This window comes from Nocardia sp. NPDC056064, assembly GCF_042266925.1.
In the GTDB taxonomy this organism is placed as follows: domain Bacteria; phylum Actinomycetota; class Actinomycetes; order Mycobacteriales; family Mycobacteriaceae; genus Nocardia.
Map to the genome: position 1 here is coordinate 1 of NZ_JBHJWO010000005.1, position 56824 is coordinate 56824.

Annotated in this window: 59 protein-coding genes (1 of these 59 cut by a window edge); 22 read left to right on the forward strand and 37 right to left on the reverse strand. The window is 70.1% G+C overall.

All coding sequences use genetic code 11. From position 1 onward, the window contains the following. Positions 1-546 precede the first annotated feature (546 nt). Positions 547-999 carry a MarR family winged helix-turn-helix transcriptional regulator gene (locus ACFC06_RS28735; RefSeq protein WP_375938515.1) on the forward strand — a complete coding sequence of 151 codons (453 nt, stop codon included), beginning with the start codon at positions 547-549 and terminating at the stop codon, positions 997-999. 51 nt (positions 1000-1050) lie between these two features. Here ACFC06_RS28735 and ACFC06_RS28740 read toward each other — a convergent pair whose 3' ends face one another. Together ACFC06_RS28740 and ACFC06_RS28745 are read right to left on the reverse strand one after the other, a co-directional pair. Next, positions 1051-1455, reverse strand: coding sequence for a hypothetical protein (locus tag ACFC06_RS28740; RefSeq protein WP_375938518.1), 405 nt, complete (start codon positions 1453-1455; stop codon positions 1051-1053). An 80-nt stretch (positions 1456-1535) separates the two neighbouring features. Next, a complete protein-coding gene (locus tag ACFC06_RS28745) occupies positions 1536-3032 on the reverse strand; it encodes a flavin-containing monooxygenase (RefSeq protein WP_375938521.1) in 1497 nt (498 codons plus the stop codon). A gap of 63 nt (positions 3033-3095) precedes the next feature. On the opposite strand from ACFC06_RS28745, the gene ACFC06_RS28750 reads away from it, so the two are divergent. Both ACFC06_RS28750 and ACFC06_RS28755 read left to right on the forward strand, forming a co-directional pair. Continuing rightward, positions 3096-3689, forward strand: coding sequence for a YdcF family protein (locus ACFC06_RS28750; protein WP_375938524.1), 594 nt, complete (start codon positions 3096-3098; stop codon positions 3687-3689). Between the two features lie 9 nt (positions 3690-3698). Next, complete coding sequence (locus ACFC06_RS28755) at positions 3699-4421, forward strand: VIT family protein (protein WP_375938527.1); 723 nt, start codon at positions 3699-3701, stop codon at positions 4419-4421. Positions 4422-4427: 6 nt separating this feature from the next. Here the strand turns inward: ACFC06_RS28755 and ACFC06_RS28760 are convergent, their stop codons facing one another. The 11 genes from ACFC06_RS28760 to ACFC06_RS28810 form a co-directional block, all read right to left on the reverse strand. Beyond that, complete coding sequence (locus tag ACFC06_RS28760) at positions 4428-6002, reverse strand: Na+/H+ antiporter (RefSeq protein ID WP_375938530.1); 1575 nt, start codon at positions 6000-6002, stop codon at positions 4428-4430. 216 nt (positions 6003-6218) lie between these two features. Then, positions 6219-6878, reverse strand: a complete 660-nt coding sequence (locus ACFC06_RS28765; RefSeq protein ID WP_375938533.1) for a hypothetical protein — start codon at positions 6876-6878, stop codon at positions 6219-6221. A gap of 133 nt (positions 6879-7011) precedes the next feature. Further along, positions 7012-7971: an MlaD family protein gene (locus ACFC06_RS28770; RefSeq protein WP_375938536.1), complete on the reverse strand. Its 960-nt coding sequence runs from the start codon at positions 7969-7971 to the stop codon at positions 7012-7014. Then, positions 7968-9014, reverse strand: coding sequence for an MlaD family protein (locus ACFC06_RS28775; protein WP_375938539.1), 1047 nt, complete (start codon positions 9012-9014; stop codon positions 7968-7970). Before ACFC06_RS28775 ends, ACFC06_RS28770 begins: the two co-directional genes overlap by 4 nt. After that, positions 9011-10099, reverse strand: a complete 1089-nt coding sequence (locus ACFC06_RS28780; RefSeq protein ID WP_375938542.1) for an MlaD family protein — start codon at positions 10097-10099, stop codon at positions 9011-9013. Before ACFC06_RS28780 ends, ACFC06_RS28775 begins: the two co-directional genes overlap by 4 nt. Then, a complete protein-coding gene (locus tag ACFC06_RS28785; RefSeq protein WP_375938545.1) occupies positions 10099-11100 on the reverse strand; it encodes an MlaD family protein in 1002 nt (333 codons plus the stop codon). The genes ACFC06_RS28780 and ACFC06_RS28785 overlap by 1 nt, the downstream gene beginning before the upstream one ends. Continuing rightward, the gene (locus tag ACFC06_RS28790) at positions 11088-12092 is read right to left on the reverse strand and encodes an MlaD family protein (RefSeq protein WP_375938548.1); all 1005 of its coding nucleotides are present in this window, start codon (positions 12090-12092) and stop codon (positions 11088-11090) included. Before ACFC06_RS28790 ends, ACFC06_RS28785 begins: the two co-directional genes overlap by 13 nt. Continuing rightward, entirely contained in the window at positions 12089-13123 is a 1035-nt protein-coding gene (locus ACFC06_RS28795; RefSeq protein ID WP_375938551.1) for an MlaD family protein, read from the reverse strand. Before ACFC06_RS28795 ends, ACFC06_RS28790 begins: the two co-directional genes overlap by 4 nt. A gap of 4 nt (positions 13124-13127) precedes the next feature. After that, positions 13128-13994 (reverse strand): ABC transporter permease, encoded by an 867-nt coding sequence (locus ACFC06_RS28800; RefSeq protein ID WP_278266093.1) that lies wholly within the window; start codon positions 13992-13994, stop codon positions 13128-13130. Beyond that, positions 13994-14839 (reverse strand): MlaE family ABC transporter permease, encoded by an 846-nt coding sequence (locus ACFC06_RS28805; RefSeq protein ID WP_375938555.1) that lies wholly within the window; start codon positions 14837-14839, stop codon positions 13994-13996. The genes ACFC06_RS28800 and ACFC06_RS28805 overlap by 1 nt, the downstream gene beginning before the upstream one ends. Positions 14840-15037: 198 nt before the next feature. Continuing rightward, complete coding sequence (locus tag ACFC06_RS28810) at positions 15038-16132, reverse strand: calcium:proton antiporter (protein ID WP_375938558.1); 1095 nt, start codon at positions 16130-16132, stop codon at positions 15038-15040. Between the two features lie 96 nt (positions 16133-16228). On the opposite strand from ACFC06_RS28810, the gene ACFC06_RS28815 reads away from it, so the two are divergent. From ACFC06_RS28815 to ACFC06_RS28830, 4 genes are all read left to right on the forward strand, one after another. Further along, the gene (locus ACFC06_RS28815) at positions 16229-16885 is read left to right on the forward strand and encodes a phosphate uptake regulator PhoU (RefSeq protein ID WP_375938561.1); all 657 of its coding nucleotides are present in this window, start codon (positions 16229-16231) and stop codon (positions 16883-16885) included. A gap of 159 nt (positions 16886-17044) precedes the next feature. Further along, positions 17045-17830: an HNH endonuclease family protein gene (locus ACFC06_RS28820; protein ID WP_375938564.1), complete on the forward strand. Its 786-nt coding sequence runs from the start codon at positions 17045-17047 to the stop codon at positions 17828-17830. A gap of 35 nt (positions 17831-17865) precedes the next feature. Beyond that, positions 17866-18090: a hypothetical protein gene (locus ACFC06_RS28825; RefSeq protein ID WP_375938567.1), complete on the forward strand. Its 225-nt coding sequence runs from the start codon at positions 17866-17868 to the stop codon at positions 18088-18090. A 26-nt stretch (positions 18091-18116) separates the two neighbouring features. After that, positions 18117-18836 carry a phosphatase PAP2 family protein gene (locus ACFC06_RS28830; RefSeq protein ID WP_375938570.1) on the forward strand — a complete coding sequence of 240 codons (720 nt, stop codon included), beginning with the start codon at positions 18117-18119 and terminating at the stop codon, positions 18834-18836. 41 nt (positions 18837-18877) lie between these two features. Here the strand turns inward: ACFC06_RS28830 and ACFC06_RS28835 are convergent, their stop codons facing one another. The 5 genes from ACFC06_RS28835 to ACFC06_RS28855 all read right to left on the reverse strand — a co-directional run bounded on the left by ACFC06_RS28835 (position 18878) and on the right by ACFC06_RS28855 (position 24720). Then, positions 18878-20086: an FAD-dependent oxidoreductase gene (locus ACFC06_RS28835; protein WP_375938573.1), complete on the reverse strand. Its 1209-nt coding sequence runs from the start codon at positions 20084-20086 to the stop codon at positions 18878-18880. A 167-nt stretch (positions 20087-20253) separates the two neighbouring features. Beyond that, positions 20254-20895, reverse strand: coding sequence for a PadR family transcriptional regulator (locus ACFC06_RS28840; RefSeq protein ID WP_375938576.1), 642 nt, complete (start codon positions 20893-20895; stop codon positions 20254-20256). 32 nt (positions 20896-20927) lie between these two features. Continuing rightward, a complete protein-coding gene (locus ACFC06_RS28845; RefSeq protein ID WP_375938579.1) occupies positions 20928-21968 on the reverse strand; it encodes a methyltransferase in 1041 nt (346 codons plus the stop codon). Positions 21969-21992: 24 nt separating this feature from the next. Further along, positions 21993-24023: an MDR family MFS transporter gene (locus ACFC06_RS28850; protein WP_375938582.1), complete on the reverse strand. Its 2031-nt coding sequence runs from the start codon at positions 24021-24023 to the stop codon at positions 21993-21995. Positions 24024-24090: 67 nt separating this feature from the next. Continuing rightward, positions 24091-24720 (reverse strand): TetR/AcrR family transcriptional regulator, encoded by a 630-nt coding sequence (locus ACFC06_RS28855; protein WP_375938585.1) that lies wholly within the window; start codon positions 24718-24720, stop codon positions 24091-24093. A gap of 67 nt (positions 24721-24787) precedes the next feature. Here ACFC06_RS28855 and ACFC06_RS28860 point away from each other — a divergent pair, with 67 nt between their 5' ends. The 5 genes from ACFC06_RS28860 (at position 24788) to ACFC06_RS28880 (ending at position 27795) form a co-directional block, all read left to right on the forward strand. Then, positions 24788-25021 carry a hypothetical protein gene (locus ACFC06_RS28860; RefSeq protein ID WP_375938588.1) on the forward strand — a complete coding sequence of 78 codons (234 nt, stop codon included), beginning with the start codon at positions 24788-24790 and terminating at the stop codon, positions 25019-25021. A gap of 79 nt (positions 25022-25100) precedes the next feature. Continuing rightward, complete coding sequence (locus tag ACFC06_RS28865; protein ID WP_375938591.1) at positions 25101-26021, forward strand: RNA polymerase sigma factor RpoD/SigA; 921 nt, start codon at positions 25101-25103, stop codon at positions 26019-26021. A gap of 39 nt (positions 26022-26060) precedes the next feature. Continuing rightward, positions 26061-26936 carry an oxidoreductase gene (locus ACFC06_RS28870; RefSeq protein WP_375938594.1) on the forward strand — a complete coding sequence of 292 codons (876 nt, stop codon included), beginning with the start codon at positions 26061-26063 and terminating at the stop codon, positions 26934-26936. Positions 26937-26986: 50 nt separating this feature from the next. Next, a complete protein-coding gene (locus ACFC06_RS28875) occupies positions 26987-27421 on the forward strand; it encodes a transcriptional regulator (RefSeq protein WP_375938597.1) in 435 nt (144 codons plus the stop codon). A 26-nt stretch (positions 27422-27447) separates the two neighbouring features. After that, positions 27448-27795, forward strand: a complete 348-nt coding sequence (locus tag ACFC06_RS28880) for a DUF3817 domain-containing protein (protein WP_375938685.1) — start codon at positions 27448-27450, stop codon at positions 27793-27795. Positions 27796-27866: 71 nt separating this feature from the next. Here the strand turns inward: ACFC06_RS28880 and rdgB are convergent, their stop codons facing one another. The 10 genes from rdgB to clpS form a co-directional block, all read right to left on the reverse strand. After that, complete coding sequence (gene rdgB, locus ACFC06_RS28885; RefSeq protein ID WP_375938600.1) at positions 27867-28472, reverse strand: RdgB/HAM1 family non-canonical purine NTP pyrophosphatase; 606 nt, start codon at positions 28470-28472, stop codon at positions 27867-27869. Positions 28473-28474: 2 nt separating this feature from the next. Continuing rightward, positions 28475-29242, reverse strand: a complete 768-nt coding sequence (gene rph / locus ACFC06_RS28890) for a ribonuclease PH (RefSeq protein ID WP_375938603.1) — start codon at positions 29240-29242, stop codon at positions 28475-28477. Between the two features lie 20 nt (positions 29243-29262). Next, positions 29263-30027 (reverse strand): cyclic nucleotide-degrading phosphodiesterase, encoded by a 765-nt coding sequence (locus ACFC06_RS28895; RefSeq protein WP_375938606.1) that lies wholly within the window; start codon positions 30025-30027, stop codon positions 29263-29265. Between the two features lie 69 nt (positions 30028-30096). Beyond that, positions 30097-30807 carry a rhomboid family intramembrane serine protease gene (locus ACFC06_RS28900; protein ID WP_375938688.1) on the reverse strand — a complete coding sequence of 237 codons (711 nt, stop codon included), beginning with the start codon at positions 30805-30807 and terminating at the stop codon, positions 30097-30099. Positions 30808-30860: 53 nt separating this feature from the next. Next, positions 30861-31823: a PLP-dependent cysteine synthase family protein gene (locus ACFC06_RS28905; RefSeq protein ID WP_375938609.1), complete on the reverse strand. Its 963-nt coding sequence runs from the start codon at positions 31821-31823 to the stop codon at positions 30861-30863. A gap of 4 nt (positions 31824-31827) precedes the next feature. Next, on the reverse strand, positions 31828-32103 hold the full coding sequence (locus ACFC06_RS28910; protein WP_375938612.1) for a MoaD/ThiS family protein: 276 nt from the start codon (positions 32101-32103) through the stop codon (positions 31828-31830). A 35-nt stretch (positions 32104-32138) separates the two neighbouring features. Then, on the reverse strand, positions 32139-32558 hold the full coding sequence (locus ACFC06_RS28915; protein ID WP_375938615.1) for a Mov34/MPN/PAD-1 family protein: 420 nt from the start codon (positions 32556-32558) through the stop codon (positions 32139-32141). Between the two features lie 102 nt (positions 32559-32660). Then, on the reverse strand, positions 32661-33722 hold the full coding sequence (locus ACFC06_RS28920) for a P1 family peptidase (protein ID WP_375938691.1): 1062 nt from the start codon (positions 33720-33722) through the stop codon (positions 32661-32663). After that, positions 33719-34288: a DUF2017 domain-containing protein gene (locus tag ACFC06_RS28925; RefSeq protein WP_278266117.1), complete on the reverse strand. Its 570-nt coding sequence runs from the start codon at positions 34286-34288 to the stop codon at positions 33719-33721. The genes ACFC06_RS28920 and ACFC06_RS28925 overlap by 4 nt, the downstream gene beginning before the upstream one ends. A gap of 13 nt (positions 34289-34301) precedes the next feature. Further along, the gene (gene clpS, locus ACFC06_RS28930) at positions 34302-34652 is read right to left on the reverse strand and encodes an ATP-dependent Clp protease adapter ClpS (protein ID WP_375938619.1); all 351 of its coding nucleotides are present in this window, start codon (positions 34650-34652) and stop codon (positions 34302-34304) included. A gap of 59 nt (positions 34653-34711) precedes the next feature. Here clpS and ACFC06_RS28935 point away from each other — a divergent pair, with 59 nt between their 5' ends. The 6 genes from ACFC06_RS28935 (at position 34712) to ACFC06_RS28960 (ending at position 41619) form a co-directional block, all read left to right on the forward strand. After that, the gene (locus ACFC06_RS28935) at positions 34712-36025 is read left to right on the forward strand and encodes a nicotinate phosphoribosyltransferase (RefSeq protein WP_375938622.1); all 1314 of its coding nucleotides are present in this window, start codon (positions 34712-34714) and stop codon (positions 36023-36025) included. Positions 36026-36060: 35 nt separating this feature from the next. Continuing rightward, positions 36061-36627 carry an isochorismatase family protein gene (locus tag ACFC06_RS28940; protein WP_375938625.1) on the forward strand — a complete coding sequence of 189 codons (567 nt, stop codon included), beginning with the start codon at positions 36061-36063 and terminating at the stop codon, positions 36625-36627. 89 nt (positions 36628-36716) lie between these two features. After that, on the forward strand, positions 36717-37253 hold the full coding sequence (locus ACFC06_RS28945; protein WP_375938628.1) for a hypothetical protein: 537 nt from the start codon (positions 36717-36719) through the stop codon (positions 37251-37253). A gap of 42 nt (positions 37254-37295) precedes the next feature. Continuing rightward, positions 37296-39341, forward strand: coding sequence for an ATP-dependent DNA helicase (locus ACFC06_RS28950; protein ID WP_375938631.1), 2046 nt, complete (start codon positions 37296-37298; stop codon positions 39339-39341). 167 nt (positions 39342-39508) lie between these two features. Then, positions 39509-40138 carry a hypothetical protein gene (locus tag ACFC06_RS28955; RefSeq protein ID WP_375938634.1) on the forward strand — a complete coding sequence of 210 codons (630 nt, stop codon included), beginning with the start codon at positions 39509-39511 and terminating at the stop codon, positions 40136-40138. Between the two features lie 185 nt (positions 40139-40323). Further along, the gene (locus ACFC06_RS28960; RefSeq protein ID WP_375938637.1) at positions 40324-41619 is read left to right on the forward strand and encodes a glycosyltransferase 87 family protein; all 1296 of its coding nucleotides are present in this window, start codon (positions 40324-40326) and stop codon (positions 41617-41619) included. On the opposite strand, the gene ACFC06_RS28965 is transcribed toward ACFC06_RS28960, so the two are convergent. The 5 genes from ACFC06_RS28965 to glgP all read right to left on the reverse strand — a co-directional run bounded on the left by ACFC06_RS28965 (position 41590) and on the right by glgP (position 47804). Continuing rightward, positions 41590-42402 carry a hypothetical protein gene (locus ACFC06_RS28965; protein ID WP_375938640.1) on the reverse strand — a complete coding sequence of 271 codons (813 nt, stop codon included), beginning with the start codon at positions 42400-42402 and terminating at the stop codon, positions 41590-41592. The genes ACFC06_RS28960 and ACFC06_RS28965 overlap by 30 nt on opposite strands. A gap of 182 nt (positions 42403-42584) precedes the next feature. Then, positions 42585-43139, reverse strand: a complete 555-nt coding sequence (locus tag ACFC06_RS28970; protein ID WP_375938643.1) for a DoxX family protein — start codon at positions 43137-43139, stop codon at positions 42585-42587. A 180-nt stretch (positions 43140-43319) separates the two neighbouring features. Then, complete coding sequence (locus tag ACFC06_RS28975) at positions 43320-43733, reverse strand: hypothetical protein (protein WP_375938646.1); 414 nt, start codon at positions 43731-43733, stop codon at positions 43320-43322. A gap of 36 nt (positions 43734-43769) precedes the next feature. Continuing rightward, positions 43770-45131: an NCS2 family permease gene (locus ACFC06_RS28980; RefSeq protein WP_375938649.1), complete on the reverse strand. Its 1362-nt coding sequence runs from the start codon at positions 45129-45131 to the stop codon at positions 43770-43772. 102 nt (positions 45132-45233) lie between these two features. Beyond that, positions 45234-47804: an alpha-glucan family phosphorylase gene (glgP, locus tag ACFC06_RS28985; RefSeq protein WP_375938652.1), complete on the reverse strand. Its 2571-nt coding sequence runs from the start codon at positions 47802-47804 to the stop codon at positions 45234-45236. A 241-nt stretch (positions 47805-48045) separates the two neighbouring features. On the opposite strand from glgP, the gene ACFC06_RS28990 reads away from it, so the two are divergent. Together ACFC06_RS28990 and glgB are read left to right on the forward strand one after the other, a co-directional pair. Further along, on the forward strand, positions 48046-50046 hold the full coding sequence (locus ACFC06_RS28990; RefSeq protein ID WP_375938655.1) for a maltotransferase domain-containing protein: 2001 nt from the start codon (positions 48046-48048) through the stop codon (positions 50044-50046). Beyond that, positions 50046-52202 carry a 1,4-alpha-glucan branching protein GlgB gene (gene glgB / locus ACFC06_RS28995; RefSeq protein WP_375938658.1) on the forward strand — a complete coding sequence of 719 codons (2157 nt, stop codon included), beginning with the start codon at positions 50046-50048 and terminating at the stop codon, positions 52200-52202. Before ACFC06_RS28990 ends, glgB begins: the two co-directional genes overlap by 1 nt. Before the next feature lie 3 nt (positions 52203-52205). On the opposite strand, the gene ACFC06_RS29000 is transcribed toward glgB, so the two are convergent. From ACFC06_RS29000 to ACFC06_RS29015, 4 genes are all read right to left on the reverse strand, one after another. After that, positions 52206-53291, reverse strand: coding sequence for a class I SAM-dependent methyltransferase (locus tag ACFC06_RS29000; RefSeq protein WP_375938661.1), 1086 nt, complete (start codon positions 53289-53291; stop codon positions 52206-52208). 107 nt (positions 53292-53398) lie between these two features. Then, the gene (locus ACFC06_RS29005; protein WP_375938694.1) at positions 53399-54256 is read right to left on the reverse strand and encodes a tetratricopeptide repeat protein; all 858 of its coding nucleotides are present in this window, start codon (positions 54254-54256) and stop codon (positions 53399-53401) included. Between the two features lie 61 nt (positions 54257-54317). After that, a complete protein-coding gene (locus ACFC06_RS29010; RefSeq protein WP_375938664.1) occupies positions 54318-54674 on the reverse strand; it encodes a DUF3817 domain-containing protein in 357 nt (118 codons plus the stop codon). A gap of 102 nt (positions 54675-54776) precedes the next feature. Beyond that, entirely contained in the window at positions 54777-55961 is a 1185-nt protein-coding gene (locus ACFC06_RS29015) for an acetyl-CoA C-acetyltransferase (RefSeq protein WP_375938667.1), read from the reverse strand. A gap of 133 nt (positions 55962-56094) precedes the next feature. Here ACFC06_RS29015 and mce point away from each other — a divergent pair, with 133 nt between their 5' ends. Both mce and ACFC06_RS29025 read left to right on the forward strand, forming a co-directional pair. Next, positions 56095-56556 carry a methylmalonyl-CoA epimerase gene (gene mce / locus ACFC06_RS29020; protein ID WP_375938670.1) on the forward strand — a complete coding sequence of 154 codons (462 nt, stop codon included), beginning with the start codon at positions 56095-56097 and terminating at the stop codon, positions 56554-56556. Between the two features lie 86 nt (positions 56557-56642). Beyond that, positions 56643-56824, forward strand: partial view of a hypothetical protein gene (locus tag ACFC06_RS29025; RefSeq protein ID WP_375938673.1) — the 5' end (the start) only. It continues 823 nt past the right edge of the window; 182 of the gene's 1005 nt are visible here — the first part of the coding sequence; the start codon lies at positions 56643-56645; the stop codon falls past the right edge of the window.

Consider the following 56824-nt stretch of genomic DNA (forward strand, 5'->3'; position numbering starts at 1 on the left):
ACCAATAATAATATTGGCACTGACATTCATCGACACACTATTGAGTTCTCAAAGAACACACGCACAAGCTTCCACCCGCAACATGTAGCAGGGGTTTCAGCAGGGCAAGGGTTCATACTGTAGCTCAGACCCGGCACCGGAAGCAAGCTCCCAGCATCATGACCCCGAACACATGATCAGTCAGGCGCTCATCGTCCTACCTCGTTTCCCTGCCATCTGGTGGCCGGGTCGGTGTCCGTGTCGCTCTGACTCGAATTAAGTTACGCATCGCCGAACACGAAGTCAAATCGCCTGGAAAATCCGGTATTTCCCCAGGTAGGGCGCACTCGGCCGCCGCCGGTGGCGTTCACTCCCCCAGCGTTGACCACCTGCTCGGTCGATGGCGATCCACCGGCAACTGATCATTCGTCCAACGGATCGGGTTCCCAATTCCGGGCTCTACCAGTCGACATGATCCGTCACACGTAGACACCGACCATCCCCCGATATAAGGTTTGCCGACATTCAGCAATTTTGCAGCTAACGTCAGGGTGGAAGGAGGCCGAGGTGATCGACGATCTCGATTCGACCGAGCGTCGCGCCTGGAGTGCCGTGCTCACGCTGGCGATGCGGGTGCCCAGTGCCCTCGACTCCCGGCTGCAACGGGAGTTCGGCGTGACGCACTTCGAGTATCGGGTGCTCGCGCTGTTGCGGGAGGCGCCGGCGCACCGGATGCGGCTGAGCACGCTGGCCGAGCGGGGGCACGGTTCGATGTCGCGGCTCTCGCATGTGGTGTCCAAGCTAGAGCGGGTGGGCTGGGTGCGGCGCGAGACCGCGGAATCGGGACGCGGGGTGGACGCGGTGCTCACCGGCAGCGGGCTGGCCAAGGTGGTGGCGGCGACACCGGAATACCTGGTGGCGGTGCGCACACTGGTGCTCGACGGGCTCGACGAGCCGCAGAAGATCGAGTTGGCCGCGCTCGGCGAGCGGCTGTCCCACCGGCTGGCCGGGCACACCTAGAACGCCGCCCCCGCGAGGCGGGAGCGGCGTCCGGTCGAGAGCGGGTGGAGGTCAGTACCGGTCGGGGCGCCAGGTGGCGACCGCCCAGATGACCACGATGTCGATCACGATGATCAGGATCGACCACCAGGGGTAGTAGGGCAGCCACAGGAAGTTGGCGATGATCGACAGCGCCGCGATCACCATGGCCGACACCCGGCCCCAGGTCTGCCCGGCCAGCAGGCCGATCGCGACGATCACCGCGATCGCGCCGAACACGATGTGCCACCAGCCCCAGCTCGTCAGATCGAACTGGTAGGTGTATGCGGGCCCGACGACGATCAGATCGTCGTTGGCCACCGCCGCGATTCCCTGGAGGATCTGGAGAACACCGACCACCGCGAGCAGGATGCCTGCTCCGATGGAGGTTCCGGCCGCGATTCCGTCGCGAACCGGGTGCTGATTCTGGGTTGTCATCGCTGGGCCTTTCCCGTCGGGTCAACGCCACGTGCCACAACGGCACATACCGACGGTAGGAAGCCGCGCGCGGACTCACCTCACCCGTTGTGGGTGAACTCGCGCACGCGCCGGACCGGGCGCAATGTCCTGGCGAGGTCGGTGCGCGCGATGAGCAGCACATCGAGCAGGTAGTTCTGGCGGACCCGCCACGGATGCTTGTCGCCCTGGCGGGGGAAGACGGCGATCGAGCGCAGGATGTAGCCGGCGTTCAGGTCCAGCAGCGGGCGCGGGGTGGGGGTGGTCCGCGGCTGCGGGACCACGGCGTCGTGACCGGTGCGGTCGAGGTGGGACAGGACCTTGCAGACCAGGCGGGAGGTGAGGTCGGCGCGCAGGGTCCAGGAGGCGTTGGTGTAGCCGACGCAGATCGCGAAATTGGGCAGGCCGGTGAGCATGTCGCCCTGCCAGACGAACTGTTCGTCCAGGGCGACGGGTTTGCCGTCGACCGAGGGGGCGATGCCGCCGAAGGCGAGCAGCCGCAGGCCGGTGGCGGTGACGACGATGTCGGCGGGCAGCGTGGCGCCCGAGGCCAGGCGGATGCCCTCGGGAACGAAGGTCTCGATGCGATCGGTGACCACGGTGGCCTTGCCCTGCTTCATCGCCTTGAAGAAGTCGGCGTCGGGGGCGACGCACAGGCGCTGGTCCCACGGGTCGTAGTCGGGGGTGAAGTGCTCGGCGACGAGCTCGGCGTCTTTGAGAATGCGGGTGGCCAGGCCGGTGAGCAGCTTGCGCGCGGCCGCGGGGCGACGGCGGCAGTACTGATAGAAACCGGTCATGAACAGGATGTTCTTGGTGCGGATCACCCGGTGGGCCAGGCCGGCGGGGAGCAGTTCGCGGATCTTGTCGGCCTGCTTGTCGCGGCCGGGGACCGCGCTGATCCAGGTGGGTGTGCGCTGCAGCATGGTGACGTGCTCGGCCTCGGCCGCCAGCGACGGGACCAGGGTGACGGCGGTGGCGCCGCTGCCGATGACCACGATCCGCTTGCCGCGCACGTCCAGGTCGGCGGGCCAGAACTGCGGGTGCACCACGGTGCCCGCGAAGTCCGCGCGGCCGGGGAACACGGGGTCGTGCGGCTGCTGGTAGTCGTAGTAGCCGGCGCAGGCGTAGAGGAAACCGCAGGTCAGGGTGCTCAGCTCGGGGCCGTCGGGGCCCTCGTGGGCGATGGTGAGCTGCCAGCGGGCCCGCGCGGAGGACCAGTCGGCGCCGATCACCCGCGAGCCGTAGCGGATGCGCTTGTCGATGCCGTTCTCCTGGGCCGTCTCGCGGATGTAGTCCAGGATCGAGGCGCCGTCGGCGATGGACTTGGCCGCGCGCCACGGCTTGAACGGGTAGCCGAGGGTGAACATGTCCGAGTCGGAGCGGATGCCCGGGTAGCGGAACAGGTCCCAGGTGCCGCCGAGATCGGCGCGGGCCTCGAGCACGGCGTAGCTGCGGTGCGGATGCTCGGTCTGCAGCCGATACGCGGCCCCGATGCCGGACAGTCCTGCGCCGACGATGACGACGTCGAGGTGTTCGGGGGCAACGGCGGAGTCGGTCATGGCGTCCAGTGTGCCTGGCCCGAGGCGGGGACAGAAGGGCGCCGTTTCGCCTATCGTCGGGCGGTGTCGATTCTCCGGCGCACCGGGTGGTTGCTCCTGGGCGCACTGGTCATCGTGTCGGCGGCCGGGATCGCGGGGCTGCCGGTCTATGTCGCACCGCAGCGTGATCCGGTGCGCGCCGCCGATGTCGTCGTGGTGCTCGGTGGTGGTCCCGACGAGCGTGTCGAGGTGGGGATCGCGCTGGCCGAGCACGGGGTTGCCGCGGAAGTGCTCCTCTCGCTGGGTGACGAGCCCGACGATCCGCGGATGGACCGGTACTGCGGTGGGCGGTTCCCGTTCCGGGTCTCGTGTTTCGCGCCCGATGCCGCGCGCACCGACGGTGAGGCGCGCGAGATCGTCCGGCGCGCGACGATCTACGGGTGGCGTCATCTCATCGTGGTGACCTCGACGCCCGAGCTCTCGCGCGCCCGGCACCTGGTGGGCAAGTGTTTCGACGGCGAGCTGACCATGGTCGCGGGGGCGACCGGCGCGGGCGCGAAATACTGGACGTGGATGTATGTGCGCGAATCCGCCGGGTATCTGCGGGCTTTCGTGAACCAGCGCTGCGAGGCGGTGGTGGCGGCGCGGCCCGGGGTGGCCGGGGCGGTGCCGGATTAGGCTGACCGGGTGCCGGATCCGTCATCCACCGCCCACCCGCACGAACCGCACGCCGAGAGCTTCGCCGCGCGGCTGAACTGGCTGCGGGCCGGGGTGCTCGGCGCCAACGACGGGATCGTGTCCACCGCGGGGCTGGTCGTCGGTGTCGCCGCGACCACGAACAACACGCAGACGATTCTCGCCGCGGGCATCGCCGGGCTGGTCGCGGGCGCGATCTCGATGGCCGCCGGTGAGTACGTGTCGGTGAGTACCCAGCGCGATTCGGAGAAGGCGCTGCTGGCGAAGGAGCGGCGAGAACTGGCCGACGATCCCAACTCCGAGCTGGTCGAGCTGGCGGGGATCTACGAGGCCAAGGGGCTGAGTCCGGCGACGGCGCGCACGGTCGCCGAGGAACTCACCGCGCACGACGCGTTCACCGCGCACGCCGAGGCCGAGCTGGGACTGGACCCGCGCGAGCTGACGAACCCCTGGGCGGCGGCGATCTCCTCGGCGATCGCGTTCACCTGCGGTGCGCTGCTGCCGCTGCTGGCCATCGCGATCCCGCCGGTCGGCTGGCGGGTGCCGGTGACCTTCGCGGCGGTGCTGGTGGCGCTGGCGCTGACCGGTTCGCTCAGTGCGCGGCTCGGTGGCGGTCTGCGGCGCCGCGCCGTGCCGCGGGTGGTGATCGGTGGCGCGCTGGCCATGGCGATCACCTACGCGATCGGCACGCTCACCGACACCCTCGGAGCGTGAGCGGGGTCAGTGGGCCGGGCCGAGATCGAGCCTGCGGATGACCCGGTCGACGACATCGGGTGGGATGCCGGGCTCGCGGCGGGCGGCCTGGGCCTCGCGGCGCCCAGCCTCGACGACGGCCAGCCGGACCCCGCGCATGCGGGAGGCGAGGGCGCGTTCCTTTTCCAGGGTGGCTCTGGCGTCGGCGTCGGCGGCCTCGGGGTCGGCCTTGGCCGAGAGGTGGCGTAGGGCGTCGCGCAGGTCCTCGTAGACGTCGTCGGGGAGGTCGTCGCGGGCGGCGATGCGTTTGAGTTCGGCGAGTTCGGCGTGCAGGACGCGGGTCCACAGGGCCTGTTCGACCGCACGTTCCTCGCGGGTGTCGGCGTGCACGCCGGTGATCCGCACGATCAGCGGCAGGGTCGGGCCCTGCACCAGCAGCGTGAACAGGACCACGGCGAAGGCGACGAACAGGATCTCCGAGCGGGCCGGGAAGTCGGCGCCGGAATCTATGGTGAACGGGACGGCCAGCGCCAGCGCGACCGTCGCCACCCCGCGCATGCCCGCCCACCAGGTGACGATCACCTCGCGCCAGGTGAACGGCTCGTCGGTGTAGCGCCACAGCTTCATGCTGATCAGCCAGGTGACCAGCAGCCAGACCAGCCGCAACAGCACCACCACGGCGATCACCGCGACGGTGACCCCGGCCAGTTCGGGCCAGTTGGCGCCGGTGGTGTCGATGACGACGCGCAGTTCCAGGCCGATCAGGGCGAAGGCGAAACCGGTGATGAGCATTTCGGTGATGTCCCAGAAGGAGTCGGCGACCAGGCGGTACTCGCGGTCGACGATCTCGGTCACCGCGTCGGTGAGATACAGCGCGCAGACCAGCACAGCGAGCACCGCCGAGCCCTCCCAGTGCTCGGCCAGGCCGTAGGCGACGAAGGGCAGCAGCAGGGTCAGGGCCACCTGGCCGGTCGCGTTGTCGAGATAGCGGGTGAACTTGCTGCCCACCCAGCCCAGTGCCAGGCCGACGCCGAGCCCGACCACCGCGGCCAGCACGAAATCGCCCAGGGCGTGCCAGGGCGAGAACAGGCCGGTGACCACGGCCTGGATGCCGACGGTGTAGATGACGATCGCGGTGACATCGTTGAACAGGCCCTCGCCGCCGAGGGTGACGATCAGGCGGCGGGGCAGCCCGAGCCTGCCCGCCATGGAGGTGGCCGCGACCGGGTCGGGTGGGGCGACCAGCGCGCCGAGCACCACGCCCGCGGCGACCGCGACGGCCGGGTTCCAGGCGTGGAAGACCGCGGCGACCGCGACGGCGGTGACGATCACCAGGCCGACCGCGCGCAGGGCGATGATCTGCCAGTTCTCGGCGAATTGGCGCCAGGAGGTGCGGCGGGCGGCGGCGTAGAGCAGTGGGGGCAGCACCACCGGCAGGATCAGTTCGGGCGGGATGTTCAGGCTCGGCACGGCCGGGATCACCGCGAGCAGGCAGCCGAAGACCGTCATCAGGATCGACGGGGCGACACCGATGCGGTCACCGAAGGACTCGGCGAGCACGGCCGCGAGCAGGATCACCAGAGTGAGCACCAACTGGTCCATAGCCGACCAGTGTCACGGATTCCGGCGGGCCCCGGAGGCCGACCCGCCGGTCGGGACGACACCTCCCACCCCGGCCACGGCAGCGATGCTTGGGCCCAGCCAGTCGCACCCCGCCCGGTCACGGCGACGGTGCGCAGGCCAGCCGGTAAGACCCGGTTGCGGCGGCGGTGACGGAGCAGCGAGGGGCACGCTCGTTGGCTGGGCGTGGGCGGGATGTCAGCCGAGGGTGGCGGCGGCCGGTGGGAGCAGGATCGGGGGGAGCGGGAACGGGAGTTGGATGGCGGGTGGGGGCGGTGGCGGCGCCGGGGCCGGGGCCGGGGCGGGCTCGGGGACCGGCGCGGGTTCGGGTTCCGGCGGGGGTGGCGGGTTGTAGACCGGCGGCGGCTCGTATGCCGGTGGGGGCGGTGGTTCGGGCACCGGCGGTGGCGGAGGCGCGGGGGCTTCGACCGGGGCCGGTTCCGGAGCGGGGCCGGGAGCAGGGGGTGCGGCGGGGTCGGCGGGGGGTGGTGGGGGTGCGTTGGTGACCGGGGCCGGGTTGTCGGGGGTGGTGGCCGTGCACTGCCAGGCGCCGTCGTCCTCGACTCGCCAGTGCGCGACGATCCCGCCCGCCGAGCAGTTGCCGCCGACGCGGCGCGCGGGCCAGGGTGGGGCGAAGCCGACATCGGTGGCTTCGTGATCGGAGGACTCGTCACCGACCGGCAGGCCGCTGTTGCCGCGCATCGGGTTGACCGGGTCGTTCTCGTCGCCCTGGCCGGCGCGCAGCAGCAGGCCGAGGGCGACGACGAGCGCGAGCAGCGCGGCCAGCACCGCCGCGATCGCGATCGTTCGAGTACTGCGCCCGGATTCCTGCTCGGGGGCTTCGCTGCTCTCTGCCATCGCACCGCCTTCGACCGCGGACCAGGACTCCCCCTCGTCCAGCAGGCTACCGCACGGTTGCTCGCCGATGGCCGCACCGCAACCGACTACCACTGGCCAGGGCGAATACCTATATCCAGTGGTTGCCAGATGTTTACTTGATCGCGACCCGAACCTTCACCGCGTCGGCGTCGGTGTTGTGCAGAGCCTGGGCGATCAGGGCGCCGAGGTCGAGCTGCGGGCCCGCGGCGGTCACCGATTCGGTGAGCGGACGCAGGCCGGGCAGCAGCGCCGACAGCTCGGGACCGAGCTCGTCGAGCTTGGCGGTGAGCTCCTGCAGGAAGGGCACCAGGCCGCCGTCGCGCAGGTACATCTCCGGATCGCCGCCCGCGGCACTCACCCGGCCGACCGACTCGACGAACTGATCGATGACGTGCGCCAGCCGCCGGAATTCCGGGGCGGCGGCCGAGGTGGCCGGGCCGGCCCAGCCGATGTCGCCGGAGACGTACTCGAAGTTGTTCTGCAGTTCGGCGATGGCGGGCGCGCGGCTCATGATGGCGGCGGCCAGCAGGTCACCGGCCCTGGCCAGCTCCGGGATGACGTTCTCGGTGCCGACCATGGCCGTGCCGAGGGTGTCGACCAGCGAGCCGACGACGGTGGGGTCGAGCTGCTCGACGGTCTTGGTGACCAGCCGCGCGACCTCCGGGATCGACATCGGGGTGCGCACGTTCTCCCCCGCCAGGTGCTGACCGTCGGCGACGAACGGCCCGTCGGCACCGCGCGGGACGAACTGCACGTACGGCTCACCCAGCGAGGACAGGTGCTCGATGGTGACGACGCTGCTCATCGGCACCTTGTGCTCGGCGCCGAAGCGGAAACCGACCTGCACGCGCCCGGCCGCCGAGGTGTCGACCGCGGTGACCTTGCCGATCTCGATGCCGGTGAGCAGGATCGGCGAGCCGACGCTGAGACCGCCGGAGTTGGCCAGTTCGATCGAGGCCTCGGTGTAGTCGGCGAACGGGTCGACGCGCACGACGCCGAAGGTCAGATAGCTCGCACCGAGGACGGTGATGGCGGCGATACCGCCCAGTGAGGCCAGGGCACCGATCTTCATCGCACCATTCCGATCATCCGCAGGGCGGTGACGATCTGCTCGACCCGTTCCTCCTCGGAGACCTGCACACCGGTCACATTCACCTGCGGTTTCTGCGCGAACGGCAGCACGCGCTCCTGCAACAGGGTGCTGAGCAGGGCCATGTTGCCCGGGGTGCGCGAGTCGGGTGCGCCGCCGGTGGCCAGCGGCAGGAAGGCCGCCACGGCCGCGTCACCGGAGTTGGCGACCGGTGCGAGCCAGGTCAGCGAGGAGCCTACCGGGCCCAGGGCGTCGAAGATCTTCATCGTCTTGGCGATCGAGTCGGCGGTGCCGGTGAGCGCGGTGACGGCCTCGGGGGTGAGGATGTTGGTGAGCTCGGGGCCGATGCCGACCATGACCTCGGCATTGGCGGCCAGGCCGTCGACCAGCAGGTCGACCTGGTCGAGGTTGGCGGCCAGGTCGGCGGCGTCGGCGCCCATGACCGCGGAGATGCGCGCGGTCTCCTTCGGGTCCTGCGGCATGACCGAGTTGATCCGGCCGATCATCTCCTGGAGCTGTCCGATGGCACCGCCCTGCACGAACAGGGCCATCGTCGCCATGGTGTCCTCGAGCTGGACCGGTGGTTTGGTGTGGTCGATGCCGATGGTGCCGCCGTCGCGCAGCAGTTGGCCGAAGCCGTCCTTGGGGGTGGTCAGCGACAGGTGGATGTCACCGAGGATGGTGTCCTGGCGCAGTTCGGCGATGGTGGAGGTGGGCAGCTGCACCGAGTCGCGGATGTCGGCCTCGACGACGACGTAGCCGCCGCGACCGGCGGGGGCGTCGGCGGGCTGGACCACCCGCACGCCCTCGACGATGCCGATCTCGGCGCCGTTGGCGATCACCTTCGATTTCGCGGGCAGGTTCAGCGCGCTGCTGAACTCGATGTTCACCCGGTAGGTCGGGCCGCTGAGGGTGGCACCGGGCACCGGCACCTCGGCGGGGTCGAAGCCGCAGCCGCCGACGGCGAGCCCCGCCGCGACCAGGGCCGCGATCATGCCGTGCCGCACAGTCTTTCGCGTGTTCATCGAGCACCTGCCATTCCCAGCACGACCTGCGCGAGGTTCATATCGGACAGGCCCTGCGCCGGGTCGGCGCACTGGCCGGGGACGAGCGCGTTCACCGCGGCGCAGACCTGGTCGGCCTCGCCGGCGGGCAGCGCCACCCGCGGTGGGGCGTAGGTGATCGCGGTGCCTTCGGTGACCCCGCGCAGGGCCGTGGCCAGCGCGGGGGTCTTGGCCACGATCTCGCCGAGCGATCCGGCGTTGGCGCGCAACAACTTCACCAGCGGGACGGCGCCGTCGAGCGCGCCGATCAGCGGGTCACCGAGGATGGTGGCGAAGTCGTTGAGCATCGGCAGCAGCTCGCCCAGACCGTCGAACAGGGTGGTCGCCGGGCCGAGCAGGTCGTCGGAGGACTGGCTCAGCAGCGGCGCGAGCCGGGTGAGCATGGACTGCAGGTCGCCCCAGTTGGCGGCCACCCGGTTGGAGACCGAGGCGAAGGCGTCGAAAAGACCTGCGAGATGGCCGATGTCGGCGTCGGGCTGGTTCATCGCCGAACCCAGCTTGTGCACGAGTTCGTTGACGGTGGGGCCGGTGCCCACGGTGGCGCGGTCCAGTGCGGCCAGGCCGTCGACCAGCGCGGTGGGCTGACCGGCCTCGCCGCCGGAGAGCTGCTCGGACAGGCTCGCCAGCGCGGTGAGGGTCTCGGTGATGCTCTTGGGCGTCAGGGTTTTGGTGATGCAGCCGGGGCCGAACTCGCGGGTGTCCTTGCCGCTGCTGAGCACGGCCAGGTTGCGGTCGGCGGCCACCGAGTAGGCGACCGTGGTCGCCGAGGCGTCGGCCAGGACCGGATGGTCGGCGTCGACCTCGAAATCGACACGGACAGTGGCGCCCTCGTTGCGCACCGCGGTCACCTCACCGACATCGATACCGCGCATGGTGACGTGGTTGCCGGGATACAGGCCGATCGCGTCGGGCATGATCGCGCAATAGGATTCGGTCTTCTTCAGCGGGTCGAAGGCGACGAAGTAGCCCGCCGCCACCAGCGCGACCAGCACGCCGACACCCGCGATCGACATGAACGCCTGCGAGCCGAGCAGTCGTTTCAGCATCAGCAGTCCTTCCCGGGCAGCGGCACGCACACCTGGGTGCCGGACTGGTCGACGACCACGCCCGCGCCCAGCTCGGTGAGCTTGGTCTGCAAGGAGCCGACGGTGCCGAGCAGCGGCTCGAACTGACCGCTCAGTTCCTGCAGCTTGGGCAGCGCGTCGGCCAGGGCCTGGGCCTGCGGCTTCAGGGTCGAGTCCCAGGAGGGGGCGAGCCCGGCGAGCCTGCCGACCACCGAGGTGAGCAGCCGGACCGCCTCGGCCAGTTCGGCTTTGCGGCTCAGCAGCATGTCCTCGAGCAGGTTGACGTTGTCCATCAGCCTGCCCAGATCGGACTTGGCGCCGTCGTACATGGAGATGTACTCGTCGAGGATGGCGATCGAGCGCGAGACCTGCGAACGCTGGCGGTCGAGCATGTCGACGTATTTGCCGACGGTGTCGAGGGTGCCGCGCAGCGCCTCCGGGGAGTTGGCGATGGCGTCGTTGGCGGCGGCCAGGTTCTTGCGCACGGTGTCGCCGTCGACGGTGGCCAGCGGGGTGGTGGCGTCCTGGAAGGTCTCGATCAGGCTGTAGGGCAGGCGGATCCGGTCGGCCGGGATGGCCGTCTCGCCCAGCGGCTGCGAGCCCGCGGGGTACAGCGCGACGTAGTGGCCGCCGACCACGGTGAGCATGCGGATGTCGAGGGAGGTCTGATCGCCGACGAACACGTCGTTGTCGACGGTGAATCGCATGATCACCTTGTCCGGCTTCAGCTCCAGGGAGGTGACGCTGCCGACCGAGATACCGGCCAGGCGCACGTCGTCGCCCTCGCGCACCGACTGGGCCTCGCTGAGTTCGGCGGTGTAGGTGTGCTTGCCCAGCGGCACCACGTAGACGATGCCGGCGCCGATCATGAACAGCACCACCAGGGCCAGGCCGATGATGCCCAGGCGCAGTTCCCGTGCGCGCTTGGATGCTTCGTCGAGGATCGGGCGGTCGCCGGAGAAGAACTTCGTCAGGCGTTGCATATCGTGACCTTCTGTCCGGCGATCAGCACCTGCAGGGGCGCGGGCACCTCGGCGGCGCCGTTGCTGCAGTGCGGTGTGAAGTCGGCGAACCCGCGCGAGAGCGAGGCGTCGAAACCGGCGAGCAGGCCGGGCAGCCGCCCGAAGACCTCGACCGCCTGTTGCGGGTCCGGGAAGAGGTTCGCGATCAGCGCGTCGACATCGGCGCCGCCGCCCTCGGTCAGGCCGAGCGAGGCGAGCATCCGGTCGACCGGGCCGAGCACCGAGGGCGCGGTCATCGCGAACTGCACGACGCCACCGATATTGCGCTGCATGGCCTCGAAGATGTCGGTGAGCCGGGCCAGCAGCGGCAGCAGATGACCGACCTGGCCGCCGTGGCGTTCCGAGAGCGTCGACAGGTTGCGGATCAGCGTGCTGACCACCTGCTGACGGTCCTCGGCGTAGCCGGCGAGCTGGTCGATCGCGGTGAGCGCGGGGCCAAGGCCGCTGCCGTCGCCCTCGATGACGGCCAGCATGCTGGCGGTGAACTGGTTGATCGCCTCCGGCGACAGCGTCGCCAGCACCGGCTTCAAACCGCTGAACAGGCTGGTCACGTCGAAGGACGGGACGGTCATGTTCGCGCCGATGCGGGCGTCGGCGGCGATGCGGGTGCCCGGCACCGTCGCCTGCTGGAGATCGATGTAGCGCTGGCCGGTGAGGTTCTGGTAGCGGATGGCCAGTTTGCTGTTGTCGTAGATGGGGGTGTCGGTCTTGACCGTGAGGTGGACCTTGGCCTTGTCGCCCTCGAGGCTGATCTTCTCGACCTTGCCCACCTGCACGCCGAACATGCGCACGTCGTTGCCGACCTTGAGGCCGTTGGCGTCGGTGAACAGCGCGTCGTGGGCCGCGGTGTCACCGGAGACCGGGCGCTTGATCAGGGTGAACACGAGCCCGAGCACGGCGACCATCACCAGTGCGAACGCGCCGAGTCGCAGCGCTACGCCACCGATCTTCATCGCGCACCGTCCTTTCCGAACAGCGGCACCGCCAGTGCCGGGACACCGGCGAGCTCGACGTCGAGGTTGAGCACCGGGCCCTCCGGTCCCACCGGCATGGCGCCGAGCAGGTTGGTGAGCAGGGCGCGCAGGTCGGCGCCGGTCTGTGCCGGGTTGGGCGACATCTGGGCCAGCGCGTAGAGCATGGGCGCGAGCATGTCGGTGGTCTCGGCGAAGTGGCCGCCCGCGGTGTTCACGGTGGTGGTCAGGGCGGGCAGGATGCTGCCGCCGATCACACCGACGCCGATGTCGTAGCGGTCCTTGTCGACCTGGGTCACCTTGATCTCGCTGAGGGTGTCGATCACCTGCATGGTGGCGCCGGCGAACTCGCCGCCGCCCTCGAAGGCCGGGCCGAGCCTGCCGAACAGCTCCGACGGGGAGACGTCCTGGTTGTCGGCGATGGTCTTGGCCACGGTGATCAGCGCCTGCACCAGCGGGGTGAACGCCTTGAAGTCGGCGGCCAGCTGGGAGACCACGGTCGCCATCTGCGGGCTGGTCACCGTCATGCCGACCTGGGACAGGCTGCGCAGGATGGCGCTCATGGTCGCGTCGTAGACGCGGCCGGAGTTGGCGCCGGTGAGGTCGAGGACCGCGCCCTCGCGCAGCGGCGCGCCGCCGGTGCCGCGGCGCAGTTCCAGCTCCGCGATGCCGAACAGGTTGGTCGGGGCGTAGTCGACGGCGAGGCTGTCGTCGATGCCGTGCAGGCGCTCGGCGTCGAGCAGCAGCGAGATCTGCTGGGTGCCGCGCTCGCCGGGGGCCACTTCGGCGACCTCGCCGACGGTGACACCGTCGATGCGGACCTGGCTGCCGGCGCTGATGCCGTCACCGAGGTGTTCGGTGTGCAGCGCGATGCGCAGGCCGTCCTCGGTCTTCACATTGTTGTAGACGACGGTGGCGAGCACGACCGCGGCGATGATGCCGAGGATGACCGCCCCGGTCAGCCGGGAGGTCCGTCGGTCGGCGGCCACGCCGGGCATTCCGTAATTCGGCACTACCTCACCCCGTAAAACTGATCGCCGAGTTGAAGCCCCACAGCACGATCGACAGCACCATGTCGATGGCGACGATCGCCACCGAACTGGCCCGGACCGCGCGGCCGGAGGCGATGCCGACGCCCTCGGGGCCACCGGTGGCGAAGAATCCGAAATAGCTGTGCACCAGGATCACGACGGTGCCGAACACGGCGACCTTGATCACCGCGGCGATCATGTCGAAGCCGGAGATGAACTGGAAGAAGTAGTGGTCGTAGACACCGGCCGACTGCCCGTAGACCATCGTGAGCAGCCCGCGGCAGGCGCCGTAGGACAGGATCAGCGCGATCAGGAAGGTCGGCACGATGGCGATGGCGCCGGCGATCACGCGGGTGGTGACCACGAAGGGCACCGAGCGCAGGCCGAGCGCCTCGATGGCGTCGATCTCCTCGGAGATGCGCATCGAGCCGATCTCGGCGGTGATGCGGCAGCCCGCCTGGGCGGCGAAGCCGATGGCCGCCGCGATCGGGGCCAGCTCACGGGTGGTGGCGTAGGCCGAGATGACGCCGGTGACCGGGCCCATGCCGAGCATGTCGAGCGAGGCGAAGGACTCCACGCCGACCGAGGCGCCCATGACCAGGCCGAGCACGATCATCATCGGCACGGTGCCGCCGCCGACGATGATCGAGCCGCGGCCCCAGGTCATGTCGGTGACCGCGCGCAGTGTCTCGTCGCGGTAGCGGCGCAGCGTGAGCGGCACCGAGGACAGCACCTGCCAGACGAACACGGCCACGAAGCCGAGCGATTCGCCCGCGGAGGTGATCTTGCGGCCCAGGCGCGCGGGCTTGCGCAGCCAGTGCAGCGAGGTGGGGATGTAGGAGGAGGCAGCCATCACGCCAGCTTCGTCGGCAGGAACATGGCACTGATCTGGGTGGCCAGCAGGTTCACGATCGCGATCGAGACCACCGAGAGCACCACCGCGGCGTTCACCGCGTCGGCGACACCGCGCGGGCCGCCCTTGGCCTCGAGTCCGCGCTGGCAGGAGATGACCACGACCAGGAAGCCGAAGATCAGTGCCTTGAGCAGCGAGACCCACACGTCACCGGCGGTGGCGAAGGAGCCGAAGGTCGACCAGTAGCTGCCCGGGGTGACGCCCTGGCCGCCGACGGCGACCGCGTATCCGGCGAGCACGCCGACGAAGATGATCAGCACATTGAGCATCGGCGCCACGATGAGCATCGCCATCATGCGCGGGATGACCAGCCGGTGCACCGGGCTGATGCCCATGGTGTTGAGCGCGTCGATCTCCTCGCGGATGGTGCGCGCGCCCAGGTCGGCCGCGATGGCCGCCGCGCCGGCGCCACCGAGCAGGAAGCCCGTCGCGATCGGGGCGCCCTGCTTGATGACGCCCAGACCGCCGGTGGCGCCGAGCATGGAGTCCGCGCCGAGGCTGTGGATCAGGTTGCCGACCTGGATCGAGACGATCACCCCGAACGGGATGGCCATCAGGATCGCGGGGATGGCGGTGACGGTGATCAGGCGCCAGGCCTGCACCAGCGTCTCGCGCCACTGGAACTGACGGCGCGCGACATCGGTGATCGTGCCGGTGACCGACTCCTGGGCGAGGTCGACCGCGCGACCGAAGGTCCGCAACGACGACACGACCGTGTCGGTGAAATTCTTGCGGACGATCTGGCTAGCGGAATCCGGCTTCGCGGAATGCAGATCGGTGGACATCAGGGATGCCCCCGGCCCACTCGCGAAGCGCGGCGGATGGTGGTTTTCATACCGCACTCTCTGGCTTCGGCGTCGGTGCCAACTCCAGCAAGCTAACCGGTACTCTGCGTCACAACAAAATTTCCGGGTAGTGACCCTCGTCTCTTTCGACGCGTTCCGATGACAGCTAACGGACCCTTGTGATCCGCAACACTTCAGCTACGGACTGGCGGCCAGGAACACGAACGCGGCGAACAACGCCAGGTGGACGCCACCGTGCAGCAGCGTCGCGCGGCCGGGAACGATGGTGAGCGTGCCCACCGCGACGGTGAGCGCGAGCAGCACCATCTGGGTGGCACCCAGGCCGAGCACCAGCGGGCCGCTGAGCCAGATCGTCGCGATCGCGATCACCGGGATGGTCAGGCCGATGCTGGCCATGGCCGAACCCAGGGCCAGGTTCAGGCCGATCTGCACGCGATTGCGGCGCGCGGAGTTCACCGCGGCCAGCGTCTCGGGCAGCAGCACCAGCATCGCGATCACCACGCCGACCGCCGACTGCGGCAGCCCGGCGGAGTTCACCGCCGACTCCAGCGTCGGCGAGACCACCTTGGCCAGGCCGACCACGCAGATCAGGGCCAGCACCAGCAGACCGAGGCTGCTCAGCGCGGTCTTCTTCGACGGCAGCGCACCGTGCGGGTCATCGTCGTCGTCCACCGCGCCGCCGTCCTCGACGGGCAGGAAGTCGTCGGGATGACGCACCGTCTGCACCATCACGAACAGGCCGTAGAGCAGCAGCGAGGCGACCGCGGCGAAGGCCAGCTGGGCCACCGAGAACTCCGGGCCGGGTTTGCTGGTGGTGAAGGTGGGCAGCACCAGACTCAAGGTCGCGATGGTGGCCACCGTCGCCAGGGCGGCGCCGGTGCCCTCGGAATTGAACACCGCGACCCGCCTGCGCAGGGCGCCGACCAGCAGCACCAGGCCGAAGATGCCGTTGCAGGTGATCATCACCGCGGCGAAGACGGTGTCGCGCGCCAGCGAGGCCGCCTTCTCCCCGCCCGAGACCATCATGGTGACGATCAGCGCGACCTCGATCACGGTCACCGCGACCGCCAGCACCAGCGAGCCGAACGGTTCACCGACCCGGTGGGCCACCACCTCCGCGTGGTACACCGCCGCCAGCACGGCGCCGACCAGCGCCAGACTCACCAGCGCGACGATCAATCCCGGCACGGAACGCCCCCAGCTGAGTGCGAGCACGAGGGCGGCGAGTATGGGCACGTACAGGGTCCATCTGGTCGTCAACGCGGCAATCATGCCCCCCATCCTTCCAGGTGTGTCCGAATTGCCCGGAGATCACGGATTCCCTCGATGGATTCACTCCACGCGCCCCGATGGGGAACAATTCAGCGCGTGCGGACCCAGTTCACCCTCGAGCTCGTCGAGTTGTCCAACGAGCTCACCCTCATGTCGCGCCTGGCCCACGATGCGACCGAACGGGTCACCGAGGCGCTGGCAGGCGCCGATCTCGCGGCGACCTACGAGGTCTTCGCGCTCGACGAGCGACTCCAGGAGATGTTCGCCGCCTGCGAAACCCGGACCATGGCACTGCTCGCGCTCCAGGCCCCGGTCGCGCGCGACCTGCGCCATGTGGTGACCGCGATCCAGATCGCCGGGGAGCTCTCGCGCATCGGCAGGCGCACGGAAACCGCTGGGCAGTACGTCTATCGGGCGCATCCGCGCGCGGTCGCGCCCGCGCCGGTGCTCGCCGCGCTGGTGGCCATGGGCACGCTGGCCGCGGAATGCGTTGCGCGGGTGAGTTCGTCGGTGGCGACCGGCCGGTTCGTCGCCGACGACGGCACCGACGCCGATGCCATGAGCGCCCTGTGCGCCGAGCTGCGCACCGCCCTGATCGCACCGGCGGCACAGGTCGACGCGGGCGCCGCGATCGATCTGGCCCTGCTGGGCAGTCAGTTCCAGCGCTGCGCCGATCACGCCGCGCGCATCGCCCGCCTGATCCGCTTCCTGGACACCGGAATTCCGCCCGAGGCCGGTTCGCTGGCGGATTGACGTGAAATACGTCACCATCTGTTTGCCCGGTGATTCCGGGGGTCACCTCACTCGATAGGCGAACGCTATCGAGGCGCGCGCGTCGCGCTCGACTCCACCGGGTACGGCCGATAGGTTGTGCCGGTTCATCTCTCGACGAAGCATGTGGGTGGTACGGGCATGAAATGGTCCTCGATCAGCGGCTCTCCGATCGGCAAGGCGGTGCTGGCGCTGGCCGCGGCGGCGATCTTCGCCATCGCGCTCACAGTCGCGAACACGTTGCTGGACAAGGTGAGTCCCACCGTGCCCGGCCCCGGCTCGGCGGGCGCGGCGACGGTGTCGGGCAAGGAGATCGGGGATCTGGTCGCCAAGCTGGTCGTGGCGAAAGAGGGCCCGATGACCGGCTACACCCGGGAGAAGTTCCCGCACTGGGACACCAACAAGCCCGAGCACGGCTTCGGCGGCGACCTCGCCCAGTACACCAAATGCACCAGCCGCGAAGTGATGATGCTGCGTGACGCCACCGGCAAGGTCACCCTCGACCCCAAGACCTGCGAGCTGAACATCCCCGCGGGCGCGGGCTGGCAGGACCACTACGGCTTCATCGACAAGAAGACCGGCCAGCTCGGCCCGTACAAGTTCATCACCGACCCGTCCAAGGTCGACGCCGAACACATTGTGGCGCTGGCCGAAGCGTGGCGCTCCGGCGCGGCCGACCGCGACGAGGACACCCGCCGCCGCATCGCCAACGACTCGCTCAACCTCGTCGCCGCCGACCCCTCGGCCAACCGCTCCAAGGGTGACCAGGACCCGGCGAACTACCTGCCGCCGGGCAATTTCCGGTGCGCCTATGTCGAGCACTACGTCAAGGTGAAGATAAAATACGCGTTGACCGTTGATACCGCCGAGCACACCGCGTTGCGCACCGCAGTCGACGACTGCGTCCGTCGAGGAGAGTTCAAATAAGCGAGTCCATCGAGATCACCGCCGAGAGCGCCGTCATGACCGAAGAGGAAGGGACGGTGTCGGGCGAGCTCGATGTCATGCTCGACGACACCGGTAGAGGTCTCGTCCGCTATCGGGGTACCGACACCTGGTACACGATCGGCAATATCGAGGCCGAACCCCCACGCACCTGGGACACCGTCGCCGACCTGGTGAAGGCGATCAAGAAGGTCGCGGGCACGCGCGACGTGGCGGGCAACACCGTCGTTTTCGAGGCCTGATCGCGGGAGCTGGCAATCTGGTAGTTATGCCGATCGCCTCTCGACGTCCCCCGCCCGATGAGATCGCCTGGTCCGCGCTGGGCCGCCGCCTGCCACTCACCGCCGCGTTGATCGCGGCCGCCGCGGTGGTGGTCGCGGTGCTGACCTGGCAGGTCGACAGCGGCGCCGCCGTCACCCGGCTGGACGCGCGCGTCCTCGACTGGATGATCGCGCACCGCGGCGAACCCCTCACCTCGGTGGCCCGGGTGATCACCGATCTCGGCGACACCCTGTCGATGACGGTGCTCGCCACGATCACCGTGTGCTGGCTGCTGTGGCAGCGGCACTGGGCGTGCGCGGTGCTGGTCGCGGTCACCTCGCTCGGTGCGGGCCTGCTCGTCGTGGTGATCAAGCAGCTCGTGGGCAGGAATCGTCCGCCGGAGCTGAGCAGGCTGGTCTACGAACCGAGCCTGTCGTACCCGTCCGGACACACCCTGGGCAGCACGGTGGTGGTCGGCATCGTGGCCATCACGCTGATCCCCCGGCTGCGGCGGCAGTGGGTGCGCGTCGTCGCGACCGTGCTCGCGGTGCTGTTCCCGGTCGCGGTGGGATTGTCGCGGGTCTATCTGGGCGTGCACTGGCTCAGCGATGTGCTGGCGGGGTGGACGATCGGGCTGATCTGGCTGGCGGTGTGTGTCACGGTGTTCACCGTGGTGCGGGCCGAGCGGGCGGCGGTCGAGCCGATACCCGCACCGGCTGATCGTTAGGTACCCGCTGCCCGGCGGGTCGGTGCCGGGCAGCGGACGGATCAGCTGGTAGCGGCCGGTTCGCGCTGGACCGGGGCGTCCCAGTCGATGCGGTAGCGGCGTTCGGCGCCCATGGTCTTCTCCGGGTTCATCACCGTGCGGACCATCAGCGGCATGAGCGCGTTCATGATCTTGCGGGCGAGCGGGCCCGGGGTCTTGCTGTGGTTGATCCTGGCCGCGCGGGCGGTGATGTCCTCGACGCGGGTGCGGCGCAGTCGTTCGTAGGCGGCGAAAGCCTCGGTGGGGGTGTCGAGGTCGCGCAGGCAGCGGGCCAGTTGCACGGCGCTCTCGATGGCCAGCGAGGCGCCCTGACCGGAGCTGTTGGACGGGGCGTGCACCGCGTCGCCGACCAGGACCAGCCGGTCGCGATACCAGTGCGGGACCGGCGGCATGATGTGCAGCGCGCCGGTGATCTCCAGGTTCGCGGCGGTGGTGCGGCGGGCGAATTCGCCGCCGGGGGTGTCGGGGGCGTAGGTCTCGCGCAGGACGCGCAGCCAGTGCTCGGCCGGGACGGCGCGGGCCTCGGTCAGCGAGTAGTACTGCGCGCTGGGCAGGTTCGCACCCCAGGTGACGCGGCCGTCGGCGTGCTTCCAGTACAGGTAGTACGCCTTGGCGCCGAAGGCGAAGACCATGGTGTCGTCGGGCAGGGCCGGCTCGCAGTCGATCTGGGCGCCGAAGCCGAGCATGCCGGTGTAGTCGGGCCCGGGGGCCTCGGGGTCGATGAGAGTGCGCACGGTGGAGCGGATGCCGTCGGCGCCGACGAGGAGGTCGGCGGTGGCGGTGGTGCCGTCGGCGAAGTGCGCGGTGACGCCGTCGGGGTGTTCCTCGACGTGGGTCAGGCGCTTGTCGTAGGTGAACGGCACACCGGCAGCGACGGCGTGGTCGTGCAGGGCGCGGTGCAGTTCACCGCGGTCGACGACCTGCAGTGGTGGCTGGTCGGCGAGCATCGGCAGTTCGTGTTCGCGGCCGCCGACGGCCAGGCGCATGTGCGCGCAGGGCAGGGCGATGGCGCGCACGGCCTCGCCCGCGCCGAGCAGGTCGAGGGCCGCCAGGCCGTTGGGTGCCAGGGCGAGGCCGGAGCCGATGCCGTCGGACGGGCCGGAATAGGCCTCGTAGACGTGGGCGTCGATGCCCGCGCGGTGCAGCGCGGCGGCGGTGACGGGTCCGGCGATGCCACCGCCGATGATGAGCGCGGTACGGGTTCGGGACATGGGTGATCTCCAGATCTGTGTCCGCGTCACCCGGTTATCCTGTGGTTGCCTGCCTCGAGGCCGGGTGCGCGTGGGTTCTCCGTGCGAGCACGGTGTCGGGACGGTTTCGCCGGGCCCGGTGGGGTGTTGCCGCACACCATCGGGTCCGGTGTCTGTTCGGGGCGCCGCTAGTCGCTCCCCCTTTCGCCGAGTGCGGGAATCCGGTCGGTGGGCATGCCGTCGGCGTGCCACTGCCGCCAGGCGTCGAGGCCGTCGAAGGTGCCGCTGCGCAGTTCCTCACGCAGGGAATCCGCCCAGGCGCGTTCGGCTTCCAGCATCGCCAGGCCGTATTCGGATTCGACGACGAACAGCCGGGGCAGGGTGCCGGTCAGCGCGGTGAGGTCGTTCCGCGTGGTCTCGATGGTCCGGGTCAGCGTGTCGATCCGGGTGCCGAGCAGGGCGATCACCTCGTCGGGCGGCAGGACCGCCAGGATCGACAGGCCCGCGGTGAACCGGTGGTGTTCGGGTTCCGGCCGCGCGAGCAGGTCCCGGGTCCAGTCGGCCATCTCGGCCCGTCCGGCGTCGGTGATCCGGTAGATCACCCGTTCGGGGCGCGCCCCCTCCCGCTCGCTGCCCACCACCTCGAGGAATCCGGCCTTGGCCATGTTCTGGACCACCGTGTAGAGCGAACCCCACTTGATGTCCATGTCCCGGTCCTTGCCGTGGGCCCGCAGCGTCGCCGCGATCTCGTAGCGATGCATCGGCCGCTGCACGATCACCGACAGCACCGCCAGCGCCAGCAGGTTGTTCACCTTGCGCTTGCCCGCCACAGCCACCTCCTTACTCGTCTACGAATATACGTCTACGAGTAATCGCCGGGCAAGGAGTGTCCAGCGGGGTTATCAGGAACGCCGGGCCGGAATTCCAGCAGGCAGCGCTGTTCGGTCAGGTCCGCCACCGCGTCGAGAACCAGCCCGTGCGCGGCGGCCAGCGCCTGGAATTCCTCGATCCGCCGCTCCCGTCCCCCATAGATGACGAGCATGGCCAGATCCATCTCGCTCATCGCCCGCTGACCGCCGACCGGCTCCACCACCAGCACCCGGCCCGTCGTCCCGGCGGCCTCGGCGCAGCGGGCCAGAATCCGGTCGGCGTGGTGGTCGTCCCAGTCGTGCAGGATGTCGGAGAGCAGGTAGGCGTCGGCCCCGGCGGGCAGCGGGTCGAAGAAGCTCTGCGCGCTCACGTGTGCGCGCCCGGCCAGCCCGCGGGCCGCGAACAGCTCGCGAGCCGCGGTCGCGGTGGGGGCGAGGTCGACCAGGTGGCCGCGGATGTCCGGGTGCGCGTGCAGGATCGCCGCGAGCAAGTCACCACGGCCGCCGCCGACATCCACGAGCGTGGCGAAGCGTGACCAGTCGAACCCGGTGGCGATCCGCGGGGCCTGATCGCGGAACCGCAAGCCCATCTGCTGGTCGAAAGACGTCCGCAGCTCGGTGGATTCGGCGAGATCGGCCCAGAAGTCCTGGCCGTAGCGGCGCGGATAGGCCGCCTGACCGGTGCTGATGCTGTGCGCGAGTTCGACGAAGGCCAGCTCCGCGCGCCCGGCCGCGGAGTCCAGCCGCAGCAGGATGTTCGTGAAGGCGTCACCGGTGCCGAGATGCGCGCCGAACGCGGTCGTTCGATAGCCCGCCGCGGTCTGTTCCACGATGCCCAGGGTCGCGAGGTGGGCGAGCAGGAGTTCGAGGGCGACCGGGTCGGCGTCGAGTTCGGTGGCCAGGGCGGCCGCGGCGGCCGGGTGGTCGGCGAGGCGGCCGGGGAGGCCGAGGGTCACCGCGACCCGCAGGGCCATGGGGGTCGCCAGGCTCGCCATTCGCCGGAGGGTCTGGGCGTCGTCGTCGTTGTGTGCCACGGGAATCCACTGTGGCACGGCGGGTCAGGTCTTGACGGTGAGGTCGTCGTCGGCGCCCTGGTCGAGGAGTTTGGCGGCGATGTCGGTGAGGGCCTGGTCGAGCAGGGCGCGGTCGGCGGGGTCGTCGGAGTTCCAGTCGTCGAGGCGGTCGCCGAGCCAGCGGCGCCAGCCCGCGCGGAGTTTGCCGACCTCGGCGGTGCCGGATTCGGTGAGGGTGAGGGTGCCGCCGTCATCGGCGAGCAGCCCCTCGTCGACGGCATTGCGGAAGACGGGCAGCAGGATTTCGACGGGGACGCGGTGCCGGTAGGCGATGGCGTGCGCGGCGGCGGGATGGCCCTGTTTGTCCGCGAGATAGATCTGGGCGAGGCCCCAGGCGGTGTCGGGGGCCAGCGAGCTGCCCGAGGCGGCCACGATCTGCGGCATGATAGGTCCCTTCGCCCTGGCGCGGCGCACCGTGGTGGCCACCGAGCGTTCCAGCTGGACGATCCGGTCGGGCGAATCGGGCACCGAGAACCCCTCGCCGACATCACCCGCGCCGTGGCGGGCGCTGTCGCGTAATCGCACCTGCGGCAGGAACCAGGCCACCACGAACCCGATCAGCGCCACCGGCACCACCCAGCGGAAGACGTAGTCGATCGAGTTCGCGTAGGCGTCGATGATCGGCCTGGCCTGGTCCAGCGGCAGCTCACGCAGCGCCTTCGGGTCGGCCACCGCGTTGGGCGGCACCCCGGGCGCCTCCCGCATCGCCTCGGCGAGCGCGGCCTGGCTCTGATTCGAGTAGAGCGTGCCGAACACCGCGGTGCCGAACGCGCTGCCCAGCGTGCGGAAGAAGGTGACCCCGGAGGTGGCGGTGCCCAGGTCGGCGTAGGGCACGGTGTTCTGCACGACGATGGTGAGCACCTGCATCGACAGGCCGAGCCCGCAGCCGAGGATCAGCATGTACAGCGATTCCAGCCAGGCGCTGGTGTCGCGGCCCATCGTCGACATCAGCCACAGCCCGATCGCCATCACCGCCATGCCCACGATCGGGAAGTACCGGTACTGCCCGGTGCGCCCGACCACCTGCCCGGAGAACACCGAGGTGACGAACAGGCCGACGACCAGCGGCAAGGTGCGCACGCCGGATTCGGTGGCCGAGGCCCCGTCGACGTATTGCAGGTAGGCGGGCAGGTAGGTCATCGAGCCGAGCATGGCGAAGCCGACGATGAAACTGAGCACCGAGGACACCGTGAACACCCGGCTGCGGAACAACCGCATCGGCAGCATCGGATCGGCGGCGCGCTGCTCCACCCTGATGAAGAAGTAGATGAGTACCACGGCGAGCACGAACAACCCGATGATCTGCCAGGACAGCCAGTCGAACTCGTTGCCGCCGAACTCGAGCCCCAGGATCAGCGCCGAGACACCCAGCGCGATCAGGCCGATACCGAGGTAGTCGACCACGGGCCGCTGCACGGCTTTGAGCCGCGGCAGTGTGCGCGCGGCCATCAGCACCATGACGATCGCGATCGGCACATTGACGTAGAAGCACCACCGCCAGCTCGCGTGGTCGGTGAACAGCCCGCCCAGCGTGGGCCCGACGACGGTGGTCACGCCGAACACCGCGCCGAGCGCGCCCTGGTACTTGCCGCGTTCGCGCAGCGGAATGGTGTCGGCGATGAGCGCCATCGAGGTGACCATGAGCCCGCCCGCGCCCACGCCCTGGATGCCGCGCGCGATCACCAGCACCACCATGCCGTTGGCGAGCCCGGCCAGCGCCGAGCCGGCGATGAAGATGATCGCGCTGATCTGGAAGAGCAGTTTGCGGCCGAACAGGTCACCGAGTTTGCCTGCCAGGGCGGTCGCCACCGCCTCGGCCAGCAGATACGCCGTGACCACCCACGCCATGTGCCCGGCGCTGCCGAGATCGGCCACGATGCTGGGCAGTGCCGCCGAGACGATGGTCTGGTCGAGTGCGGCCATGAGCATGCCGAGCACCACCGTCGCGAAGATGACATTGATCTTGGCCCGGCTCATCGGCTCGACGGGATCGGCTACAGCAACACCCTCCGGCATTGCCCCAGTATGGGCTTCCCCCCGTGGTCGCGGAGTCCAGTGACACGGCAGCAATCAGGTCGAGATCTCAACGCACGGCGTAGGACCCGAGGCCGGGTTCGAGCGCGTCGAAGGCGGTGTGCGCGTAGCCGCGCAGGGCCGCGGCGATGTCGTCGCCGGATTCGCCGGCCAGCAACCGGCGCAGGATCTCCTCGAACAGCACCCGCTGCACGCCCGCGAGCTGCGATGCGGCGACGCGGGGGGTGATGTCGTCGGCGGCGGCGCCGGTGTCCTCGGCGAGCGCCTGCGCCAGCGCCGCCTCGCGGACCTCGTGGAACTCGCGCAGGCGCGCCACCAGCGCGGGACTGTCGGTGATCATCGTCGCGAACGGCTTGCCGCTGAAACCGATCACCGGGTCCTGGGCCTCGACGGCGGCGAGGTAGGCGGTGCGCAGCGCGGCCAGCGCGGACTCCCCCGGCGCCCGATCGCGGACGACGGCGGCGAGCTGGCCGGTGAAGACCGGGCCCAGGTCGAGCGCGAGGTCCTCCTTGCGCGGGAAGTAGTTGGTGACGGTCATCTTGGCGACATCGGCGGCCGCGGCGATCTCGGCGATGGTCACCTTGTCGAACCCGCGCTCGAGGAACAGCTCGGTCGCCCGGTGCGAGATCTGCTCCTTGGTCTGCTGTTTCTTCCTGGCCCGGAGCCCCTGTGTGGTCATGCCGACCAGCGTAGCTGAACTCGTCCCAAAATTGTTCTTGACATATTTTTAGGTCGAGTCTAAGTTTGTGTTCGTCGCCGCCACCCGCACCATCGACGAAGGAGCAGCCGATATGGCCCGATACACGACACTGCGAGATTCGCTCGACGCCACCGTCCGCGCACCGCTCACCACGGAACGCCCCCACCCGGCCACCCCACAGTTCCCTGGCGCACGCCGCCGGAACGCGGGCCAGGTCATCCGCGGGGCACAGACCAGGTCGACGGCCGTGCGCCGCCCGCTGCGGATTCCGGGGCGCTGAGCAACCCGGCGGGCGGGGCGTCCACGGCCCCGCCCGCCCTCCGGCCCACCACGATCTCGCCGTATCGAACGGAGCTCCCTTGAACGTCACCGCCGATTCCGTCCGCGACTACCTCACCGCGATCGCCCGCACTCCCCTGCTCACCCCCGAGCAGGAGTACGCGCTGGCCGCCCGCATCGCCGCCGGGGCCGCGGCGCGCGCCGAGCTCGACGCCGACGCGGCCGCGGGCATCGAACCCACCGCCGAGCGGCGCGTCGAGCTGCACCGCGCCGAACGGGCGGGTCTGCGCGCCAAGGACCAGATGGTGCGAGCGAATCTGCGCCTGGTCGTCTCCATCGCGCGGCGCTTCCCCACCAACACCGGCATGTCGCTGCTGGATCTCATCCAGGAGGGCACGCTCGGCCTGATCCGCGCGGTGGAGAAGTTCGATCACGAGCGCGGGCTCAAGCTCTCGACCTACGCGACCTACTGGATCCGGCAGTCGATCGGGCGCGCGCTCACCGATCAGGGCCGCACCATCCGGTTGCCCTCGAACGTCGCCGATGTGCTGCACCGGGTGATCAAGGTGCGCCGCGAGCTGGCCCAGCAGCTCGGCAGGCCCGCCACCGTCGAGGAGCTGGCGGCGGCCGCGGAGATCGGCGTCGCCCAGGTGGAGACGATGCTGCGGCTCGAGGCCGAACCGGTGTCGCTGCACGCGCCGATCGGCGAGGACGCCGAGCTGGGCGCGCTGCTGCCCGACACCGCGCCCGCCCCGGCCGACGTGGTCGCCGGGCAGATGCTGCGCGGCTATGTCGAGGCCGCGATGACGGGACTCACCGAGCGCGAATCCGCCGTCATCCGGCTGCGCTTCGGGCTCGATCGCGGGGAGGCGCGCACGCTGGAGGAGGTAGGGTCCGAGCTCGGGGTGTCGCGGGAACGAGCCAGGCAGATCGAGGCCAAGGCGATGACCAAGCTGCGCAGGCCCAGCTGCGCGGGCGCGCTGGCCGGCCTGCTCGGCTGACCCCTTCCCTCCTATCTTACTCCGGAGTAAGGTCGGTGCATGGCATGGAAACCAACCGACATCGCGGACCAGAGCGGGCGCACGTTCGTGATCACCGGGGCCAACGGCGGCCTCGGTACCGAGACCACCCGGGTACTGGCGGGCAAGGGCGCCACCGTGATCATGGCCTGCCGCAACGCGGCCAAGGCCCAGCCGATCGCCGAGTCCATCCCCGGTGACGTCCGCGTGGCCGCGCTCGACCTGGCCGACCTGGCTTCCGTGCGCGCCTTCGCCGAGCAGCAGGGCGACTTCGACGTCCTGATCAACAACGCCGGCCTGATGAACGTCCCGTTCTCGCGCACCGCCGACGGCTTCGAGACCCAGTTCGGCGTCAACCACCTGGGCCACTTCGCGCTCACCGCCCTGCTGCTGGACCGCATCGGCGACCGGGTGGTGACCCTGGCCTCCATCGCCCACAAGCAGACACCCAAGCTCTGGATCGACGACCTCAACTACGAGAACCGCCGCTACCAGCGCAATCTCGCCTACGCCCAGGCCAAGCTGGCCAATCTCATGTTCGGCCGCGAACTGCAGCGCAGGCTCACCGAGGCGGGCTCGGCCAAGAAGTCCTACGCCGTGCACCCCGGCGTCTCGGCGACCGACCTGTTCGCCCGCACCGAGACCCCGCTGGACCGGGTGAGCAAGCCGTTCATCAAGCTCGTCGGCCACCCGCCGCACCGGGCCGCGCACTCCACCCTCTTCGCCGCGACCGAACCGGCCGCCGACCCCACCGTCTACTGGGGACCCAACAGGTGGATGCAGTCGCAGGGCCCGGTCGAGGCGTGCCCGTCGAGCGCCATCTCCCGCGATCGCGAACTGCAGCGCAGGCTGTGGGAGGAATCCGAGCGGATGACCGGCATCACCTACAAGTTCTGAGGCCCGACCTGGTCCTACGCACCCTGTAGTAGGCGGGTACCGTGGAGCGCGTGTCCGCTTCTTCGCCCCGCCCGGCGCACAACCGACCGGCCCTCATCGCGCTGGTCGTCGTCGTCGCGCTGGGCTGCCTCGCGCTGGCGTGGTGGCAGTGGGAGCGGTTCGAATCGTCCTCGGGTACCGGCCAGAACCTCGGCTACGCCCTGCAGTGGCCGCTGTTCGCGGCCTTCGCGGTATTCGCCTACGTGCGGTTCGTGCGGCTCGAACGCGAGGCCGAAGCGCCCGCCGACGAGCGCCCGCGCCCGCGTAAGGCGCAGGCTCCGCGCGAGATCCCCGCGGGCATCCTGCCCGAGCGGCCCACCGCCGCGTCGGCCGACGACCCGGAGACGGTCGCCTACAACCAGTACCTGGCGCACTTGCATGCCAGCGACATCGACGCGCAGGTCCGCTCGGCCGGTCTGCACGCCCCAGAGAGGAACGCCGGGTGACCGACAACAACACCACCGCCCCGTCGCTGGACAAGGACCCCGGCGCACCGGCGGGCGGCGCGAGCAGCGCCAAGATCGCCTCGGCGCTGCTGCGCTACCGGGTGCTGGCCTGGGTCACCGGCCTGTGGCTGCTGCTGCTCACCTTCGAGATGGTCGCCAAGTACGGCTTCGACGTCGACACCCCGAGCTGGATCGCGGTCGTGCACGGCTGGGTGTACTTCGCCTACCTGCTCGTCACCGCCGATCTCGCGGTCAAGGTGCGCTGGCCGATCGGCCGGACCGTCGGCACCCTCATCGCGGGCACGATCCCGTTCCTGTCCTTCTTCGTCGAGCACCGCAATGCCAACGACGTGAAGAACCAGTACAGCCTCTGATCTTCGGACGACGAACGCCGCCGCCCCTTCCGGGAGCGGCGGCGTTCTGCCGTGTAGGCGGCTCGGGAATCTCAGGCGAGAGCAGCCAGGGCGGGAATGAGCTGGGTCAGCGCCCGGCCGCGATGGGACACGGCGTCCTTCTCGGCAGGGGTCAGCTCGGCGGCCGAACCGGAACCACCCTCGGGCAGGAACAGCGGGTCGTAGCCGAAGCCACCCTCACCGCGCGGGGCGCGCGCGATGCTGCCCGGCCATTCCCCACGGACCACGGTCGTGGTGCCGTCGGGCAGTACCAGCGCGCAGGTGGACACGAACGCGGCGCCGCGCCGCTCGTCGGGGACATCACCGAGCTGGCCCAGCAGCAGGGCGTTGTTGGCCGCGTCGTCACCGTGGGTGCCCGACCAGCGCGCCGACAGCACGCCCGGCATGCCGTTGAGCGCGTCCACCTCGATACCGGAATCGTCGGCCACACAGGGCAATCCGGTCGCCACGGCACCGTCGCGGGCCTTGGCGATCGCGTTCTCCTCGAAGGTGGCGCCGGTCTCGGGCGCCTCCTCGTAGGGCGGTACGTCGGCCAGGCTCACCAGTTCGATCCCGGCCACGCCCGCCTCGTCGAGGATGCGGCGCAGTTCCTTCAGCTTCTTGGCATTTCGGCTGGCCACCAGCACACGCACGGCCACGGCTACTTCTTCGTGGCGGTGGGCTCGGGCAGCGCGCCCGGGTACGGCAGGGCCAGGGCTTCCTTCTGCACCGCGAACAGCTGCTCACAACCGGCCAGGGCCGAATCGAGCAGCTTGTCCAGGGTGGAGCGCGGGAAGGTGGCGCCCTCGCCGGTGCCCTGGATCTCGACCAGGGTGCCGGTGTCGGTGGCCACGACGTTCATGTCGACCTCGGCGCGCGAGTCCTCCTCGTAGGGCAGGTCCAGGCGCACCCGGCCGTCCACCACGCCCACGCTCACCGCGGCGATCATGCACGAGATCGGTTGCGGGTCGGCCAGTTTGCCCGCGGCGGCCAGGTAGGTCACCGCGTCGTGCAGGGCCACGTAGGCGCCGGTGATGGCGGCGGTGCGGGTGCCGCCGTCGGCCTGGAGCACGTCGCAGTCCAGGGCGATGGTGTTCTCACCCAGCGCGGCCAGGTCGATACAGGCCCGCAGCGAACGCCCGATCAGCCTGCTGATCTCCTGGGTGCGGCCACCCACCTTGCCCTTGACCGACTCGCGGCCGCTGCGGGTGTGGGTGGCGGCGGGCAGCATGGCGTACTCGGCGGTCAGCCAGCCCAGGCCGGAATCGCGGCGCCACGGCGGCACCCCCTCGGTGACGCTCGCGGTGCACATCACCCGCGTCTGCCCGAATTCCACCAGCACCGACCCCGCCGGGTGCGAGGTGAATCCCCGGGTGATCTTCACTTCGCGGAGTTCGTCATCCGCTCTGCCATCGGCTCGTCTCGACACGCGGATAGTGTAGGGGAACGCTAGAGATCGAAGCTCTCACCCGGTGACACGGCGTGCACCGGCCCGGCGAAGGCGGCCTTCGCCTCGGCGATGACGTCCTCGCGCGAGGTCCACGGCGGGATGTGGGTGAGCAGCAGTTCCTTGGCCCCGGAACGGGTGGCGATCTCGCCCGCCTCGGTGCCCGAAAGGTGAATGCCCGGAGGACGATTCGCCGGATCGTGGGTCCACGACGCCTCGGCCATCAGCACGTCGGCGCCCTGGGCCAGTTCCACCACCGCGTCGCACATGGCGGTGTCGCCGGTGTAGACGAACACGCGGCCGTCGGCGGCGGTGATGCGCAGGCCGTAGGACTCCGGCGGGTGGTACATCCGCCGGGCCTCGACGGTGTGGCCGGGGCCGAACGGGATCGGGGTGTTCTCCACCCACGCCTGGGAGTCGATCACGTCGGACCAGTCGTCGGTCTCGCCGCCGATCTCGGCCGAGGCGTTGCCGATGCGCAGTGCCGCGTCGGAGGGGCCGCGCACCAGGGCCCGCCCGGTGGGCGGGTTGGGGTGGTAGCGGCGCCAGACCAACAACGCGGGCAGGTCCAGGCAGTGGTCGGCGTGCAGGTGGGTGAGGAAGATGTCGACCTCACCCGGGTTGAGATGCTTCTGCAGCGCGCCGAAGATCCCGGGGCCGAAGTCGATGACGGTCGGCCGCATATCGGGGCCCGTCAGCAGGTAACCCGACGCTGGGGAGTCCGGGCCGGACACGCTGCCCGAGCACCCGAGGACGGTAAGGCGCATACCCTCATGCTGCCACGGCGTGCTGGTGCTCACTGCAGGATCCCCCCATTTCCCAGACCGGATCCCCGGCTACCGCGTTGGTACTGCGCGGCCGACCGATGCTCCACGGCGGCGTCGACGTTCATCTGATGAGAGTACCCAGCCCGCCAGCACTCCACCCACCGCCCCGAAAAGATGTCCCTGCCAAGAAATTCGGGGGTCGCTGGGCAGCACGCCCCACAGCATCGAGCCGTAGATCAGGAAGATCACCAGACCCACCACGATCTGCCCCACATTGCGCGCGAACCAGCCCCGGCAGATCAGGTACGTGAGCCAGCCGAACACGATCGAGGACGCCCCGAGGTGCACACTCCCCGACGACGCGGTGAGCCACGTCCCCACTCCGGCCACCACCCAGATGATGGCCGTGGCCGCGATCCCGCGCCCGATCCCCGACAGCAGCACCACGAACCCGAGCACCAGCAGCGGCAGCGTGTTGGCGAGCAGATGGTCCCACCCGCCGTGCAGCAGCGGCGCCCACAGGATCCCGTCGAGCCCGCCGATCGCGCGCGGTTCGATCCCGGCGCCGTCGAGCTGGTTGAGGGTGCCCGGCGGCTGACCGTGCGACAGGACCGTGTCGATCCCCTCGATCACATACAGCGCCCCGACGAATCCGAGGATCACCACGGCCGCCTGCACCCAGATCCGGGTTGCCCGCGGCGCAGGCGTTGTCGACCGGCCCTGCAATCCCGCGATCCGGTCCGGGTCGAACGACGCCCCGACTCCACCACTCACCGACATCGCCTCCACTCCGGCAGGGGACAAGCCCACTACGTCGAGCGTACCGAAACGGCTCAGGCCCAGAGCTGGCCTTCGAGCTTCTCCTCCGCCTCGTCCAGGGTGCCGTCGTAGGCGCCCGTGGACAGGTACTTCCAGCCGCCGTCGGCCACGACGAAGGCGATGTCGGCGCGCTTGCCCGCCTTCAGCGCCTTCTTGCCGATGCCGAGGGCCGCGTGCAGGATCGCGCCGGTGGAGATCCCGGCGAAGATGCCCTCCTCGCCGACCAGCTCCCTGGTGCGCTTGACCGCGTCGTAGGGGCCGACGGAGAAACGGGTGGTGAGCACCTTCTCGTCGTAGAGCTCGGGGATGAAGCCCTCGTCGATGTTGCGCAGCCCGTAGACGAGTTCGCCGTAGCGCGGCTCGGCCGCCACGATCTCGATGCCGGGGACCTGTTCGCGCAGGTAGCGGCCGGTGCCCATGAGGGTGCCGGTGGTGCCGAGACCGGCCACGAAGTGGGTGATCTCGGGCAGGTCGGCCAGCAGTTCGGGACCGGTGGTCTCGTAGTGCGCCAGCGCGTTGGCCGGGTTACCGTACTGGTAGAGCATCACCCAGTCGGGGTTCTCGGCGGCGATCTGCTTGGCCAGCGCGACGGCCTGGTTGGAGCCACCGGCGGCGGGCGAATCGATGATCTCGGCACCGAACATGGTGAGCAGCTGACGCCGTTCCACAGAGGTGTTCTCCGGCATCACGCACACGATCCGGTAGCCCTTGAGCTTGGCCGCCATGGCCAGCGAGATCCCGGTGTTGCCGCTGGTCGGTTCCAGAATGGTGCAGCCGGGGGTGAGCAGCCCGTCGGCCTCGGCCTGCTCGATCATCCGCAGCGCGGGCCGGTCCTTGACCGAACCGGTCGGGTTGCGGTCCTCGAGCTTGGCCCACAGCCGCACGTGGTTCTCGCCGTCCCACTGCGGCGACAGCGTCTGCAGCCCGACCAGGGGCGTGTTGCCCAGGGTCGCGATCAGCGATTCGTAGCGGGCCACGGGATCAGGCGCCGCCGGCCACGGCGGGCAGGATGGTGACCGACGCGTCGGCGGGCACCTCGGCGTCGAGGCCGCCGGCGAAGCGCACGTCCTCGTCGTCGACGTAGATGTTGACGTAGCGGTTGAGCTTGCCGTCCTTGAGCAGGCGCTCGGCCAGGCCGGGGTGGTTGGCCTCGAGGTCGTCGATCAGCGCGGACAGGGTCGCGCCCTCGCCCTGGACGCGCTTCTCGCCTCCGGTGAGACCACGCATGATGGTGGGGATGGACACGGTGACCGGCATGGTGACTCCTCGGTGATGACTTGGTTCGGTGGGGTTCAGGCGTCGTAGGTCTCGACGATGCGCACCGGTTCCTCGGTGACCTCGCCCTCGAGAATGCGGTAGCTGCGCAGCTCGTGGTGCTCCGGATCGCGGGTGGAGATCAGCACGTAGTGCGCGTCCGGCTCGGAGGCGTAGGAGATGTCGGTGCGGCTGGGGTAGGCCTCGGTGGCGGTGTGCGAGTGGTAGATGACGACCGGGGTCTCGTCGGCGTCGTCCATCGCACGCCAGACCTTCAGCTGCTCGCCGGAATCGAACCGGTAGAAGGTGGGCGAGCGTTCGGCGTTGACCATGGCCACGAAGCGTTGCGGGCGGTCGCTGCCCTCGGGTCCGGCGATGATGCCGCAGGCTTCGTCGGGGTGGTCGGCGCGGGCGTGCGCCACCATGGCGTCCACGAGGTCGGCCCTGATCACCAGCACTTGTCGGCCCTTTCCACATCCTGTTCCAGCGGTGCCGAGCACCAGTCCCGACAACCACTCACCCTATTCGGGTATTCCGGCGGGTGCGCACGCCGGTCCGGATCAGGCGCCGAACAGGTCGCGGTAGGCGGGGATGCCGGCGATCGAGGTGGCGTGCAGTACCGCGTCGACCACGGCGCGTTCGACCACCACGGCCGCGGCGGTGCACAGCTGGTCGAGCAGCAGCAGGTCCGGCGGGAAAGCCGGGGGCAGCGCGACCGCCGGGGCCCGCTTCGCGCCGGTGCTGAGGGCGAACAGGGTGTCGCCGTCGAGGGGTGAGTGCACGGGGCGGATCGCGCGGGCCAGCCCGTCGTGCGCGGTGGTGGCGAGCCTGCGGCAGCCCGCCGGGTCGAGGGCGGCGTCGGTGGCCACCACACCGATGGTGGTGTTGAGCACGGTGCCCTTCACGGGCAGGGCGTTCATCGCGGCGATCTGCTCGGGGGTGCCGGGCGCGAGCCCGAAGTACTCCGGTCCGTCGGTGCCGGTGCCCCAGGGCAGGCCGGTGCGCGGGTCGACGACCGAGCCGACCGGATTGGCGACGATCACCGCGCCCACGGTCATCCCCTCCCCCGGTCCCTCGCCGAGAACCACACTCGCCGAACCGATTCCGCCCTTGAGCGCGCCCGCCCGCGCACCCACCCCCGCGCCCGCGGTCCCGCGCGCGAACTCGGTCGAGGCCGCGTCGGCCGCGCGGAAACCGTCGTCGGCGGTCGGCCGGACGCGCCAGTCCCCGACCGGCAGGTCGAAGATCACCGCGGCGGGCACGATCGGCACCACCCGGCCCGGGTCGGCGGGGTCCATCGGGATGCCCTCGCCGTGTTCCTCGGCCCAGCGCATCACGCCGTCGGCGGCGGCCAGGCCGTATGCGCTGCCGCCGGTGAGCAGGATGGCGTGCAGCTGCCGGACGGTGTTGGCGGGGTCGAGCAGATCGGTCTCCCTGGTGCCGGGGCCGCCGCCGCGCACGTCGACCGCGGCCGTCGCGCCGCCGGGCACCCGCACCACCGTGCAGCCCGTCGCCGCCCCGGAACCCAGGGTGACCTGCGGATCGAGCCGCTGACAGTGCCCGACGAGCACCCCCACGACATCGGTGATCGCGTCGCGGGCGCCCGGCGCGCTGCGCATCAGGGGGCCAGCGCCTGCAGCAGTGAGTCCTGCATCCAGGTGAGCCAGTGGTAGACGTCCAGATGCGGCGCGCGCGGATCTTCCGGCTCGAAATGTTCGGGCGTGTCGTCGTCGATGTCGAGCAGGGTGCCCAGCGCCAGGCGGACGTCGGTGAGCGCGGCCAGCCACGCGTCGGCCTGTTCGGGGGTGAGCACGATCTTGCCGCCGGTCTCCGGGCAGCTCTCCAGCACGGTCCGGCCCGCGGCGAGCTTGGCGTCGATGATCTCCGGCTCGTGCAGGCTGCGCAGCGCGCTGTTGAGATCGGCGCGCTTGGCGTCGGGCGAGCCCGGCTCGGCGCGGTGGAAATCGGGCAGCAGGCGCAGCAGTTGCGGGTCGTCGGGTGGGGTGGAGTTGCCGGTGCGCAGCCCGGTGAGGGCGGCGAGTTCGTCTTCGGGGGCCTCGTTGGCGCGGTCGCTGAGCAGACCGGACACGGCCCCGATCAGCGAGCGCAGGACGGTGGCCTCGTGCTCGTCCATCTCGGATCGAAGCTTCAGGCCACTCAGCGAGTTCTTCCGGCTCCACTTGCGCACAGGGCCACGGTACTCAGTCGTCGCGCTGCATGGTTGCCCAGAGCCCCGCGGCGTGGAGTCTGCGCACGTCCTGTTCCATCTTGTCGCGCGAACCCGACGACACCACGGCCTTGCCCTCGTTGTGCACCTGCAGCATCAACTCGGTCGCCTTGGCTTTGCTGTAGCCGAACAGCTTCTGGAATATGTAGGTGACGTAGTGCATGAGGTTGACCGGGTCGTCCCAGACGACGGTCACCCAGGGCCGGTCCTCGGCCTCCAGGATCTCGGCGTGCTCGACTGCCTCCGGCGTAGCCTGTGGCGCCGACAGTGCGGCGTTCACGGCGTCGGTGACGGCGCCGGTCCGAACGGAATTGCACACGGCCATAAACCCCAGGGTACGACGAGGCAGGCCGGAAACAACACCCGGTGACTACAGTTTCTCGTGTGCCCCACCGTGACGAGTCCGCCAGCACCGCGTTGCTGACCGACCAGTACGAGCTGACCATGCTGGCCGCGGCCCTGGCCGACGGTTCCGCGCACCGGCGCTGCACCTTCGAGGTGTTCGCCCGCAGGTTGCCCAACGGCCGCCGTTACGGCGTGGTCGCGGGCACCGGCAGGCTGCTCGACGCGCTGGGCGCGTTCCGCTTCGGTCCCGAGGAGCTCGCGGTGGCCGCGACGTTCCTCGATCCGGCCACCGTCGACTGGTTGCGCGAGTATCGCTTCACCGGCGACATCGACGGCTACGCCGAGGGCGAGCTGTACTTCCCTGGCTCGCCGATCCTGTCGGTACGCGGCAGTTTCGCCGAGTGCGTGCTGCTCGAGACGCTGGCGCTGTCGATCTTCAACCACGACAGCGCCATCGCCTCGGCGGCCGCGCGGATGGTGAGCGCCGCGGCCGGGCGCCGGACCATCGAGATGGGTTCGCGGCGCACCCACGAGCTGGCCGCGCCGTCGAGTTCGCGCGCGGCCTACCTGGCCGGTTTCGACGCCACCTCCAATCTGGAGGCGGTGCGCAGCTTCGGCGTGCCGGGCGCGGGCACCAGCGCGCACGCCTTCACGCTGCTGCACTCCGGTGCCGACGGCGAACACGAGGCCGCCGCCTTCCGCAGCCAGGTCGAGGCGCTCGGCGTGTCGACCACCCTGCTGGTGGACACCTTCGACATCACCCGCGGCGTGGCCACCGCCATCGAGGTGGCCGGTCCCGAGCTGGGCGGGGTGCGCATCGACTCCGGTGACCTGGGCGTGCTGGCCCGCCAGGTCCGCGACCAGCTCGACGGCCTCGGCGCCACCGGCACCAGGATCGTGGTCTCCGGCGACCTGGACGAGTACGCCATCGCCGCGCTGCGCGCCGAACCGGTGGACGTCTACGGCGTGGGCACTTCGCTGGTCACCGGCTCGGGCGCGCCGACCGCGGGCATGGTCTACAAGCTGGTCGAGGTCGAGGGCGTCCCGGTGGCCAAGCGGTCGAGTCACAAGGAGTCGCGCGGCGGCACCAAGAAGGCGGTGCGGCTGGCCCGCGCGACCGGCACCGTCGTGGAGGAGATCGTCTACCCCGCCGCCGGGGAGGCGCCCGCGACCGACGGCTTCCAGGCGCGCGAACTGCAGGTGCCGCTGGTGCGCAAGGGCGAGATCGTCGACGGGGTGGCCACGCTGGCGCAGAGCCGGGAGCTGGTCGCGCGCGGGCTGGTCAGCCTGCCGTGGGAGGGGCTCAAGCTCTCGGCGGGCGAGCCCGCGATCCCCACGACCTTCCTGGGCTGAGGACAATGGAAGTGAACGAACGTGGAGGGACCGGTATGGCGCGCGGCTTGGTGATCGTGGACGTGCAGAACGACTTCTGTGAGGGCGGCGCGCTCGCCGTCGCGGGCGGGGCCGCCGTCGCGACCGCGATCAGCGAGCATCTCGCGTCGACCCCCTACGACGCCGTGGTCGCCACCCGCGACTGGCACATCGACCCCGGCGCGCATTTCTCCGACACCCCCGACTACGTCGACTCCTGGCCGCCGCACTGCCGCGTCGGCACCCCCGGCGCCGAGTTCCACCCGAACCTCGACACCGCGCCGGTGCAGGAGACCTTCCACAAGGGCGAATACACCGCCGCCTACTCCGGTTTCGAGGGCGCCGCCGCCGACGGCACCACACTCACCGACTGGCTGCGCGCCCGCGGCATCGACACCGTCGACGTGGTCGGCATCGCCACCGACCACTGCGTGCGCGCCACCGCCCTGGACGCCCGCGCCGCCGGTTTCGGCACCCGCGTGCTGCTCGACCTCACCGCGGGCGTGTCCCCCGAGACCACCCGCACCGCCCTCGAAAGACTGCGCGCCGCAGGGGTCGACCTCGTCGGCGCGACCGCGTCCTGACCACTCACCGCCACCCCGTTCGCCCCAGCGACCGAGCCGCCGCGATGCCCCGCGGTGGGTGCGCCGGCACCGCCGTCGATACTTCCGGCATGGACTATCGATTCCCGGCCCACACCCGCGCCACCCTGACCACCGCGCTCGCCGGGCTCGACAACATCCACGACGCCGCCGAACTCGTCTTCTGGTCCAACCCCGCCACCGACGACCTCCAGCGCCTCGGCCTCGGCGCCTTCGGCCGGCTCCCACCCGCCTTCACCCACCTGCTGGCCCTGACCAGCCTGCACTCCACCGTCCTGGACACCGGCTTCAGCGGCTACCTGCGCACCCGCCGCGCCGAACTCCCCTGGGCCACCCGAGGTCTGCGCGCCGCGGGCATGCCGACACTGGCCGCCGCCGCCGTCCTCACCGCCCACGACATCTCCCCCAGCTCCCCCGACGACCCCCTCGACCGCTTCTGGGAAGACGAACACCAGGTCCTCGCCAACCCCGCCCAGATCCGCCGCCCCACCGGCGACCGCGCCGACGACCCGGACGAGATCTACGACATCAACGAACCGCAAGACTTCGAACAACGCGTCCTGGACTACATCCGCGCCCACCCCGACGACTTCGTCCGCGAGTACTGAACGTCGGCGAAACCTGTCGGCGGGGGCCGCTAGGCTGCCTGCGTGCCCGAACTCCCTCCCGTCACCGACCTGCTCGTCACCGCTGTGCGTGCCCTGGGCGGGAAGGAACGCACCGGTCAGACCGCCATGGCCGCCGCGGTCGACCACGCGATCGACACCAAGGAACACCTGGCGGTGCAGGCGGGCACCGGCACCGGGAAGTCGCTGGCCTATCTGGTGCCGAGCCTGCGGCACGCGGTGCGCACGGGGCGCACGGTGGTGGTGTCCACGGCGACGATCGCGCTGCAACGCCAGCTCGTCGACCGGGATCTGCCGCGCCTGGCCGAGGCGCTGAAGAAGCCCCTGGGCCGCGCACCGCAGTTCGCGATCCTCAAGGGCCGCAACAACTATCTGTGCCTGAACAAGATCAACAGCGTCATCCCGGAGGACACCGGCGGCGAGGCCGAACTGTTCGACGCCTTCGCCATCTCGCGCCTGGGCCGCGAGGTGCAGCGCCTCAACGAGTGGGCCTCCGACACCGAGACCGGCGACCGCGACGAGATCGCGCCCGGCGTCAGCGACCGCGCCTGGCGGCAGGTGAGCGTGTCCTCGCGCGAGTGCCTGGGCAAGTCGCGCTGCCAGTTCGGCCAGGACTGCTTCGCCGAGAAGGCGCGCGGCGAGTCGGCGCAGGCCGATGTGGTGGTCACCAACCACGCACTGCTGGCCATCGACGCCATCAGCGGCATCCAGGTGCTGCCCGAACACGATGTGGTGGTGATCGACGAGGCGCACGAACTGGTCGACCGGGTCACCGGCGTGGCCACCGCCGAACTGGCCGCCACCGCGATCAGCGCCGCGGCCCGGCGCTGCACCAAACTCATCGACGAGCGCGAGGTCGACCGGCTCGAAGGCGCCGCCGAGGCCTTCCACCAGGCCATCGAGGACCTGCCCGCCGCCCGCTGGGACCACCTGCCCGACGGCATCGCCCCGGTGCTCGCGCTGGTCCGCGACGCCGCCTGGAACGCGCGCACCGAGATCGCCCCGCAGGGGACGGTGAAGACCCAGGACGACCCCGACAACGCCGCCGCCCGCACCATGGCCGTGGCCGCGCTCGAGGACGTCCACGATGCCGCGGTGCGCGCGCTCACCGCCTTCGAGGAGGCCGATCCGGCCGCGCGCCGCGATGTCATCTGGCTCTCCGCCGACGAGGTGCGCGGCGTGCCCCGGCGCACGCTGCGGATGGCGCCGCTGTCGGTGGGTGGGCTCTTGCGCAGCAGGCTGTTCGGCTCGGCCACCGTCGTGCTCACCTCGGCGACCCTGCAGATCGGCGGGTCCTTCGACGGGCTGGCGATCACCTGGGGCCTGCCCGCGCAGTCCGGCGGCAAGGTCGACGCCGCGCTGGCCAACGGCGCCACCGCCCCCGCCGACACCGAGACGGTGCGCTGGAGTTCGCTGGACGTGGGTTCGCCGTTCGACCACGCCAAGTCCGGCATCCTCTATGTCGCCAAGCACCTGCCCGCCCCGGGCCGCGACGGCCTCTCGCCCACCTACCTCGACGAGATCGAGCAGCTCATCACCGCCGCGGGCGGACGCACCCTCGGCCTGTTCTCCTCCATGCGCGCCGCCAAGGCCGCCACCGAGGCGCTGCGCGAGCGGCTCGACACGCCCGTGCTGTGCCAGGGCGACGATTCGATGGGCGCGCTGGTTCGCAAGTTCGCCGACGATCCGGCCACCTCGCTGTTCGGCACGCTCACCCTCTGGCAGGGCGTGGACGTACCGGGCCCGTCGCTGAGTCTGGTGATCCTGGACCGCATCCCGTTCCCCCGCCCGGACGACCCGCTGCTCACCGCGCGCCAGCGCGCGGTGGAATCGCGCGGCGGCAACGGCTTCATGACCGTGGCCGCCAATCACGCCGCGCTGCTGCTCGCGCAGGGCACCGGCCGGTTGCTGCGCAGCGTCGACGACCGCGGCGTGGTCGCCGTGCTCGACTCGCGCCTGGCCACCGCCCGCTACGGCAGCTACCTGCGCGCCTCGCTGCCGCCGTACTGGGAGACCACCGATCCGGAGGTCGTGGCCAAGGCGCTGCGCAGGCTCACCGCGTCGGCCTGAATCCGCGAGCTTGCACAGCGGGCCTTGCGATTCGCAAGGTTGGCACCGCGAATTGGCTACCGGGCGAACGCAACTCGTGAGAACGTGTGCTGATGATGCACCACGCCGATGGCGAGGTACTCGGCGAATTTCTGGTCAGCGCAAGATCTTTGGCCGAGTACCGCGCGATGTTCCAACTCTCCGACGACGACCTCGCCGGTCGCCGCATACTCGACTGCCCCGGGGGCGCAGCAAGTTTCGCCGCGGAGGCGAGCGCGCTGGGCGCCGAGGTGACCGCGATCGACCCCATCTACGCCACCGCCCCCGCCGACCTGGCCGCCCGCGCCACCCCCGAGACCGAACGGGCGGTGGCCTGGGCCCACCAGCACGCCGACCGGTACCGCTGGGACTGGTACGGCAGCACCGCCGAGCACGCCGCGATCCGCCGCGGCGCCGCCGCCCGCTTCGCCGAGGACGTCCGCACCACGCCCGACCGCTACCTCGCCGGCTCGCTCCCCTCGCTGCCCTGCCCCGACGACTCGTTCGATCTGGCGCTGAGTTCGCACCTGCTGTTCAGCTACGCCGACCGCCTCGACGCGGACTTCCACCTGGCCGCCCTGCAGGAGCTGGCCCGCGTCGCCACCACCGAGGCGCGGGTGTATCCGCTGCTGGACTACACCGGCGCCCCGCTCGACGACCTGATCGATCACCTGCGGACCGAACTGCACGACAAAGGAATTCAGACCTCGCTGCGCAAAACCCACTATGAGTTCCACCACGGTGCCGACACCATGCTGACGTTGCAGCCCGTGGCCTGATCACCGCAGGTCGATGCCGGTCCGCTATCACGGACCGGCATTCGGGCACGCCCGTGCCAGTCATACGTTCCGGCTACCGAAGGCGAGCCGCCGCCCGGCACCCCGGACCCGGCGTTGTACGTTCTTAGTCGTGCATACGATGCGAGCCGGCCGGTAGCACGGCCGTGGCGGAGAGATCTCGACGCGTGGAGCTGCCGCGCACGACCCTGACGCTCATCCTGCTACTCGGTACCGCCGTCCTAGGTGTGACGCTGCTGTTCACCACCATGGACCCCTGGATGAACAGCGGCGGCATCCTCGCCGGCGGCCTGGACGTCCACATCTATCGCGACGGCGGCTGGCGGCTGTGGCACGGCCGCGCGCTGTATCTCGAACCCACCCACTACGGCCTGCTCTACACCTACACCCCGTTCTCGGCGGTGGTGTTCCTGCCGCTGCTGCTGGTGCCGTGGGGCGCGGTCACCACCACCTGGCTGACGCTCAATCTGCTCGTGCTGTTCGCCTGTGTGCTGCAGAGCTGGCGGATGCTCGGCTACCGGGTGACCCCGCGCCTGGCGACGGTCAGCGCGCTGATCGCGCTGGCCTGCACCTTCGCCGAGCCGGTGCGCACCACCCTGTACTACGGGCAGATCAATCTGTGGCTGATGCTGCTGGTGCTGTGGGACTTCTCGCGTGGTGAGCACAGCCGCCTGCGCGGTCTGGGCGTCGGCATCGCCGCGGGCATCAAGCTGACCCCGCTGTTCTTCATCGCCCAGTACCTGTTCCAGCGGCAGTGGCGGGCCGCGGTCACGGCGGCGCTCACCTTCCTGGCCACCATCGCCGGGACCGCGCTGATCCTGCCGCGCGACTCCTTCCAGTACTGGACCTCGACGTTCTTCCACTCCGGCCGCATCGCCCCGGATGTGCACCCCGCCAACCAGTCCCTGCGCGGCGCCATCGCCCATCTCATCCACGGCCCCGCCCCGATCTGGCTGTGGCTGCTGATCGCGGTGCCGATCGCGCTGGCGGCGCTGTGGCTGGCGGCCGAACTCCAGCGCCGGGGCGAGCCGCTGCTGTCGGTGACCCTGGGTGGGCTCACCGCGTGCGCGGTGTCGCCGTATTCCTGGGGCCACCACTGGGTCTGGTTCGTGCCGCTGCTGGTGTACCTGATCCACCGCGCCCAGACCCGGCGGCGCTGGTGGCTCGCCGCCGGTGTCCTCTATCCCGCGATCGCCGCGTGGACCTACACGTACCTGCCGGGCTGGGTCAGCGTCGGCACCTTCCTGCTGCCGCCGTGGTGGCCGCTGTCGCAGGTGCTGATGAACATCTACGTGGTGCTCTACCTGATCACGCTGGCCGGTATCGCGGTCGGCCTGCGCAGGCGCACCCCGCCGCCGATCGAGCCGATCGTCATCGAAGCGCCAGCGGCCGAACCGGACTCGCGCGGCCTCGATCCGCTGGTGGTGGTGCCGCTACCCGCACGCCCAGTCGAAAACGCCTGACTCCAGGTCGAGCTGGGCGTTGCCGCCGCCGAAGTTCATCCCGGAGATCTCCTCGATCTCCAGGTAGTACGCGGTCAGCCCCTCGGGCAGGGCCTGCACCGGGAAGGCGGTGCCGCCCAGGTGACAGCGCCCGAACAGCGGCTCGGCCCAGGGGTTCCAGCCGGAGTCCTCGGTGAGCGGGTCCTGGTAGCGGGTGTCGGTCTCGTACTCCACCGGCGGGATGCCCACATTGGGATCGCCGGTGCGTTCGGCCAGCCAGATGCCGACGGTGGGATGCACGTCGTCCCAGGCGTTGCAGCCTTCGTCGCTCGCCACCGGCGCACCGGCCGGGCGGACATCGGCGGGCGGGGCGACGGGCCCCGCGGCGAATTCGGCCTCGGTGAGCCAGATCAGGGCGAAGGCGCCGCCGATCTCGTCGTGCAGGATGCGCAGCTGTGGGTGCAGGCGGGTGCTCACGAGGTCGCGGGCCACCGGGTCCTCGGACGCGGCATCGGGCACGACCGGGTCGCCCGCGTCGGCGAACTGCCCCTCACCCTGGAAGAACGCGACGGCGGGGAAACCGGGACCGCGCCGCTGGTAGTCGGCGGGCAACCGCAGGGTGAACGCGTGCATCATCGGCAACCCGGTGACCGGCCCGCGCGGCCAGCACGCCACGTCGATCCCGGGCCCCTCGCTACCGATCCAGCCCGACCGCACCGGCGCGTCCAGCGTCAGCGGCTCACCACCGGGCGTCTCCGCCAGCTTGTCGGCCGAGTCCCCGAAACCCAGGTCGTACGCCTTCATCGCGCCTCTCCTCTTTCCCTGTGCGGACGATGCCGTGCCCGCCCCGCGCGGGCCGCACGCCGACGAGGGTAGTGCGTCGCACCGACATCGGGTGACACCGCGGCGACCACCCGGCAACCAGCACACGACAACGGCGGCGCGGCGAGGCGTGGTCACCACACCGCCGTCGCGGGGAACTCAGCTCAGAGCACGGCCTTCAGCAGCAGCGTCAGCAGCCCGGAACCGATACCGAGCGCGACCGCCCCCGCGCCCCACACCAGGCCCTGCCGCGCCCACGGCCGTCCGTGATCCAGCGAGAACCGGCCGGGACCGGTGAAGGCCAGGGTGACGGCCGGGATGGCGAACAGCAGCGCCACCTCGTAACCCTTGCCGGTGAGCAGGCCACCGGCGAAGGTGACATTGATGGCGTTGACCATGGTGCCCAGCACCGCGGCAGCGGCCAGCGGGGTGAGCAGGCCGAGTACCAGCGCGAGACCGCCGGCGAATTCGGTGAGCCCGGCCAGCGTGCCGAAGATCTCGCCGGGGTTGTAGCCCATGGCGGTGAAGCCGTCGGCGGTGTCGCGCCAGCCCTTGCCGCCCCACCAGCCGAAGAGTTTCTGGGCGCCGTGCGCGGCCATCAGGCCGCCGAAGCCGACGCGCAGGACGAGCAGGCCGATATCGCTCGAGAGCGCGGCATCGGTGGCCGTGAGGGTGGTGGTCGTGCCGGAAGTGGTGGTGCGGGTAGCGGTGTCGGTCATCGTTTCCTCGTCTGCGATTCGATACATGCCCGCAACCGGACTGCGGTCCGATTGCCTTCTCCGATCAACTCCGGTGCGGTCCGGGCTATTTCACGCCCGTCCCGCCGGATCTGTGCCGCTGGTCACAACCGATGCGAAAGGCCGCCCGATCGGACGGCCTTTCGCTTGCTGACACGGTGGTCAGTACGACATCGTCGCGTAGCCGACGAGCGTCTGCTCCGACTCCCTCGACAGCTTCCAGGTGCCGTCGATGTCCTTCCAGGTCACCGGAATCGGATAGGTGTAGTCGCCGAGGCTGCTGTTGAGGGTGGCGGAGAGGGTGTCGCCCTCGACCGTCACCGGACCCGACACGTCCCAGTGGTAACCCGGGATCGCGGCGATGCGGTCGCGCACGACCGTCAGGCCGCTCGCGTCACCGGACTCGACCTCGGCGGTCGAGCCGTTGAGCGCGGCCTGCAGTTTGCCCTGCAGCTCACCGGCCGACGGGGTGGCGGGCGCGGCGATCGCGGCCGGGGCGGTGGCGACGACGGCCACGGCGACCGGCGCGAACAGGGTGGCGACAGCCATCGACGCGGCGACGAGCGAGCGCTTCACAGATCTCTCCTTCACAATCGGAGAGGTAAGCCTAACCTATTCGACCAGGAAGAAGAAGTACGCCAGGAACAGCACCAGCAGCCCCCACATGGCCGGATGCACCTCTTTGACCCGGCCCTTGGCCACCATGACCACCGGATACAGGATCATGCCCATGGCCAGACCGTTGGCGATCGAATACGTCAGCGGCATCATGATCACGGTGAGGAAGGCGGGCACCGAGTACTCGAGATGCTGCCAATCGATGTCACCGAGCGCACGGGCCATCAGCACACCCACCACGATCAACGCGGGCGCGGTGACCTCGCTGGACCCGGCGATCACCGAGAACACCGGATAGCAGAACATCGCGATCAGGAACCAGCCCGCCGTGGTCACCGCCGTCAATCCGGTCCGGCCACCGGCCGACACACCCGCCGTCGACTCCACATACGCGGTGGTGGTGGAGGTACCGATGATCGCGCCCGCGGTGGTGCCCACCGAGTCGGCGGCCAGGGCGCTGGCCGCGCGCGGCAGCGTGCCGTCCTTGTTGAGCAGCCCGGCCTGGTTGGCGACCCCGATGAGCGTGCCCGAGGCGTCGAAGAAGTCGACGAACAGCATGGTGAGCACCACCACGATCATCTGCCCGGTGAAGGCGTCGGGCAGATGGATGATCGCCTGACCGAAGGTCTGGTCCAGGCCCTTGGGCAGTTCGGCGATGCCGTCGGGAATGCCGACCAGGCCGGTCACCATGCCGAGCACGGTGGTGGCGACGATGCCGTAGAGCACCGCGCCGTGCCAGCCGATCACCAGGAAGACCACGGTCACGACCAGACCGAACAGCGCCAGCAGCGTGGTGCCCTTGGTGAAGTCGCCCAGGGTGACCAGCGTCGCCTCGCTGTTCACCACGATGCCGGCGTTCTTCAGCCCGAGGAACGCCACGAACAGGCCGATACCGGCGCCCACCGCGAACTTCATCTGCAGCGGGATCGCGTTGAGAATCCGTTCGCGGACCTTGGTCACCGCGAGGATGAAGAAGATGATGCCCGACAGCAGCGTCCCCGACAGCGCCACCTGCCACGGGATGCCCATGCTGAGCACCACGGTGTAGGCGAAGAACGCGTTGAGGCCCATGCCCGGCGCGAGCGCGATCGGATAGCGCGCCCAGATGCCCATGACCAGTGTGCCGAAGACCGCGGCCACCGCGGTGGCGGTGAACACCGCCTGCATCGGGATGCCCTTGTCACCCAGGGCGCCCTCGTCACCGAGGATCGACGGATTCACCGCCAGCACATAGGACATCGCCAGGAACGTGATCGTCCCCGCCATCGCCTCGCGCCGGAAGGTGGACCCGCTCGACGAGACACCGAAGTATCCGTCGACGCGCCGTCGGGCGCGGGTGACGACATCGCTGGCCATGACTCTCCAGTCCGGGGGTGTTCAGAGAAGAAGGATGCCCAGGAACGGTAGCGGAAAGTTCACTGAACCCGACAACCCGTCTCCCGTGTCCCCGCTCACGGTTCAGCCGCCCGCGACGGCCACCGCGCCCAGCTCGGCGTCGGAGGCCAGCAGCCGGTGCCGCGGCAGCACCCGCACCGTGTAGCCGACCGCGCCCGACAGCGGCACCGGCAGCTCGAGGTCGTAGAGCTGCACGGCGTCGTCGGCACCGGTGTGGCGCATCTCCCTGGTGACGGTGTCGGACAGCTCGTCCTCCGGGGAGACCCGCCCGAGCACCGCCTGCACCACCACGTCCGCGGCGGTGAGCCCGCCCAGGTCGACCCGCGCGTGCAACCACAGCTCGGCACCGATCACCGGGGTGTCGGGCAGGCCCGAGCTGTCCACCTGGACGACCCGCACCGCGGGCCAGGCCGCCTCGATCCGGCGCCGGTACTCGGCGACCCGCGCCGCTCCGGCGAAACCGTCGTCCGCGGCGGCGGCGAACGCGGCGGCGGCTGGGCCGTAGTACTGCTCGGCGTAGTCGCGCACCATCCGCGAGGCCAGCACCCGGGGGCTGGTGGTCTGCAGGGTGTGGCGCACCATTTCGGTCCAGCGCACCGGGACACCGTCGGCGTCGCGGTCGTAGAAGCGTGGCGCGACCGTGCGCTCCACGAGTTCGTAGAGCGCCGCGGCCTCGAGATCGTCGCGGCGGTGCTCGTCGCGGACGCCGTCGGCGGTGGGGATGGCCCAGCCGTTCTCGCCGTCGAACATCTCGTCCCACCAGCCGTCGCGGATGGACAGGTTGAGCCCGCCGTTGAGCGCCGACTTCATCCCCGAGGTCCCGCACGCCTCGAGCGGGCGCAGCGGGTTGTTCAGCCACACATCGCAACCCCAGTACAGGTAGCGGGCCATCGACATGTCGTAGTCGGGCAGGAAGACGATCCGATGGCGTACCGCGGGGTCGTCGGCGAAGCGTACGACCTGCTGGATCAGCGCCTTGCCGCCGTCGTCGGCGGGGTGGCTCTTGCCCGCGACCACCAGCTGCACCGGCCGTTCGGGGTCGAGCAGCAGCGCGCGCAGCCGTTCGGGGTCACGCAGCATCAGGGTCAGGCGCTTGTAGGTGGGCACGCGGCGGGCGAAGCCGACGGTGAGCACGTCCGGATCGAAGACGTCGTCGATCCAGCCCAGTTCCGCCTCGGCGGCACCGCGCTGCAACCAGGACGCGCGCAGCCTGCGCCGCACCTCCGCGATCAGCACCCCGCGCAGGGTGTTACGGGTCGACCACAGCTGCCCGAGGTCGACATCGCTGAGCTTCTCCCAGCCGCGCGCCTCCTCGACGAGTTCGGGCCCCACCAGTTCGCGTGCCTTGTCGAGCCATTCGCGCGCGGCCCAGGTCGGCGCGTGCACCCCGTTGGTCACCGAGCCGATCGGCACCTCGGCGGCGTCGAAACCGGGCCACAGCGCGGCGAACATCTCCCGGCTGACCTCCCCGTGCAGCTTCGAGACACCATTGGCGCGCTGCGCCAGCCGCAGACCCATGTGCGCCATGTTGAACACCGACGGATCGGCCTCGCGCCCGAAGGCCAGGATCCGGTCCACCGAGAGTCCCGGCAGCAGCGCCGATTCCGGCTCGCCGTGCGCGCCACCGAAGTACCTGCGCACCAACGGCATCGGGAACCGGTCGATCCCGGCGGGCACCGGGGTGTGCGTGGTGAACACCGTCCCCGCTCGCACGGCGGCCAGCGCGGTGTCGAAATCCAGTCCGCCCGCGACGAATTCGCGGATCCGCTCGACCCCGAGGAACCCGGCGTGGCCCTCGTTCATGTGGAAGACGTCCGGATCGGGCAGCCCGTGGGCGCGGGTGTAGGCGCGCACCGCGCGCACCCCGCCGATACCGGCCAGGATCTCCTGCTTGATCCGGTGATCCTGGTCGCCACCGTAGAGCCGGTCGGTGACCGCGCGCAGTTCCGGATCGTTGTCGGCGATGTCGGAGTCCAGCAGCAGCAGCGGAATCCGGCCGACCTGGGCGATCCACACCCGCGCGCGCAGCACCCGGCCCTCCGGCATGCCCACGTGGATCAGCACCGGCGAACCATCACTGGTCAGCAGTTTCAGCGGCAGGCCCTGCGGGTCGAGCGCCGGATAGTGCTCGCGCTGCCAGCCGTCGGCCGACAGCGACTGCCGGAAATACCCCGAGCGGTACAGCAGCCCGACCCCGATCAGCGGCAGGCCGAGATCCGAGGCGGCCTTGAGGTGGTCACCGGCGAGAATGCCCAGGCCACCGGAATAGTTGGGCAGCACCTCGGTGACGCCGAACTCCATCGAGAAGTACGCGATCCCCGCCACCTCGGTGCCGCTCTGTTCCTGGAACCAGCGCGGCCGGGCCAGATAGTCGCGCAGCCCGCGTTCCTGCGCGTCGACCCTGGCGGTGTAGCCGGGGTCGGCGGCGAGCGCGTCGAGCCGCTCGGCGGGCACCTCCCCCAGCATGCGGACGGGGTCCTGGCCGAGGGCCTGCCACAGCTCCGGATCGAGTTCGGCGAACAGATCCTGCGTCGGGCCGTGCCACGACCAGCGCAGGTTCGTCGACAACTCACCCAGCGCGGCGAGCCGCTCCGGCAGATGGGCACGGACAGTGAACCGACGAAGTGCCTTCACCAGCGGAAGATTAACTGATGCCGCCCGCCCAGGCTGAACACGCGGCGATGACCGCCCTCCCGGCCCCGCACCCGCGACCCCGAGGAGCGGCGGCCACGAAGTGGCCGGTCCGCGGCCGGGTCGCCGGTCAGACGCCGTTTCGTAGGCGACGAAGGAGCAAGAAACGGTGTCTGACCGGCGACCCGCGAGGGGCCGCGGACACGCGCGCACCTGCGCGCCGGAAATACAGTACGTTGGCGTGGTGAGCGGCCGGATTGCCATCGATGACATCGCACCGTCGATTCCCGGCGGCCGACCGGCCAAGGCCGTCGTCGGGGAGGTCTTCCCGGTGCGGGCCGTGGTCTGGCGCGAGGGTCACGACGCGGTGGCCGCGACCCTGGCGGTGCGCGCGCCCGGTTCCTCGCGGATCACCAGGACCCGGATGGCACCGGAGTACGAACCCGATGTCTTCAGTGCCGTGTTCACCCCCACCACACCCGGCCTGTGGACCTTCCGGATCGAGGGCTGGAGCGACCCGATCGCCACCTGGCGTTCGGCGGTGGAGGCCAAGCTGGGCGTCGGGCAGAGCGCCGCCGACCTCGCCAACGATCTCGAGCTCGGCGCGGCGCTGTTCGACCGCGCGGCCCAGGCGGTGCCGAAGAAGCAGTTCGAGCGCCTGCGCGCCGCCGCGGCCGCCCTGCGCGGTGACGACCAGCTGCCTGCCCGCGTGGCACCCGCCTTCAGCGCCGAGGTCACCGAGATCCTGCGCGCGACGCCGCTGCGCGAGATGGTCACCCGCGGCACCCAGCACACCGTGCTGGTCGAACGCCGCCGCGCGCTGGTCGGCTCCTGGTACGAGTTCTTCCCACGCTCCACCGGCGGCCGCGACGCCGAGGGCCGTCCCGTGCACGGCACTTTCGCCACCGCCGCGCGCGAGCTGCCCCGCATCGCGGGCATGGGGTTCGACGTGGTCTATCTGCCACCGGTCCACCCGGTCGGCGAGGTCAACCGCAAGGGCCGCAACAACGCGCTCACCACCGAGCCCGGCGATGTCGGCTCGCCGTGGGCGATCGGCTCGGCCGCGGGCGGGCACGACGCCATCCACCCCGACCTGGGCACCGAGGCCGATTTCGCCGAATTCGTCTCCACCGCAGCCGGTCTCGGCCTGGAAGTGGCGCTCGACCTGGCCTTGCAGTGCGCCCCCGATCATCCCTGGGTCGGCGCGCATCCGGAGTGGTTCACCACCCTGCCCGACGGCACCATCGCCTTCGCCGAGAATCCGCCCAAGAAGTACCAGGACATCTACCCGGTCAACTTCGACAACGATCCCGACGGCATCTACGCCGAGGTGCTGCGGGTGGTGCGGCACTGGATCTCGCTGGGCGTCACCATCTTCCGCGTCGACAACCCGCACACCAAGCCCGCCGACTTCTGGGAATGGCTGCTCGCGCAGGTGCGCCACACCGACCCCGACGTGATCTTCCTGTCCGAGGCGTTCACCCGTCCGGCCCGTCTCTACGGCCTGGCCCGGCGCGGATTCAGCCAGTCCTACACGTATTTCACCTGGCGCGTACACAAGTGGGAGCTCACCGAGTTCGGCCTGGAGCTGGCCGCCAAGGCCGACGAGGCCCGCCCCAACCTGTTCGTGAACACCCCCGACATCCTGCACGAGAGCCTCCAGCACGGCGGCCCCGGCATGTTCGCCATCCGCGCCGCGCTCGCCGCCACCCTCGGCCCCACCTGGGGTGTGTACTCCGGATTCGAGCTGTTCGAGCACGAGGCGGTGCGTCCAGGCAGCGAGGAGTACCTCGACTCGGAGAAGTACGAACTGCGCCCGCGTGATTTCGCCGGCGCGCTGGCCCGCGGCGAATCGCTGGAACCGTGGCTGACCCAGCTCAACGAGATCCGGCGCAACCATCCCGCGCTCCAGCAGTTGCGCTGCATCCACTTCCATCCCGTCGACAACGACGCGCTGCTGGCCTACTCCAAGATCGACCCGGCCACCGGCGACGCCGTGCTGGTGATCGTCAACCTGAATCCCTTCGCCACCGAGTACGGCCACATCTCCCTGGACCTGCCCGCCCTCGGCCGCGAATGGCACGACCACCCCGTGGTGTTCGACGAGGTCACCGGCGAGGAATACCACTGGGGCCAGCGCAATTTCGTGCAGCTCGACCCGGCCAAGGCGGTCGCGCACATCCTGGCCCTGCCCGCCGTCCCCGCCGCCGCCCGCGCACCCCTGGCCTATCGCCGGAGCTTCTGATGCGCCGCCGCGACCTGATGCTGCTGGCGGCAGGCACGCACCCCGACCCGCACACCGTGCTCGGCGCGCACCCGGCCCCCGACGGCACCGCGGTACGCGTGCTGCGCCCGCACGCGGGCACGGTGACCGTCCTCGTCGGCGACACCGAGCATCCGCTGAAGTCGCTGGGGCACGGCGTCTTCGCCGCGGTGCTGCCCTATCCGCAGATCGACGACTACCGCGTACGCGCGCAATACCCGGGCGGCCCGACGGTGCTCTCCGCCGACGGCTACCGATTCCTGCCCACCGTCGGCGAATTCGACCTGCACCTGATCGGCGAGGGCCGCCACACCCGGCTCTGGGAGGTGCTCGGCGCGCATCCACGCCGCTACACCACCCTCGACGGCGAGGTGACCGGCACGTCGTTCGCGGTGTGGGCGCCGAATGCGCGCGGCGTCACCGTCTTCGGCGATTTCGACCACTGGGGCGGCACCTCGGCACCGATGCGCGCGCTCGGCAGCTCCGGCGTGTGGGAGGTGTTCGTGCCGGGTGTCGAGCCGGGCACGCGCTACAAGTACCGGGTGCACGGCGCCGACGGTCGCGTCGTCGACCACGCCGACCCGCTCGCCTTCGCCACCGAGGTACCGCCCGCCACCGCCTCGGTCGTGACCCGCGCCGATCACGTCTGGACCGACAGCGCCTGGCTGGACCGCCGCGCCCGCACCGACGCCACCCACTCCCCGCTCAGCGTCTACGAGGTGCACCTGGGTTCCTGGCGCCCCGGCCTGACCTACCGCGAACTGGCCGTACAGCTCGCCGACCATGTGCGGGCCACCGGCTTCACCCACGTCGAACTGCTGCCCGTCGCCGAACATCCCTTCGGCGGTTCCTGGGGCTACCAGGTCACCTCCTATTACGCCCCCACCTCCCGCTTCGGCACCCCCGACGACTTCCGCTGGTTCGTCGACCACCTGCACAACGCGGGTATCGGCGTGCTGCTCGACTGGGTCCCCGCGCACTTCCCACGCGACGAATGGGCGCTGGCCCGCTTCGACGGCACCCCGCTCTACGAGCACCCCGACCCGCGCCGCGGCGAGCAACTCGACTGGGGCACCTACGTTTTCGACTTCGGCCGCAACGAGGTCCGCAACTTCCTGGTCGCCAATGCCGCGTACTGGATCGAGGAATTCCACATCGACGGCCTGCGCGTGGACGCCGTGGCCTCCATGCTCTACCTGGACTATTCGCGTCCCGAGGGCGGCTGGGAGCCCAATATCCACGGCGGCAGGGAGAACCTGGAGGCCGTCGAGTTCCTGCAGGAGCTCAACGACACCGTGCACCGCGCCCACCCCGGCGTGATCACCGTCGCCGAGGAGTCCACCACCTGGCCCGGCGTCACCCGCGGCACCGACGTCGGCGGCCTGGGTTTCACCATGAAATGGAACATGGGCTGGATGCACGACACCCTCGGCTACCTGGCCCGCGACCCGATCCACCGCTCCTGGCACCACAACGAGATGACCTTCTCCCTGGTCTACGCCTGGAGCGAGAACTATCTGCTGCCGATCAGCCACGACGAGGTCGTGCACGGCAAGGGCACCCTGTGGACGCGCATGCCCGGTGACGACTTCGCCAAGGCGAGCGGCGTGCGCGCCCTGCTCGCCTACATGTGGACCCACCCCGGCAAACAACTGCTGTTCATGGGCCAGGAGTTCGGCCAGTTCCGCGAATGGGACAACGATCGCGGCCTGGACTGGCACGAACTGGAAAACCCTCTGCACCAGGGCATTTCGACCATGGTCGGCGATCTCAACCGCACCTACGTCGCCCATCCGGCGCTGTGGAGCCAGGACACCACGCCGGGCGGGCACTCCTGGATCGAGGCCGACGACAGCGCGGCCTCCGTCTTCGCCTTCCTGCGCTGGGGTTCCGACGGCAGCGCCGTGGCCTGCGTCTTCAACTTCTCCGGCGCCACCCGCGAGAACTACCGGATCGGCCTGCCGCACACCGGTTCCTGGCGCGAGGTCCTCAATACCGACGCCCAGGAATACGGCGGCTCGGGCCTGGGCAACCTCGGCGGGGTCGTCGCCGAGGACACTCCCTGGCACGGCCGCCCCGCCTCGGCGACGGTCACCCTGGCCCCGAACAGCGCCGTCTGGCTGGCCGCCCAGCGCTGAGGCTCACGCCTTGTGCGCCACGTAGTAGGTATTGAGCGGATCACCGTCGACATAGGCGGTCCGCACATCGGTGAACCCGGCGTCGGCCAACATCGACAACGCCAGCTCCTCGCCCCACACCGTGCCGAGTCCGTCGCCACCCTGTCCCAGAGACACCGACATGCAGTGCATCGTGGACACCGTGTACAGGAACGGACCGAGCGGCAGGTCCAGGTTCTTCTCCAGCCTGCTCGACGCGTGGATGTCGACCATGAGCAACACCCCGCCCGGCCGCAGGGCCCGCGCCATATTGGCCAGCACTCGTGCCGGATGCGCCTGATCGTGGACGGCGTCGAAAATCGTGATCAGATCACAGGATTCGGGCGCGTCCCACGCCGCGACGTCCTGCTCCACGAACCGCGCGTTGGTCAGTCCCAGCTCCGCCGCCTCGGCCCGCCCCACCGCCACCGCGTCGGCGGAGAAGTCGTAGCCGGTGAACCTGGCGGCCGGATACGCCCGTGCCATCAGATTCACCGCATGTCCACTGCCACAGGCGATATCGGCGACATCGATCCCCGCGCGCAGCCGATCCGGTAGACCGGGCGCCATCGGCAGGATGACCTCGAGCAGCGCGGCGTCGAACACCTCGGCGCTCTCCTCGGCCATCAGCGCGTGGAAGCGCCCGTAATCCTCGTAGGACAGCCCACCGCCGGTCCGGAACTTCTCGGCGATCTTGGGCTCGACCTCACCGAGCTGGCCGATGAACTGCATCACCCTGGCCAGATTGTCCGGGCCCGCCGCTCTGGTCAGCGACGCGGCGTGCGCGGGCGGCAGCGTGTAGGTGGCCGCGGCCGCGTCATAGGTGACGATGCCGGCGGTGGTGATCGCGCCGAGCCATTCGCGCACATACCGCTCGTCCAGGCCCGCGGCGGCGGCGAGCTGCTCGCTGGTGGCGCCGGGCAGCCCGGCCATGGTGTCGAACAGGCCCACCTGGTGACCCATGCTGATCATCAGGGCGGTACTGGCGTGATCGAGCACCTCGACCATCCGTCCGGCGAAGGCTTCCACGGCGGCCGGATCGACGGCGGCCGACTGATCGAGTGCGGTCATGGTCGTACTCCTCGGTTCGGCGCGGCCCGGTGCCACGCGTTCACCCAGGACATACGGCGGGCCCGCCCCGGCAGTTCAGCCGAGACGGGCCCGAGACGGGAGTGGGGTCAGTACAGCGCCGCGGCCAGCTTGCGCCGGGCCGCGGTCACGAAGGGCTCGGCCTGGTCGAACAGCTCGAACAGTTCGAGCAGCCGGGTGCGAGCCCTGGTGCGGTCCTCGCCCGCGGTGCGCTTGACGATCGCGATGATCCGGTCGAAGGCCGCCTCGGGACGCTGCTCGAGCAGTTCCACGTCGGCGGCGTCGAGCGCGGCGTCGAGGTTCGACGGGTCGGCGTCGGCGGTGGCGACCACCGCCGGGTCGACCTGCTGGGCCCTGGTCAGGAAGCGCAGCTGACGCAGCGCCGCCTTGGCCTCCTCGTTGCCCGGCTCCTCGGCGATGATGGCCTCGTAGGCCGCCTCGGCGCCGGCGATGTCGCCCTCGGCCAGCTTGTCCTCGGCGGCGACGAAGCGCGGGTCCTCGACCTCGGGCTCCGGCGCGGTGCCGTCGCCCTCGAGCTTGCCCGCGGTCGCGTCGAGCACCGCGTCGAGCCACTGGCGCACCTGCGCCTCCGGCTGGGCTCCCTCGAAGTCGGCCAGCGGCTGCCCGCCCGCCACCGCGATCACCGTCGGGATGCCCTGCACGCGCAGCGCCTGGACGATGTTCATATTGGGTTCGGCTTCGACAGCGGCCAGATCCCAGGCACCGCGGTCCTCGGCGGCGAACCGCTCCAGCGTGCGGACCAGCTCGACGCTGCCCGGGCTGCGCTGCGAGAACAGCGCGACCACCACGGGCACCTGCATCGAGCGCCGGATCACCTTGGCCTCGAAATCCGCCTCGGTGACGGCGTGGTTCCCCGGGGCGGCGGCCGCCCCGCCGGACGCGGCGGGCGGCTGCTTCAGCGCGGACAGATCCACCGCGCCGGACATAGCGGCGGCGACGGCGGGCGAAGGACGACGGGCAGCGGGTCGAGTCACGGTTTCCAGTTTGTCACGAAGCGCTCGGCGAGGTCTTGCTCGCCTCCGCGCTCAGCTCACCGAGCTGGCCGGTACGCACCGCCCACACCTCGAAGAGCACGGTGAACAGCGGCGGAATGCTCGACGCCAGCGCCAGCAGCGTGGTGGTGATCGACCACTTCAGCTCGCGCGCGGTCAGCAGCGCGGTGATCACGAACAGCACGAAGATCGCGCCGTGCACCGGCCCGAAGATCTTCACACCGATCTCGTTGCCCTCGGCGGGCAGGTACTTGAACGCCATACCGGTCAGCAGACCGATCCAGGACAGCGCCTCGAGCACCGCGAAGAACCGGAAACGACTGGCAGTGGACCGCAGATCGAAGAAACCCATGCCCCCCATTGTGCCGGACCCACTACGACACCACGTAGTTGGACCGGTCACACAAAAGGCCCCGGCACCGACCAGCGATACCGGGGCCTTCCGAACAGAGAATCAGGCAGGCACGCGGATGATCAGGGCATCGCCCTGGCCGCCACCACCACACAGAGCGGCAGCGCCGACGCCACCACCGCGACGCTTCAGCTCCAGGGCCAGGTGCAGCAGGATGCGCGCGCCCGACATGCCCAGCGGGTGACCGATGGAGATGGCGCCACCGTTGACGTTCACCTTCTCCGGGTCGTAGCCCAGCTTCTTGGTCGAGGACACACCGACGGCGGCGAACGCCTCGTTGATCTCGATCAGATCCAGCTCCGCCGGGGTGATGCCCTCCTTGGCGCAGGCGGCGAGGATGGCGTTGGCCGGCTGATCCTGCAGGGTCGAGTCCGGCCCGGCGACCTGACCGGCGGCCCCGATCTCGGCGATCCACTCCAGCCCGAGCTCGGTCGCCTTGGCCTTGCTCATCACGACCACCGCGGCCGCGCCGTCGGAGATCTGCGAGGCGGTGCCCGCGGTGACGGTGCCGTCCTTGCGGAAGGCCGGGCGCAGCTTGCCCAGCGACTCGACGGTGGTGTCGGCGCGGATGCCCTCGTCCTCGGTGACGTAGACCGGGTCGCCCTTGCGCTGCGGCACGGCCACCGGCACGACCTCGTCGGCGAACAGCCCGTTCTTCCACGCGGCGGCGGCGCGCTGGTGCGAGGCCGCGGCCAGCGCGTCCTGCTCGGCGCGGCTCACCTTGTCCAGGTCGTTGCGATCCTCGGTCAGCAGGCCCATGGCCTGGTCGGTGATCACGTCGTGCAGGCCGTCGTAGGCCATGTGGTCGACCAGCGTGGTGTTGCCGTACTTGAAGCCCTCACGGCTCTTGGGCAGCAGATGCGGGGTCTGGCTCATCGACTCCATGCCACCGGCCACGATGATCTCGTGCTCACCGGCGCGGATCAGCTGGTCGGCCAGCGCGATCGCGTTGATGCCCGACAGGCAGACCTTGTTGATCAGCAGCGAGGGCACGTCCATCGGAATGCCACCGGCGATGGCGGCCTGTCGCGCGGGCAGCTGCCCGGCGCCCGCCTGCAGCACCTGCCCGAGGATGACGTAGTCGACCTGTTCGGGGGCGACGCCACCCTTCTCCAGCGCCGCCTTGATGGCCACACCGGCCAGATCCGAGGCCTTGAAATCCTTCAGACCGCCCAGCAGCCGACCGACCGGGGTACGCGCACCGGACACGATGACAGAAGTCGTCACGAAAGCCTCGCATTCATAGAGTCGAACCTCGCCCTGATGCACATCCGCGAAACCGGCACGCGTCAAGGGTTGCACTCAACGGTAACTTGTCCGCGCCGAGCACCGGCGCGCAGGTTGGCGCTAACTTCGTGGGGTGACCAACGAGAACTTCATCCCCGCCGACTACGTCATCGCCGTCGACCACGTGGGCATCGCCGTGCCCGACCTCGACGCCGCCGTCGCCTGGTACACCGACAATCTGGGCATGGTCGAGACCCATCGCGAGGTGAACGAGGCCCAGGGCGTCGTCGAGGCGATGCTCTCGTGCCCCGCCGCCGCCGACCGCGCGACCGCCCTGCAATTGCTGGCCCCGCTGACCCCCGAGTCGACCATCGCCAAGTTCATCGAACGCAGCGGACCGGGCCTGCAGCAGCTGGCCTACCGGGTCACCGACATCGAGGCCGTTTCGGGCTTCCTGCGCGAGCGCGGACTCCGTTTGCTGTACGACGCCCCCCGCCACGGAACCGCTGATTCCCGCATCAATTTCATCCATCCCAAGGATGCTGGCGGTGTGCTGGTCGAGCTCGTGGAGCCCAACCCGAATGTTACGCACTAGTACGGGAACCCGGCCGGTAAATCTCGGCGCGATCACAATCCCGGTCGAGTCTCCACACCGTCGCTCGAGGCTGTATTTTGTGTGCCATGTCGTCACCTGAGTCCGATCGCAATCGCTTCGTTGCGCTGCCCTTCACTGTTGTGCGCAAGGGTTATGCGCAAGACGAGGTGCGCAACTACTTCGACCGCTTCGACGCGGAGCTTCGCGTCACCGCCACCGACCGGGACGCTGCCGCCGCGCAGGCCCGGAATCTCGCCAGCCAGCTGGA

Coding starts and splice junctions, on each gene's coding strand:
- ACFC06_RS28870 (WP_375938594.1), top strand. CDS start 26,061: ATGGCATGGAAACCAACCGACATCGCGGACCAGAGCGGGCGCACGTTC.
- ACFC06_RS28805 (WP_375938555.1), bottom strand. CDS start 14,839: ATGTCCACCGATCTGCATTCCGCGAAGCCGGATTCCGCTAGCCAGATC.
- ACFC06_RS28775 (WP_375938539.1), bottom strand. CDS start 9,014: ATGAACACGCGAAAGACTGTGCGGCACGGCATGATCGCGGCCCTGGTC.
- ACFC06_RS28955 (WP_375938634.1), top strand. CDS start 39,509: ATGTTCCAACTCTCCGACGACGACCTCGCCGGTCGCCGCATACTCGAC.
- ACFC06_RS28825 (WP_375938567.1), top strand. CDS start 17,866: ATGACCGAAGAGGAAGGGACGGTGTCGGGCGAGCTCGATGTCATGCTC.
- ACFC06_RS29000 (WP_375938661.1), bottom strand. CDS start 53,291: ATGACCGCACTCGATCAGTCGGCCGCCGTCGATCCGGCCGCCGTGGAA.
- clpS (WP_375938619.1), bottom strand. CDS start 34,652: ATGGCCGTGTGCAATTCCGTTCGGACCGGCGCCGTCACCGACGCCGTG.
- ACFC06_RS28765 (WP_375938533.1), bottom strand. CDS start 6,878: ATGGCAGAGAGCAGCGAAGCCCCCGAGCAGGAATCCGGGCGCAGTACT.
- ACFC06_RS28820 (WP_375938564.1), top strand. CDS start 17,045: ATGAAATGGTCCTCGATCAGCGGCTCTCCGATCGGCAAGGCGGTGCTG.
- ACFC06_RS28970 (WP_375938643.1), bottom strand. CDS start 43,139: ATGACCGACACCGCTACCCGCACCACCACTTCCGGCACGACCACCACC.
- ACFC06_RS28740 (WP_375938518.1), bottom strand. CDS start 1,455: ATGACAACCCAGAATCAGCACCCGGTTCGCGACGGAATCGCGGCCGGA.
- ACFC06_RS28745 (WP_375938521.1), bottom strand. CDS start 3,032: ATGACCGACTCCGCCGTTGCCCCCGAACACCTCGACGTCGTCATCGTC.
- ACFC06_RS28835 (WP_375938573.1), bottom strand. CDS start 20,086: ATGTCCCGAACCCGTACCGCGCTCATCATCGGCGGTGGCATCGCCGGA.
- ACFC06_RS28940 (WP_375938625.1), top strand. CDS start 36,061: ATGGCGCGCGGCTTGGTGATCGTGGACGTGCAGAACGACTTCTGTGAG.
- ACFC06_RS28895 (WP_375938606.1), bottom strand. CDS start 30,027: ATGCGCCTTACCGTCCTCGGGTGCTCGGGCAGCGTGTCCGGCCCGGAC.
- ACFC06_RS28785 (WP_375938545.1), bottom strand. CDS start 11,100: ATGCAACGCCTGACGAAGTTCTTCTCCGGCGACCGCCCGATCCTCGAC.
- ACFC06_RS29005 (WP_375938694.1), bottom strand. CDS start 54,256: ATGTCCGGCGCGGTGGATCTGTCCGCGCTGAAGCAGCCGCCCGCCGCG.
- glgB (WP_375938658.1), top strand. CDS start 50,046: ATGCGCCGCCGCGACCTGATGCTGCTGGCGGCAGGCACGCACCCCGAC.
- ACFC06_RS28770 (WP_375938536.1), bottom strand. CDS start 7,971: ATGAAGATCGGTGCCCTGGCCTCACTGGGCGGTATCGCCGCCATCACC.
- ACFC06_RS28855 (WP_375938585.1), bottom strand. CDS start 24,720: ATGACCACACAGGGGCTCCGGGCCAGGAAGAAACAGCAGACCAAGGAG.
- ACFC06_RS29010 (WP_375938664.1), bottom strand. CDS start 54,674: ATGGGTTTCTTCGATCTGCGGTCCACTGCCAGTCGTTTCCGGTTCTTC.
- ACFC06_RS28910 (WP_375938612.1), bottom strand. CDS start 32,103: ATGCCGGTCACCGTGTCCATCCCCACCATCATGCGTGGTCTCACCGGA.
- ACFC06_RS28900 (WP_375938688.1), bottom strand. CDS start 30,807: ATGTCGGTGAGTGGTGGAGTCGGGGCGTCGTTCGACCCGGACCGGATC.
- ACFC06_RS28830 (WP_375938570.1), top strand. CDS start 18,117: ATGCCGATCGCCTCTCGACGTCCCCCGCCCGATGAGATCGCCTGGTCC.
- ACFC06_RS28790 (WP_375938548.1), bottom strand. CDS start 12,092: ATGAAGATCGGTGGCGTAGCGCTGCGACTCGGCGCGTTCGCACTGGTG.
- ACFC06_RS28945 (WP_375938628.1), top strand. CDS start 36,717: ATGGACTATCGATTCCCGGCCCACACCCGCGCCACCCTGACCACCGCG.
- ACFC06_RS28800 (WP_278266093.1), bottom strand. CDS start 13,994: ATGGCTGCCTCCTCCTACATCCCCACCTCGCTGCACTGGCTGCGCAAG.
- ACFC06_RS28810 (WP_375938558.1), bottom strand. CDS start 16,132: ATGATTGCCGCGTTGACGACCAGATGGACCCTGTACGTGCCCATACTC.
- ACFC06_RS28760 (WP_375938530.1), bottom strand. CDS start 6,002: ATGGACCAGTTGGTGCTCACTCTGGTGATCCTGCTCGCGGCCGTGCTC.
- ACFC06_RS28780 (WP_375938542.1), bottom strand. CDS start 10,099: ATGCTGAAACGACTGCTCGGCTCGCAGGCGTTCATGTCGATCGCGGGT.
- ACFC06_RS28980 (WP_375938649.1), bottom strand. CDS start 45,131: ATGGCCAGCGATGTCGTCACCCGCGCCCGACGGCGCGTCGACGGATAC.
- ACFC06_RS28965 (WP_375938640.1), bottom strand. CDS start 42,402: ATGAAGGCGTACGACCTGGGTTTCGGGGACTCGGCCGACAAGCTGGCG.
- ACFC06_RS28850 (WP_375938582.1), bottom strand. CDS start 24,023: ATGCCGGAGGGTGTTGCTGTAGCCGATCCCGTCGAGCCGATGAGCCGG.